Raw genomic sequence first — 57,015 nt, 5'->3', positions numbered from 1 at the left:
CCGGGAGGGCTGACAGACGGCTTCGCGTCAGGCTTGAGCCTGCACAAGGTCCCGGAAGCGGCAGCGAACCGCGATGCCGCAGACGCTGCCTCCGGGCCCTTGCCGGCGCCCGCACTCGAGGACGCAGAGGGGCGATTGAACGTTTCCGCCCCCACATCCCTTACGCGCCGGCAGGTTTGCCTCTAGTCTCACTTTGCCTGCGAGTTACCTGCCAGTTAACAAGTTCTTGAATGGGCGCATTCGGGCCCGGAGGTCAATGTGAGTTCCGCACAGTCCCTTCTTGAAAGACGCCCGGTTTCCGTGGCGCATCTCTTCCTGTCGAGAGTCGAGGCCACACCCCACGGCGAGGCTTACCGTTACCCCGCGCCGGCTGGGGACGGTACCTCCAGCACCGAGGAGTGGCGCTCGCTGACCTGGGCGCAGGCCGCCGGGCGCGTCAGGGCGATCGCGGCGGGGCTGCTTGCCCTCGGGGTGCGGCGCGAGGAGCGGGTGGCGATCTCCTCCTCGACGCGGGTGGAGTGGATCCTGGCCGACCTGGGTGTGATGTGCGCGGGCGCCGCCGCCACCGCCGTCTACCCGAGCACCAATGCCGATGAGACGGTGTACATCCTCTCCGACTCCGGCAGCCGGGCGATATTCGTCGAGGATGCCGCGCAGCTGGCCAAGGTGGTCGCCCACGCGGACCGCCTGCCCGAGCTCGGCCACGCGATCGTCTTCGACCCCGGGACGGACATCCCCAAGGTCGAGGGGCTGGAGATCCTGTCCCTCGCCGAGCTGGAGAAGCGCGGGGTCGTGTACCTGGAAGAGCACCCGGATGCGATCGAGCAGGCGGTCCGGGGCATCGAGCGCGAGCACCTCGCCACCCTCATCTACACCTCCGGCACGACCGGCCGGCCCAAGGGCGTGCGCCTGGTCCACGACTGCTGGTCGTACCAGGGCGTCGCGCAGGAGGTCAGCGGACTGCTGCGCTCCGACGACGTGCAGTTCCTGTGGCTGCCGCTGTCCCACGTGTTCGGGAAGGCCCTGATCTCCGGACAGATACGGACCGGTCACGTGATGGCGGTGGACGGGCGCGTCGACCGGATCGTCTCCAACCTGCCCGCGGTCCGGCCCACCGTGATGGCGTCCGCACCGCGGATCTTCGAGAAGGTCTACAACGGCATCGCCGGCCGGGCGCGAGCCGAGGGGGGCGCCAAATACAAGATCTTCCTGTGGGCGGCGAAGGTGGCCCGCGACTACGCCAGGACCGGGCAGGAGAGCACGACGGCGACCGGCAGGCGCCGGATACCCCTGCCGCTCACCGTTCAACACGCCGTCGCCGACCGGCTCGTGTACGGCAAGATCCGTGCGGCCTTCGGAGGCAATCTGCGCGGCAGCGTCTCCGGCAGCGCCGCCCTCGCTCCGGACATCGGCTACTTCTTCTCCGGCGCCGGTGTGCACGTCTTCGAGGGCTACGGCCTGACGGAGACCAGCGCGGCCTGCACCGTCAACCCCGCCGAGGGCTACCGGGTCGGCACGGTGGGCACACCGCTGCCCGGCACCGAGGTCCGCATCGCCCCGGACGGCGAGGTCCTCCTGAGGGGCCCCGGCATCATGCGCGGCTACCACAACCTTCCGGAGAAGACGGCAGAGGTCCTGGAGAGCGACGGCTGGTTCCACACCGGCGACATCGGCGAGGTGGACGGGGACGGGTTCCTGCGCATCACCGACCGCAAGAAGGACGTGTTCAAGACCTCGGGCGGCAAGTACGTGGCGCCCACCGAGATCGAGGGCCGCTTCAAGGCCGTCTGCCCGTTCGTCAGCAACATCCTGGTCATCGGCGACGGCCGCAATTACTGCACCGCCCTGATCACCCTGGACGAGACCGTCATCATGCCCTGGGCGGCGTCCCACGGGCTCGGCGGCCGGGGCTACGCCGACGTCGTCTCCTCGCCCGAGGTCCACGAGCTGATCGACGGCTTCGTCCAGCGGGTCAACGGCGGCCTGCAGCGGTGGCAGACCATCAAGAAGTTCTCGGTGCTGCCGCGCGACCTCGACGTCGAGCACGGCGAACTCACCCCCAGCCTCAAGGTCAAACGCCCTGTCGTGGAGCGCGAGTACGCCCAGGCCATCGAAGCGATGTACGAGGGGTCCCGCGAAGCCTGATCTCTGCCGGTGCGTACACCGGCCGTACAGGCCACTGGGCTCTGGTGCCGAGCGTCGACGACCGACAGGTGGCTCGCGCTTGCACGGTCAAGCTCCGGGTCACTCCTTGGAGGTCGTCTTCGCGGGCAACGACCCCGTGGACGTGGCGCTGGATCACGCTCGGTCTCCTGGCAGGGGCGACCGTCGGCGCCTGGGCGATCAAGCCGAGGAGCGGCCCCGGCCGAAGCTGCGGACGTCGCCCACGACGAGTGTCTCGACGGTGCTCCGCCACTGACCGGTGATGGGCCGGACTCCGCTTGGGAGGGACCTTCGGCCCTCTGCAAGGACTTCCCGGGAGACGAGACTGGAAACGCACACCGGGAGAGGACTCCTCGTCCGGGCCAGGTCGCTTCGGAGGGCGGGGCCGTCGCACCGTGGGGCCCGCACACGATCGCTGCGGAGGCTGATGATGACAACAGGGAACAGCGGAGCAGGACAGGTACCGCAGAGCACGGATGAGCGCCTGCGCCTCCTGGAATCGCAGGTGGAGACGCTCGCCGGTGCCATCAGGGCACTCGCCGAGGGCCTTGAGGAGATTCCGTCGCAGGACGCGGAGCGGAAGGGGCAACCTGCGCGCGGCGCTCGGCTGGCCCATGAGCTGCTGCTGTCGCAGGGACTGTAGGAGCACATCGTCCATGCGCCGATGACGACCCCGCGTCGTCGAGTGCCCTGGGCGCACGGGCCCGACGCCCATGAAGGGGGCCGGCAAGGTGGGCGGGCCGTCGCGAGCGGCCTGGTACGCGTCGAGCAGCGCGCGGTGCGCGGCGGCCCGACCGTCTAGGGCGTGTTTCGAAAGTAGCGTCGTCCGCCCGCAGGGCGGGGCCCGCGGCGTCTGGTGCGTGCAATCGCAAGGCGGAGGATCATCCTCGTACTGGACGTACTTGGATGACTCCGACAACGCAGCGAGTGCGCGTGCCAGACGTCGTGGGCCAAGCGGGACTTTCGAAACACGCCCTAGGGGTTCGCGGTGGAGACGACGTAGACCCAGGGCTTGTCCGGCTCGGTCAGGTCGACCGTGATGTCCTGGCTCGGCCTCGGGTCCTTCTGCGTGTGCACGGTGCCCGCCCACGCGCGGCCCTCGAGGCCGAAGTTCCAGCCCACCACCCCGGAGTCGCGGTCGCTGATGGTGACCTTGCCGTCCTCGAGCGCGGCCCGGCTCGTCCCCAGGTCCTCGAGGAACGTGTCCAGCCCCTTGTCGGAGGTGCGGAACTGCACGTACAGGCGGCTGGTCTTCCAGTTGCTGGTCTCGTAGTAGGCGACCCGCCAGGCACCCTCAGGGATCGGCACCTCGAAGATGCGGCGCTTCATCAGGGAGGGCCAGAAGCCGCGCAGCCCTTCCGCGGCGGACTCCGCCTGCTTGTCGCGGCCGCTGGCGCGGCTCTGCTCGGCGGAGATCACACCGTAGCCGGCCGGGATGCCGATGAGCAGCACGATGACGATCGCGGTGATCCAGCGGCGCACGATCATGTGCCGCCGGCCCTCGGGGGCCGGGGGCGGGGTCGGCATGGTCTGGCGGGTGGTCAGCGTGGTCATGACGGCGGTTCCTGTGGGAGGCGTACGGAGCTCGGGTTGCGCAGGGCCTGGGCGTAGCGCTCGTAGCGTTCGTGGCGTTCCACCCGCCGGCGGTTGGCGCGGCGGAAGCGGCGCGCCACGAGCCGGGCGAGGTCCGCCGCGCCGACCATACCGGCTTCCGGGCCGAGCTGGGCCTTGGCGATGCGCGCCTCCGGACGGTAGCCGCGGCCGGTCAGGTGGCGCCGGAAGGCGTCCCTGGCGGGGCCGATCAGCAGGTCGTCGGCCGCGCTGACGCCCCCTCCGATCACGAAGCAGGACGGGTCGAGGGCGGCGGCGAGGTTGGCGATGCCGACGCCGAGCCACTGGCCGATGTCCTGGAACAGCTCGATGCACATCGCGTCGCCCTCGCGGGCAAGCTCGGTGATCAGCGGTCCGGTGATGTCGCTTACGTTGCCGCCGACCCGGTCGATGATGTTGTACGCGACCGGGGAGTCGGCGGCGGCCAGCTCGCGGGCCTCGCGGACCAGGGCGTTGCCGGAGCTGTACTGCTCCCAGCAGCCGCGGTTGCCGCAGGGACATCGATGGCCGCCGGGCACGACCTGCATATGGCCGAACTCGCCGGCGACGCCGAACTTGCCCCGCTTGACCTTGCCGTCCTCGAGGATCGCGCCGCCGATACCCGTGCCCAGCGTGATCATCACGAGGTGGTCCTCGCCGCGCCCGGCGCCGAAGCGCCACTCCGCCCATGCGGCGGTGTTGGCGTCGTTGTCGACCAGGACCGGTACGGCGAGACGGGCGGAGAGCGCGTCGCGCAGGGGCTCGTTGCGCCAGGCGAGGTGGGGCGCGAAGAGGACCTTGGAGCGGTCGGCGTCGACCCAGCCGGCCGCACCGATACCCACCGCGTGCACGTCGTGGCGGTCGGAGAGGTCGAGGACCAGCTCGCAGATGGTGTCCTCGACGACCTTCGGGCTCTTGGACTTCTCCGGGGTCTCGGTACGGATCTTCTCCAGGATGATCCCGTCGGCGTCGACGACGCCCGCCATCACCTTGGTGCCGCCGATGTCGATGCCGACGGTGGGTACCCGCGGCGCGCTGAGGTGCGAGCGCCGCTCCCGCGTGCCGACGGTCTTGAGGACGGTCGCGCGTGCGGTGCCTCGGTTCGTGAAGTCGCGGTACGTACTCAAGTCGTCCCTGCGGGTCGTGGTGGCCGGTCCGGATCCCGGGGCGGGTGGGGCCCGCCCCCTCGATGCTAGTAGGCGGCGCGCCACCTCCCCGACGCGTACACCTACCCCGCTGGCCGTTCCTTGTCGACGGGATGGCCGCCGAGGTGGGCCGGCACGGGGGCCCGCTCGAGCTCGTGGCGCAGGTCCTCCAGCTCGCTGCCGCCCGCCATCTGCCTGGTGAGCTCGTCGAGTGTGACGGACTCCTTGGTATGGCTGGCCGACATGACACCGCGCTTCAGCAGGACGAAACGGTCCCCGACCAGATAGGCGTGGTGCGGGTTGTGGGTGATGAGCACCACGCCCAGACCGGCGTCCCGTGCCGCGGCCACATACTTCAGCACCACGCCGGACTGCTTCACTCCGAGGGCGGCGGTCGGCTCGTCGAGCACCAGCACCTTGGCGCCGAAGTACACCGCCCGTGCGATCGCGACGCACTGGCGCTCCCCGCCGGACAGGGTCCCGATGGGCTGGTCGACGTCCCGCAGGTCGATGCCCATCCGCAGCAGCTCCGCGCGGGTCGTCTCCCGCATGGTCTCCACGTCGAGCCGCCTGAACGGGCCGGCGCCCCTGGTGGGCTCGGAGCCGAGGAAGAAGTTCCGCCACACCGGCATCAGCGGGACGACGGCGAGATCCTGGTAGACGGTGGCGATGCCCCGGTCCAGTGCCTCGCGCGGCCCGGAGAGGACGATCTCCTCGCCCTCGATGCGGAGCGTGCCCGCGTCGTGCCGGTGGAGCCCGGCGATGATCTTGATCAGGGTCGACTTGCCGGCACCGTTGTCGCCGAGGACACAGGTGATCTCACCGGCGTGCGCCTCGAGTGAGACACCTTCGAGGGCCCGGATGTTGCCGTAGTACTTACTGACGTCGTCGAGCTCGACAAGGGCACTCATTTAGGTGGTCGCCTCCGCACGCTTGCGTACCCATGCGTTGAGCAGGGTGGCCAGGAGGAGCATCGCTCCGAGGAAGAACTTGAACCAGTCCGGGTTCCACTCCGCGTAGACGATGCCCTTGCTGGTCATGCCGAAGATCAGGGCGCCGACCGCGGAGCCGATCGCGGAGCCGTAGCCGCCGGTGATCAGACAGCCGCCGATGACCGCCGCGATGATGTACGTCAGCTCGTTGCCGACGCCCTCGCCGGACTGCACCACGTCGAACGAGAACAGCAGATGCTGGCCGGACACCCAGGCGGCGAAGCCCACGCCCATGTACAGGAAGATCTTGGTCCTGTTGACCGGGACGCCGACCGCACGGGCCGCGTCCGCGCCGCCGCCCACCGCGAAGATCCAGTTGCCGAAGCGGGTGCGCAGCAGGATCCAGGTGGCGAGCGCGACCAGCACGAACCACCACACGATGGTCGCCTTGATCGTCGTGCCGCCGACAGCGAACTCGGCGAAGACCTTCCTGGCCGAGACGAAGCCCTCCATGTCCCCGATGGACTTGGTGGAGACCGTGCCGCTGATCAGCTTGGTGAGGCCGAGATTGAGGCCCGTGAGCATCAGGAACGTACCGAGCGTGATGATGAAGCTGGGCAGTTTCGTACGGGTCAGCATGAAGCCGTTGAAGGCGCCGAGCCCGAGGGTGACCAGCAGCGACACCAGGACGCCGACCCACACGTTGGCCGTCATCCGGTAGCTGAACATCGAGGAGACCAGCGCCGAGCTGGTCACCATCACACCGGCGGACAGGTCGAACTCGCCGCCGATCATCAGCAGTGCCACCGGCACCGCCATGATGCCGAGGGTGGATGCCGCGTACAGGACGGTCGCGAGGCTGGACGTCTGGAGGAAGGCGTCCGCGAAGACCGAGAAGAAGACGAAGACCGCCAGCGCGCCGACGACGGAGCCGAGCTCGGGCCGGCCCATCAGCTTGCGCAGCGGCGAGGTGCGCAGCAGCCGCTCGTCGGGCCTGTCCAGCGCCTTGCCGGGTGCGGCAGGTGGTGCGGCCTGGCTCATCGGGTCCCCCGCTCCGTGTATTCCTCGAGTTCGGCGGCGTCCTTCTCGGTGATGATCTGGGGTCCGGTCAGTACGGGCCGCCCACCGCCGAGGACGTCGGCGTTGTACTTGTACAGCCACAGCAGATCGACGGCCTGGTAGCCCTGGAGGTAGGGCTGCTGGTCGACGGCGAAGCCGAGCGTGCCCTCCTGCAGTGCCCCGGCGACCTTGGCGTTGATGTCGAAGGTGTCGATCTCGGCCTTCGACTCCGCGGTCCTCTTGGCCTGGACGGCTGCGTCGGCGAACGGCGCACCGAGGGTGACGACGGAGTCGATGGACCGGTCGGCCTGGAGCTTCGCCTCGATGGAGGCCTGGACGTCGGGCATGTTGGTGCCGTCGACGTACAGGTTCTGCATCTCGCCGCCGAAGGTCTTCTTCGCACCGGCGCAGCGCTGCTCGTGACCGACGTTGCCCTGCTCGTGCAGGACGCACAGCGCCTTCTTCTTGCCGCGTGCGTCGAGCTCCTCGCCGACCGCCTCGCCGGCGACCGTCTCGTCCTGGCCGATGTGGGTGAGTGCGCCGAAGGCCTTGGACTGCTCGGAGCCCGAGTTCACCGTGATCACGGGGATGCCGGCGTTGCGGGCCTTGGCGACGGCCGCCTTCATGGCGTCGGGCTTGGCGAGGGTGACGATCAGCGCGTCGACCTTCTTGGAGATGTAGGAGTCGACGAGCTGGGCCTGCTGCTGCCCCTCGTCGCTGTGGGCGTAGAGCAGGTTGACGTTGTCCTTGGCCGCGGCCTGCTTGGCGCCGTTCTGGACGATGTCCCAGAAGGTGTCGCCGTCGCCGGAGTGGGTGACCATGGCGAAGGTCCAGCGGGGCGTGTTCACCGCGGCCTTGCCGGCCGCTGCCTGTGCCTTGCGGGCATCCTCCGCGCGCTTGCCTCCGGTGCTGCTGCATCCCACGAGGGAGGCTCCGAGTACCGCCGCCAGCACCGCGCCCAGCGCGCGTATCCCTGTCCTTGCCCTTGCCACGAGGTGGTGCCCTTCTTGCCGTACTCGCTGTGCTGCCTGCTGCGGCCGGCCCCGGGATCCACCCGGCGCGGCCGCCCAAGTATCGGTCATGGCTGGTGGCGGGGTAGGCAGTGGGGGCGGCCCGGCCGCACAGGGCGCCGGCCGGGCGCCCGTCGCAGGACATGTCATCGCGTGCCGTCGGCCGTGAGCTTCTCCAGCGCCGGGACGTCCTTCTCCGTGACGAGCGCCGGGCCGGTGAGGATCGGCTTGCCACCGCCGATGACGTTGCCGTTGACCTTGTTGAGCCACAGCTCGTCGACGGCGAGATAGCCCTGGAGATAGGGCTGCTGGTCGACGGCGAAGGCGATCTCGTCGGCCTTGAGCCGCGCCACCACCTCGGCGTTGAGGTCGAAGGTGCTGATCTGCGCCCCCGAGCCCGCGCCCTGTTTCGCCTTCACCGACGCGGCGGCGAAGGGAGCGCCCAGGGTCACCACGGCGTCGATGTCCTTGGTGCCCTGGAGCTTCGCCTCGACGGACGAGGTGGTGGCGGGCATGTTCGTGCCCTCGACGTTGAGGTTCTCCACCGTGCCCTCGAAGGTCTTCCTCACGCCGGCGCAGCGAGCCTCGAGGGAGACGTTGCCCTGCTCGTGGATGACGCAGAGCGCCTTCTTCTTCCCCTGCTCGTTGAGTTCCTCGCCGACGGCCTCACCGGCGACCGACTCGTCCTGGCCGATGTGGCTGAGGGCGCCGAGGTCCTTGGAGAACTCGGCTCCGGAGTTGACGGTGACGACGGGTATACCGGCCGTGACGGCCTTCTTGACGACGTCGCCCACCGCTTCCGGCTTGGCGAGGGTGACGATGATCCCGTCGACCTTCTGGTCGATGTACGTCTGGACCAGCTGCGCCTGCTCCTTGCCCTCCGGGCTGGCCGCGTAGAGGAAGTCGACGTTGTCCTTGCGGGCGGCGACCTTGGCGCCGCTCTGGACGATGTCCCAGAAGGTGTCGCCCTGGCCGGAGTGCGTCACCATGGCGATCTTCATCCGGGGCGTCTTCGCGGCCTCGCCGGCCGCGCCGTCCCCGGACGACTTCTCCTCGGCGTCCTTGCCGCCGGAACTGCTGCATCCGGCGACGACGACCAGGGCACATGCGGCGAGCAGGGCTGCTGCCGTGCGGGTGTTTCGCATGGTGGGTCCGCCTTCTCTCCCGGCCGCCCGGTTGCGGCTGGGTGAGTTTCTACGGCGGCCCCGCGACCCCGTCAAGACTTTGTCCGAACATTCTTACGCGGAGCCCCTGTGGGGCCGCGTCAGGGACGGACGAGCAGCTGGAACTCGAAGGCGTAGCGCGAGGCGCGGTACACGTGGGAGCCGAACTCGACGGCGCGGCCCGTGTCGTCGAAGGTGGCGCGCTCCATCGTCAGCAGCGGCGCCCCGTCCGGCTCACCGAGCAGCTCGGCCTCCTCGGCCGTCGCGGCGCGGGCGCCGACGGACTGGCGGGCGCTGTGCAGGGTGATGCCCGCGGCGCGCATCATCCGGTACAGGCCGGTGGCCTCGAGCCGCTCGGTGTCGCAGACCAGCAGGCCCGCGGGCAGATGGTTGCGCAGCCGGGCCATCGGCTCGCCGTGGGCGTACCGCAGCCGTTCGATCAGCCTGACGTCGCTGCCCTCCGGCACACCGAGCGCGGCGGCGACCTCCGCGCTCGCGGGCTCGACCACATTGCCGAGCACGACCGTCGCGGGCCGCTGGCCGGCCGCCTCCAGGTCGTCGAAGAGGCTGCTGAGCTCCAGTGGGCGCCTGACCTGGCTGTGCACGACCTGGGTGCCGACGCCGCGGCGACGCACCAGCAGCCCCTTGTCCACGAGGGACTGGATGGCCTGGCGGACGGTCGGCCGGGACAGACCGAGGCGGCCCGCCAGCTCGATCTCGTTGCCGAGCAGGCTGCCCGGAGTCAGAGCCCCCCGCTCGATGGCCGATTCCAGCTGCTGCGACAGCTGGAAGTAGAGCGGGACCGGGCTGGTCCGGTCCACGCTCAGCTGGAGCGACAGGGACGGTTCCGTCTCGTGTCTGGGCTGCTTGGGCACGTGGGGGAGCGTAGTCGCACGCCATGTTGACGGGAAGCCGTGAGGTTCGATTGTCAGGACAAAGTCTTGACAGCATGGCGGCCCCACCTCCACCTTTGGGCCATGCGCATCGGACTCATCGGGACGGGACGTATCGGCAGCTTTCACGCGGGCGTGCTCAGCCGCCATCGTGAGGTGGGTTCACTGGTCGTGGCGGACACCGACGCGGCCCGTGCCGTGGCAGTGGCGGACCGCTGCGGGGCCACCGCCGCCCCCAGTGCGAACGAGGTCTTCACCTGGGGCGTGGACGCGGTGGTGATCGCCTCCGCGACCGCCGCACACGCCGAACTGATCGCCCGCGCGGCGCGCGCCGGGCTGCCGGCATTCTGCGAGAAGCCGATCGCCCTGGACCTGCCGGGCACGCTCGGGGCACTGCGCGCGGTCGAGGAGGCGGGCACCGAGCTCCAGCTGGGTTTCATGCGGCGCTTCGACGCCGGCTACACGGCGGCCCGCGAACTGGTCCGCTCCGGACGGCTCGGCCGGCTGCACACGGTGCGGGCCATCACCTCCGACCCGGCGCCGCCGCCCGCCGACTATCTGCCGCTGTCCGGCGGGCTGTACCGGGACTGCCTGGTCCACGACTTCGACATCCTGCGGTGGGTCACCGGCCGCGAGATCACCGAGGTGTACGCGACCGGCTCCGACGCGGGCCACGCCATGTTCCGCGAGGCGGGAGACGTCGACACGGCCGCCGCGCTGCTCACCCTCGACGACGGGACGCTGGCCACGGCGACCGCGACCCGCTGCAACGGCGCGGGCTACGACGTGCGGATGGAGCTGGCCGGCGAGCTGGACCAGGTGGCGGTCGGGCTCGACGACCGTACGCCCATCAGCTCCACCGAGCCGCACGGCCTGCGGCCCGTCGACAAGCCGTGGCCGGGCTTCCTCGAACGGTTCGCGCCGGCGTACGAAGCGGAACTGGACGCGTACGTACGCCTGGTCCTCGGTGAGGCGGAGAATCCGTGCGACGGGCGCGAGGCGCTGACCGCGCTGCGGGTCGCGGAGGCGTGCGAGCGCTCGCGCAGGGAGCACAGGCCGGTGCGCCTGGACGAGATCCCGGCGCAGTGACGCCCACGGCCCGCCCGCGCGCCGCCTCGTCGCACGCGCGGCCCGCGCCGCCCGTCGCCTCGGCGCGCCCCGCTACCAGCGCACCGGCAGCCGCTCCGGCCCCCGGATGAGCATGCCGGTCCGCCACGCCAGTGCGGCCGGGTGGGCGTCCAGCGCGAGGTCCGGGCATCGCTCCAGGAGCGTACGGATGGCGATGCGCGCCTCCAGGCGGGCCAGCGGCGCGCCCAGGCAGTAGTGGATGCCGTGCCCGAAGGCCAGATGGCCTCTCGTGTCCCGGCGGATGTCGAAACGGTCCGGCTCCGGGAAGCGCGCCGGATCGCGGTCGGCGTCGGCGATCGCGATCAGCACCAGCTGTCCGCCGCCCGGGACGGTGGTGCCGCCGATCTCGTACGGCGTCGTGGTGAAGCGGTACGTCGGGGTCTCGACGGGGCCGTCGTAGCGGAGCATCTCCTCCACCGCGCCGTCCATCAGTGAGAAGTCGGCGCGCAGAGCGGCGAGTTGGTCGGGGTGGGTGAGGAGGGCGAGCACGCCGTTGGCGATGAGGTTGACGGTGGTCTCGTGTCCGGCGACCAGCAGCAGCCAGGCCATGCCGAGCAGTTCGTCGCCGGTGAGCCGGTCGCCGCGGTCCTCGTCGGTCCCGTGGATCAGCGCGCTCATCAGGTCGTCGCCGGGCTGTTCGCGCTTCTCGGCCAGCAGCTCGGTCAGGTACTGGGTCAGGCGGCCCGCGGCCTGCTCCCGTGCTGCGGGGTCGGTCGCCGCGAGGGCGGCGTTTGACCAGGTACGGAAGGAGTCCTGCGCCAGGAACGGCACGCCGAGCAGCTCGCAGATGACGGAGATCGGCAGCGGGAACGCCAGCGCGTCGACCAGATCCGTCCGGCCGGCGGGCAGCATCCGGTCCAGCAGTTCGTCGGTGATCTGCTGGACGCGCGGGGCGAGTTGCTCGACGCGCCGCATGGTGAACTCGCGGGCGACGAGCTTGCGCAGCCGGGTGTGCAGGGGTGGGTCGGCGCTGAGCATGGTGATGCCCGAGGACAGCTGGGCGATGCCGAGCTCCGGCGAGACGTTGCGCCACTCCTTCGACAGCGAACTGTCGGCCAGCGCGGCTCTTCCCGCCTCGTGGCCGACGACCAGCCAGGCGTTGTGCCCCTCGGGCATCCGCACGTGGTGCACAGGGCCCTGGGCGCGTAACCCGGCGTAGACGGGATACGGGTCGCGGGTGAAATCCTCGCCCAGCGCGGCGAGATCCACCAGGGCGGTTCCAGTCGTCACAGTCGTCTTCCTCTCGCTGGTCACGGTTGCGCGGACAGTACGGTGCCCTGCGCGACGGCGCAGAGGGTTTCCTCCCCCTCCGCGCCCAACGTGAACAGGTCACAGCGGACGACGGCCTGCCGCCGGCCGCTGTGCACGACGGCGGCACGGGCGACGAGGGCCCGCCCGGTGGCAGGCCGTACGTACTGCACGGAGAATCCCCCCGTCAGCACGGCGGGGCCGAGGGTGGTTCCGGCGGCGAAGGTCATGGCGTTGTCGGCGGCGTAGGCGATGACGCCTCCGTGCAGGAATCCGTTCTGCTGGCGCAGCTCGTCACGGGCAGTCACTTCGAGCACCGCCTCCCCTCCCCCGAACGCGGCGATCCGCGCCCCGACCAGCCTGCTGAAGGGCTGGCTGTCGAGGACCTTGCGGGCGGAGTCGAGATCAAGTCCGTGCACAGGGGCGCTCCTCGGAAGTCGGCGCCTCAGCCTACGTGAGCCCGTCCTCGTCGAGCAGCCCGGCGTCGTGGGCCAACAGCGCGATCTGCACACGGTTGTTGAGGTCCAGCTTGGCCAGCACCCGGGAGACGTGCGTCTTGACGGTGGCCACGCTCATGTACAGCGCCGCCGCGATCTCCGCGTTGGACAGGCCGCGGCCGACGGCGAGCGCGACCTCGCGCTCGCGGTCGGCGAGCAGGCCGAGGCGGCGGACGGCGGCAGGCCGGCGGGCGTCGGTTCCGTTGCCCGCGACGTGCGTGATCAGCTGGCGGGTGACCGCAGGCGACAGCACCGGGTCGCCCGCCGCCACCTTCCGTACGGCCGCGACGATCTCCGCCGGCGGGGTGTCCTTCAGGACGAAGCCGGCCGCGCCCGCCCGCATCGCCCGTAGCACCTGCTCGTCGGCGTGGAAGGTGGTCAGAACGACGACCTCGGGCGCGTCGGGGCGGCCGCGCAGCGTCTCGGTGGCGGTCAGACCGTCCACGACCGGCATACGGATGTCCATCAGCACCACGTCGGGCGCGTGCCGGTCGACGAGCTCCGGCACCTCGGAGCCGTCGGCCCCCTCCCCGACGATGTCGATGTCGCCGGCGCCGCCGAGCATGAGGGCGAGGCCCGCCCGTACGAGCGGGTCGTCGTCGACGACGATCAGTCTGATAGTCATGAGGGCCACGGTAGCCAGGCCCGGACCAGGAAACCGCCGTCCCCCCGCACACCGTGCTCCAGCCGACCGCCCGCGAGCGTGGCGCGCTCGGTCAGTCCGATCAGCCCCTGTCCGGAGCCGGGCACCTCCTCCACCGGGTCCACGGGCGCCGGATTGCCGACCCCCACGGTCAGGCCGTCGCCGGGCCCGCCGCGTACGGTGACGGTGACCTCGGCCCCGGGCGCGTGCTTCCGGGCGTTGGTCAGGCCCTCCTGGGCGATGCGGTACACGGTGCGGCCGGTGGCGGCGGGCACCGCGCCGGGGTCGTCGATGCGGTTGTCGAGGGTGACCTTCATACCGGCCTGCCGGGATTCGGCGACCAGTGCCTCGATCGTGGCGAGCGTCGGCTGCGGCCGGTCGGGCCCGTCGGCCTCCCCGGGCGTGCGCAGCACGCCGATGATCTCGCGCAGATCCTGCAGCGCCTCGTGGGCGCTGTCGCGGATCACCCCGGCGGCCCTGCCGACCTCGGCCGGCGGCGCGTCCGGCCGGAACTCGAGCGCGCCGGCGTGCACGGACAGCAGCGTGAGCCGGTGCGCGAGCACGTCGTGCATCTCGCGGGCGATGGCCTCGCGGGCCAGCCGCTGCGCCTGCTCGGCGCGCAGGGCGGCCTCCGACTCGGCCCTGCGGGCACGCTCGCGCAGTGCGAGGACCAGCTGCCGGCGGGCGCGCACGAGCATGCCCCAGCCGACCATCAGCAGCACCATGACCGTCCCCGCGATGGTGGAGGTGAGGAACGACATCGCGGGGTCTGGGCGGAGGACCGCCTGCACGATCCCCGCCCCGATCGCCAGGAGGCTGATGATCGCGACGGGCCTGAAGGTGCGGTGCACGGCGAGACTGAACAGGCCGACCATGAGTGCCCCGCCGGCGGCCGGCGCGATCGCGGCGAGGACGACCAGGCCGGCCGCCAGCCAGACCGGTGCCCGCCGTCTGGCCCACAGCGCGCAGCACGCCGCGGCGCCGAGGAGCTGGTCGGCGACGACGACGAGTTCGGAGTTGCCCGCCTTGGCGCTCGCGTCCGCGGCGAGGAGACCGATGAGCGCCGCGGCGACGAACAGGACCGTGTCGACGAGCCAGTCGCGCACGGTCCGCCGCGGCCTGGCGCTGCCCCGGTCGCCGGGCCGGTCCGGGTCGAGAGGGTCGGACATGGCCGAGGGCAGCAGCCATGGGTACTCCGTGCGCGTCATGTCGACAAAGCTACGCAGGCCGGGGCGGCGATGCGGCCCTCCGGCCGCGGGAAGCTACCAAAGTCGCACAGCCCGATACTTTCGGCGCCCGCCGATCTCCCGAAGCCCGACGCGGACGGGCGGCCCTTCGCACGAGGCTCGCGGCATGAAGAAGTTTCTCGAGGGCGCCGGATTCCTGCTGTTCGTCTGGGGCGTGGCCGGGGTGATCCACGAACTCACCGGCTGGTTCAAATTCTGGGGGGTCGTCCGGCGGCTGGACTTCCTCGACGGCTACGAGCTCTACGCGAGCATCGTGCTGGGCGTGCTGGGCGTGGTCATCATGGTGGCGGCCGACCGGCTGGGGCGGCAGAGCCGGTGACGGCGGCCGGCCGCGGCGGGTGCGGCGGGGCCGCGGTGGGGGCGGCGGGGCCGCGGTGGGGGCGGCGGGTGCGGTGAGATTTTCCGGGTGGGACGGGCGACGGCCGATGACTTTCTGCGTGCTGCAGAGTCAGAGATCATGGCCGGTGCGCCACAGCCGCAAGTGCGGTCGAAGCGTGCACCGACCCGACCTGCCGAGAAGCGGATACGAGAGACCGAGGAACCCGCGATGCGTACTCTGATCAGCACTGCCTTCATCTCGCTCGACGGCGTCGTGGAGGCCCCGGGCGGCGAGCCCGGCTACCGGAACTCCGGATGGACCTTCAAGGACGTCGACTTCCTGCCCGAGGCGTTCGATCTCAAGGGCCGGGAGCAGAAGGAAGCCACCGCGATGCTGCTGGGCCGCGTCAGCTACGAGGCGTTCAGCCCCGTGTGGCCCGGCATGGAGGACTTCGCCGACTACAAGGTGATGCCGAAGTATGTCGTCTCCACCACGCTCACCGAGGACGACCTGGTGTCGGACTGGGGCAGGACCACGATCCTGCGCTCGCTCGACGAGGTCGCCGCGCTGAAGGAGACCGAGGGCGGCCCGATCATCGTCCACGGCAGCGCCTCGCTGAACCAGAGCCTTTCGGACGCCGGCCTGATCGACCGCTACCACCTGCTCGTCTTCCCGCTCCTGCTCGGCGCGGGCAAGCGTCTGTTCAGCGTCACGGACAAGGACACCCAGAAGCTGAAGCTGGTCGAGCACGAGGCCTACGCCAACGGCCTGCAGAAGAACGTGTTCGACGTCGTCCGCTGACAGGGCGCCCGCACTCGCCCGGAGCGGGGCGGGCGACCACACCAGGTCGGCCCACTCACGCGGCCCGAAGCCGACCGCCATGGCCCACGGTGACGCCCCGCCGCCGGCCAGTGTGGCGAACACCGCGACCGTCACGCCCAGTTGGACGGTGGCACGCGGGCGCGATCACCGTACCGGCGGCGGACAGGTGCGCGGGGGCAGGTGCGTCGGAGCAGGTGCGTCGGAGCAGGTGCGTGGGGCGCGCCGTTGCTGTCGGCCGGTGCGCCCCACGCGGGAGGGAGGGTGTCGTGCCTCCCCGTTCAGTGACGACCCGTCAGCCGCCGAGCTCCTGGTGGCGGGCAGTGAGCCGGCCCGCACCCTGCTCGGTCAGGGAGCCGAAGAGCCGCAGGCGGGAGATGCCGCCGTCGGGATAGATGTCGATCCGCACATGGGTGCCCACGGCCGGCGCGTCCAGTACGAACCGGTGGTTGGTGTCGGGCTGGAGGCGCGTGCGCGGCAGGATCTCGCGCCACTCGCCCTCCGCGCCGTCCCGTACGGACAGCGCCGCCCAGCCCGCGCTGTTGCCCTTGAGGTACGCAGTGTCGATCTCGACGGCCCGGATCTCGGACTGCTCGACCAGTTGGTAGCGGATCCAGTCGTTGCCCTTGTCGCGGCGCCGGCGGGTCTCCCAGCCGTCGTCCATCTTGCGGGAGCGGCCCGGCTGGACGGTGTTGGTGGCCGGGGAGTAGAAGCGGTCGGAGGCGTCCTCGACCTGGCCGCCGTTCTCCAGCGCCACGAGGTCGAAGGTGCCGAGGACTCCGAGCCATTCGGGGTCCGGGGCGACCTCGCCGTAGACACGGAGGCGGGCGATGCCGCCGTCGGGGTGCTGGTTGACGCGCAGGTGCGTGAAACGCTGCTCGACGTCGACGGCGAAGCCGTTGGCCGCGTGGCCGCCGACCGCCGTGCGCGGGACGAGCGTCGTCCACTTCACGTCACCGGCGAGCAGCTCCCGCGGCGACGGCGATCCGGCGACCGACGTGCCCTCGATGGAGACGGCCTGCGGGTAGTTGCCGCGGAAGTGCGCGGTGTCGACGACCACGCCGCGTACGACGCCGGGCGCTCCGAGCCGTACGAGCGCCCAGTCGTGGTCCTCGTCGGTGGGGTGGGGCTGCTCCGCGGAGACACCGCGGCGGCGGCGGGTCTCCCAGCCGTCCATGATCTTGCCCTTGTGGCCGAAGTGTTCCGGGTCGAACTCGGCCGGCTCGGGCTTCAGCAGATTCTCGCGCTCCGCGAAGAACTCGTCGTTGGCGGCGACGACGCCGGCGCCGAGGCGGCGGTCGGCGAGGTCGGCGAGGTGGGTGAAGGGGAAGTCGGCGGTGCGGTAGTCGGCGTACGGCTCGCCGCCGCCGTACGGGCTTGCGTCACCGGTGAAGGAGGGGATGGAGGATGCAGACACGGTTCAGTTGTTCCTTTCGAGCAGCCGGCCCGTCGGCGCGGCCAGGTTGCCGTTCTCCACGATCCGCTCGCCGCGCAGCCACGTCGATCTGACGACTCCGTGGAGCGTCCTGCCCGCGTAGGCGGTCACCTGGTTGCGATGGTGCAGTTCCGCGGGGTCGACGGTGAAGGTCTCGTCGGGGGCGAGGACCGCGAAGTCGGCGTCGCGGCCCACCTCGATGGCGCCCTTCCGGCTCAGCCCCGCGAGCTCGGCGGGGGCTGCGGCCATCCACCGGACGACGTCGTCGAGGGTGTGGCCGCGCTTGCGGGCCTCGGTCCAGATCGCGGGCAGGCCAAGCTGGAGCGAGGAGATGCCGCCCCAGGCGGATGCGAAGTCCGGGGTCTTGAGGTCGGTGGTGCAGGGAGAATGGTCGGAGACGATGCAGTCGATCGTGCCGTCGGCGAGGCCCTGCCAGAGCGCGTCCTGGTTGGCGGCCTCACGGATCGGCGGGCAGCACTTGAACTCGGTGGCGCCGTCCGGGACTTCCTCCGCGGTGAGAGTGAGGAAGTGCGGGCAGGACTCGGCGCTGATCGTGACGCCCTCCCGCCTGGCGGCGGCGATCAGGGGCAGCGCGTCGCTGGAGGAGAGGTGCAGGACGTGGACGCGCGCGCCGAGCCGCTTGGCGTGCGAGATCAGGCCCTCGATCGCGGTGTTCTCGGCGTCGCGGGGCCGCGAGGCGAGGAAGTCGGCGTACTTGGGCCCGCTCTGCTGTGGGGCAGACGCCAGGTGGTGCGGGTCCTCGGCATGCACGATCAGCAGTCCCCCGAATCCGGCGATCTCCGCCATGGAGCGGGCGAGTTGCTCCTGGTCGAGCTCGGGGAACTCCTCGACGCCCGACGGCGACAGGAAGCACTTGAAGCCGAAGACCCCGGCGTCGTACAGCGGCCGCAGATCCTTGACGTTGGAGGGGATCGCGCCGCCCCAGAAGCCGACGTCGATGTGCGCCTTGCTGCGGGCGACGTCCCGCTTGGTGGCGAGGTGGTCGACCGTGGTGGTCGGCGGGAGGGAGTTGAGCGGCATGTCGAGCAGGGTGGTGATGCCGCCTGCCGCGGCCGCGCGGGTGGCCGTCCAGAAGCCCTCCCACTCGGTGCGGCCGGGGTCGTTCACATGGACGTGCGTGTCGACGAGTCCGGGGAGGAGCATGTCGTCCCCGAAGTCCTCGAGCCGGGCACCCGCCGGCACGTCCGCGTCGTACGGACCCACCGCGGTGATCCGCCCGCCGGCGACGGCGACCGTCGCGGCGCGCGTCCCCTCGGGGGTGACCGCGCGCGTCGAGCGCAGCACCAGGTCCACTTCCACGTCGTCCACGTCGGACACCCGCTCCCCTCACTTCCACCACTCAACGAAAATTCAACGAACTGTTGAAGGAGTCTTCCCCTCCGGCCGTTACCCGTCAAGACCCACCCGTGCCGATGGGTCCGTCTTGTACGTTTCCACAAAGTGGAAGTAGAATTCCACTGCTGCGGGGGTCGCTTCACCCAGGAGGCGGCCCGCGCACTACCGCAGACACAGGGACAAACACGCCCTGACCGGCCAGGACGCCACGTGACGGACGATGTGCCCCGGATACTCGCCCGGTAGGCTGCTGCCTTGCCCTGCCTGCCCGAAAGGACCGCCGACGTGCCGACGTCCAGCGCCAGCGCCACCGACGCAGCCAAGCCCGCCGCCGGCGGCGGCGTGCAGTCCCTTGAGCGCGCCTTCGACCTGCTCGAACGAATGGCCGACGCCGGCGGCGAGGTCGGCCTCAGCGAGCTCTCCGCCAGCAGCGGTCTCCCCCTGCCCACCATCCACCGGCTGATGCGCACGCTGGTCGCCTGCGGCTACGTACGCCAGCAGCCCAACCGCCGCTATGCGCTCGGGCCCCGGCTGATCCGCCTCGGCGAGTCGTCCTCCCGCCTTCTCGGCACTTGGGCCCGCCCCTACCTCGCCCGCCTCGTCGAGGAGACCGGTGAGACCGCCAACATGGCGCTCCTCGACGGCGACGAGATCGTCTACGTGGCGCAGGTGCCCTCGAAGCACTCCATGCGCATGTTCACCGAGGTGGGCCGGCGGGTGCTGCCGCACTCCACCGGCGTCGGCAAGGCGCTGCTCGCTCACACTCCGGCGGAGGAGGTACGGGCTCTGCTGGCCAGGACCGGCATGCCGGCCGCGACCGAGAAGACGATCACCACGCCCGAGGGCTTCCTCGACGCACTCGAGCAGGTCCGCCGCACCGGCTACGCGGTCGACGACAACGAGCAGGAAATAGGGGTCCGCTGCCTGGCGGTCCCCGTGCCCGACTCCCCCACGGCGGCGGCGGTCTCGATCTCCGGCCCGGCGGGCCGTGTCACGGAGGCGGCGACGGGGAAGATCGTCCCGATCCTCCAGGAGGTCGCCCGCGACCTGTCGGCGGCGCTTGCGAGCACAGGAACGCAGGGCTGACGCGGGGGCCCGTCACGCGTGGGGGCGGTGGGCCTCCCCGCCCCTTCCCGAACCGGGGCGCGCGGGTGGCGATGACCCTCCCCGCCCCTTCCCGAAGGGGCAAGCCCCGGACCCGTACCGCGCTCCGCACGGGGTTTCGGGGGCTCGTCCCGTCCCCAGGCGTATGAGGGCGAGACGAACCCCGCGACCCTCACACGTGGCGCCGAGGCGGGGTCTCGCCGAAGAGGTCCACCGCGGCGCGGACCTGCATGAGGGCGGGCGAGAGTGCGCTCACCGAGCCGATCGCGCCCGCTATCAGCAGCAGGGAGCGGCGCATCCGTGGAATCTCCGGATGGCCCGCGGCCACCATCGCCGCCAGCACGGCCAGTTCGTCCTCGGCGATTCCCCGGTCGCTGAACTCGGCCGGATGGCCTGCCAGTTCGCGGCGGAGCCGGGCGACGGCAGCACGCAACTCCGCCGCTCTCGGATCCTCGCCGCTCCCTGTCACCCGCGTCTGCCCCACGCTCCGCAACAAAGCCCAGCCCCTCGCACGTCCCTGTGCCCGCCCGACGCACCGCGGCGGGGGACCCACCGCGGGGTGCGGGCCAGTAAACGCCATGCGGCCCGCGAGGCGCCAGCGTGGGGACAAGAATTCAGTCGGTGGGCTGAACGGAGTCGATCGCTCCGCGCCAGACCGTCACATCGAGCGAGATGTAGTGGCTGGGGTCGCTCGCGGGGGACTTCCCCTGGTACGTCACCAGGCCCACGTTTCCGGACTCGCTCAGAACACAGAACTTCGCGCCCTTGGAGAGGTTGTCGACCTCGAACTGCGTGGCGAAGCGGGTCTCGCTGCGGCAGGTCGCCAGGTCGGCGGTCTGACCGGTGCGCAGCAGCACAAGCTTGGCGTTCCTCGCCTCGATCGTGCTGAGGAAGTGCTCGTACTCGAAGTCCATGGTGCTGCCGCCGTCTTCGGAGGAGACCGGCTTGACCGGATCGTGGCCGAGGTTGATGCCGTAGTCGTCCGTCACGTCGAGACCGGTGAACGTCAGGGGCGTCGGGTCCGGCACCGGCTCGTTCGGCGGCGCGTCCACGCTGTCGCCGCTTGCGTCGTCGCCCGACGGTGTGGTGTCCGGCGTGGTGCCCTGCTTGTCGTTGCCGCTCTCGCCCTGCCCCTGGCTCTGCTTGTCCTTGTCCTTGTCCTTGTCGCCACCGGACAGCGCGAGATAGGCCCCGCCGCCCACGGCGCCGCCCAGCACCAGCGTGGCCACGACGGCGATCGCGAGGTTGCGCGCCGTCTTCTTCTTGGGAGCGGCGGCAGGCGCGACAGGTCCGGTGACGTACGGGACGGGACCGCTGTGCTGCGGGTGGCCGGCTGTCTGCGGATAGCCGTATCCCGTCGGCATCTGCGGTGCGGCCGCCTGGGGGTAGCCGTACGTCGGCTGCGCGTGCGCCGGGGTCTGACCCTGCGGGTGAGCGGGCTGCGTGGGCGGGTGCGTCCCGGGGCCGAAACCGGGCGGCGGGGCCGACGGCGCCGCGTGCGCGGTGGGCATGTGGGTGGGTGCCGCGGACGGGGGCGTGGCGGCCTGCGCGGCCACCGGCGGCTGCCCCGCGGGCGGCGTCGCGGGCGGGGCGGGCGCGGCCTTGCGGGTGGTGATCTCGGCGGCCACCACGCTCGGCAGCCACTCCTCCGGGCGGCGCAGCACCGTCTCGCCGTTGGCGGTCTGGCAGATGTTCAGGATGTCGGCGACCGAGGGCCGTCCGTCCGGTTCCTTGACCATGCAGCGTGTGACCAGCTCGCGCAGCTGCTCGGGGAGTTCGCTGAGGTCGGGGTCCTCGTGCACGATCCGGTAGAGCACACCGTGCGACGTACCCTCGCCGAACGCCGCCCGGCCGGTGGCCGCGTACGCGGCGATCTGGCCGAGCGCGAAGATGTCGGTGGCGGCGGTGACATGGCTGCCGGCCGCCTGCTCGGGGGCCATGAAGGAGGGCGTTCCTATGGTGACGCCGCTGCTGGTGAGCGACGTGGCGTCGGCGGCGCGGGCGATGCCGAAGTCGATGACGCGCGGCCCGTCGGCGGCGAGCAGGACGTTGGCCGGCTTGAGGTCGCGGTGGACGATGCCCGCGCCGTGGATGACATGCAGCGCCTCCGCGATACCGGCGACGAGCAGCAGCACGGTCTCCACGGGCAGCTTGCCGTGCGTGGCCACGGCGTCCGCGAGGGAGGGGCCGGGGACGTAGGCGGTGGCGAGCCAGGGCTGTTCGGCCTCGGCGTCGGCGTCGATGACCGGCGCGGTGAACAGTCCCTGCACCCGCTGGGCGGCCTGTACCTCCTGCGCGAACCGGCGGCGGAACTCCGCGTCCTGGGCGAAGTCGGGCCGGATCACCTTGATCGCGACGGCCCGGCCGCCGGGCGTGTAGGACAGATAGACCTTGCCCATGCCGCCGGCGCCGAGGCGGGCGGCGAGCTTGTATCCGGCGACGTTCTTCGGATCGTCCTCGCCCAGTGGCTGAAAGACCGTTCCCTGCTGCGCGCGGCCACTCATCGACTTCTGTCCCCCATGGCGAACCTCATTATGGAAGGTGCACCTTATCCAAGGTCGCACCCAGCTCTCCACGTCGGACGACGTGCGCTGTGCGGGTGGTTGCAGGCTGCCGTGGACGACCCTCGTCCGGCGCAGCGCAATGACCGCCGTTCGGCCGTGAATTCGCCCGCTTATGGGATAGGGAGTCCCCATGCCATCACCTCGGAACCCTGCGGTCCGTCAAGAACCTGTTGTCGCCGGATTGTTGCTCGCGGCGGGTGGCGGGCGGCGGCTCGGCGGCCGGCCCAAGGCGCTGCTGGAGCACCACGGCAGGCCGCTCGTCGAGCATGCCGTGCGGACGCTGAGGGAGGGCGGCTGCGATCCGGTGCATGTGGTGCTGGGCGCGGCGGCGGGCCGCGTACGCGAGGAGGCGGAGCTGTCGGGGTGCGTGGTGCGGGACAACCCGGCCTGGGAGGAGGGCATGGGCTCCTCGCTCCGGGTGGGGCTCGCGTCGCTCGGCGCCGCGGACGCCGCCCTGGTCCTCCTGGTGGATCAGCCGGGCATCGGCGCCGAGGCGGTGGCACGGGTCCGCGCGGCGTACCGGTCGCGCTCGTCGCTGGCGGCGGCAGCCTACGGGGGGCGGCGCGGGCATCCGGTGCTCTTCGGCGCGGACCGCTGGGCGGACATTTCGGCGACCGCGATGGGCGACCGGGGCGCACGTGCGTATCTGAAAGGGCATGCGGAGGCGATCACGCTGGTCGAGTGCGGCGACGTGGCGGAGGAGTACGACATCGACACGCCCGAGGATCTGCGACACCTTCGGTGAGCGGTGTGGCACGGTGCGCCATGTTCTGTCGACTCGGAGAATCTCGACATCAACAAAACATTGAACTTCCACCATGCGGTAACTACTATCCACTGATCAGAAGCGCCTAATCGTTCAAACGGCGCCCACGGCCGCACCCCGGAGCCTTGGCACTGAGTGCCGCTCACCGGTGTCCCGGCGGCCGCACGGCGCCCCGAGGCATCACCCGTGAAGCTCGCTGAAGGAAGTGACAGCTCATGTCCGCACCAGCGCCGTCCGCGCCGGCCATCGTCGAAGCCGAGCCCCTGCCCCGGCAGGAAGAGGTCCTGACCGACGCGGCCCTCGCGTTCGTGGCAGAGCTGCACAGGCGGTTCACCCCGCGCCGTGACGAGCTGCTCGCCCGCCGGGCCGAGCGCCGCGCCGAGATCGCCCGCACCTCCACGCTGGACTTCCTCCCGGGGACCGCCGCGATCCGCGCTGACGCGTCATGGAAGGTCGCCCCCGCCCCGGCGGCCCTCGACGACCGCCGCGTGGAGATCACCGGACCCACCGACCGCAAGATGACCATCAACGCCCTGAACTCGGGCGCAAGGGTCTGGCTCGCCGACTTCGAGGACGCCTCGGCTCCCACCTGGGAGAACGTCGTCCTCGGCCAGCTCAATCTCATCGACGCCTACGAGCGCCGGATCGACTTCACCGACCCGAAGTCCGGCAAGTCGTACGCCCTGCGGCCCGCCGGGGAACTCGCGACCGTCGTGATGCGCCCCCGCGGCTGGCACCTCGCGGAGCGCCACCTCACCGTGGACGGCGCCCCCGTCCCCGGCGCCCTGGTGGACTTCGGCCTGTACTTCTTCCACAACGCCAAGCGCCTGCTCGACCTCGGCAAGGGTCCGTACTTCTACCTGCCGAAGACGGAGTCGCACCTCGAGGCCCGTCTCTGGAACGACATCTTCGTCTTCGCCCAGGACTACGTCGGCATCCCCCAGGGCTCGGTCCGTGCGACCGTCCTGATCGAGACGATCACGGCCGCCTACGAGATGGAGGAGATCCTCTACGAGCTCCGTGACCACGCCTCCGGCCTCAACGCCGGCCGCTGGGACTACCTCTTCTCGATCGTCAAGAACTTCCGTGACGGCGGCGAGAAGTTCGTGCTCCCGGACCGCAACGCGGTGACGATGACGGCCCCGTTCATGCGCGCTTACACCGAACTCCTCGTCCGCACCTGCCACAAGCGCGGCGCGCATGCGATCGGCGGCATGGCGGCCTTCATCCCGTCCCGTCGCGACGCCGAGGTCAACCGCGTGGCGTTCGAGAAGGTCAAGGCCGACAAGGACCGTGAGGCCGGAGACGGCTTCGACGGCTCCTGGGTCGCGCACCCGGACCTGGTCCCGATCGCAATGGCCTCCTTCGACGCGGTCCTCGGCGACAGGCCGAACCAGAAGGACCGGCTGCGTGAGGACGTCTCGGTCGCGGCGGGCGACCTGATCGCCATCGACTCCCTCGACGCGAAGCCCACGTACGAGGGCCTGCGCAACGCCGTCCAGGTCGGTACCCGCTACATCGAGGCCTGGCTGCGCGGCCTCGGCGCGGTCGCCATCTTCAACCTCATGGAGGACGCCGCGACGGCGGAGATCTCCCGCTCCCAGATCTGGCAGTGGATCAACGCGGGCGTCGTCTTCGAGAACGGCGAACGCGCCACCCCCGACCTCGTGAGGAAGGTCGCGGCGGAGGAACTGGCCGCGATCCGCGAGGAGACCGGCGAGGAGGCGTTCGCGTCCGGCAACTGGCAGCAGGCCCACGACCTGCTGCTGAAGGTGGCGCTGGACGAGAACTACGAGGATTTCCTCACGCTGCCCGCGTACGAGCAACTGGCCGGCTGACCCCGTCGGCCTGCCGTCCTTGCACCGCCCCCGGTACCGCACAGCACCGGGGGCGGTGCGCTGTCCGTTGAGCCACGGGCGGGGTCCCACCGGGAGGGGGACTCACGGCGTCCGGCATCCCTAGGAAGATCAATGGGTGCCGGTAGGGGACGGCGGCGGCCGGGCGGCCGCCCGGTCAGGGGGAGAGCGCCGTGACCATGTCGGCGGCGGCCAGCAGCCGTACGCGGGAGGCGTCCAGGCCCAGCGGGTGCAGGGCGAACACCTCGCCGTCGTCCGCCGGTTGGATGTCCCCACGGAGCAGGAACGCCAACTCCGGTCGTGCATGGGGTTCATACGCGCCCGTGACCGTGGCTGCGTCCGTCACCGCGTCCGTGTCCGGCGAGCCGATCCGTGCGGCGAAGGCGGCCACGTCCTCGCCGTCCCGCCGCCGGTAGGTGCTCCGCGAACCGTCCGTGTGCCGCACGACGACCGTGGAAGCCCGCGCCGCCGCCTGCCACACCGCAAGCTCGCCGAGGCCCACCCGGGCGCCGGACGCGAACAGCTCCGTGAGCCGGTGAGCGAGCGTGGCCAGCGCGTCGGCGTGCCGCCACACGGCGTGCTGCGTGCCCGTGACGCCCCTGACCACGTCCAGCCAGCGCATGGTCCTGGCCTGCACGTCGAGGACGAGCGGTACACAGGCACGGCTGCTGCCGGTCAGGTCGAAGCGCTGCTCGACGGAGCGGGGCTCGAACACCGGGCCGGCGTTGCCGGGGCCGTCCCGCAGCATGAGCCCGGCGAAGGCCTCCGCCAGGTCACCGAAGGGCACGTTGTTGTACGAGTACACGACGGCGACCACGTGACGCACCCCTGCGGCGTCGAGCCGGTCCAGGTCGAGGTCGACGAACTCGCTCGCGCCGAGCGGAGGCGGCGCGTCCTGAAGGTCTCCGGAGTGCACGGCGGCCGCGGTGGCGAACCGCAGCCGGGTGTAGTCGCAGACCCCGATGTGCCGCCAGTCCGCGTCGAACATCGCGGCGGAAAGGTCCAGATCGGTGCGCCCCGAGTCGGCGCTCTCCATCCAGTGCAGGAACAGGCGCAGCGTCCTGCCGTCCGGCACGGCCAGTTCGCTGCCGCGGGGCAGTGTCACCAGGGCGCGGGAGGCGGTCCGTTCGGTGAACGGGGCGCTCACCCCGTCCAGCGTCGCGTCGACCACCGCGGTCGCCACAGGTGCGGCGCGGCCGGCCCGGCGCAGGAGCTCCGCCGTCAGGACGTCGACCACCGGCCGTACCAGGGCGTGCGGCAGCGCGTCCCGGTGATCGTCGGTCACATGGGCCTTGGCGGACGCGCCCTTCGGGAAGAAGACCCGCACCGTATGGTCCCGCGTGCGGGTACGGATGGCGCCGAGCGCGGACAGCAGGACCGCCGGGGCGACGCGTGCGACGGTTCGCTCCAGTGCGGCCACCACCACCGCCGCCCGGGGGGCCTCCTTGTCGTCTGCGGCAGCGACCACGCGCAGTAGATGGTCGAGGCGCCGGACGAGTTCGCCGGGACGCCGTTCGAGCAGAGTGAGCGCGGTGGCGAGGTCGCGGTCCGCGAGGGCGGCTTCGACCAGGCCGCCCCAGCCGCGTGCCGTGACCGCCGGCCCGTCGGAGTCGATGCCGTCGACCGCCGCGGCGGCCGTGCGCAGGGCGGCGGACAGACGGTCGTCGCCGAGCCGTGTGCCGCGCAGTACGGCAAAGGCGAGCGCGGCGCGCGGGAAGCGGTCCGTGTGCTCGAAGGGGTGGAGGAGCTCCGCGGCAGTGATCCAGGCACGCCGGTGCCGCCGCATGTCCTGGGCGGCCTGCACGGGGTCGAGCGCGTCGAGGACGGACAGCAGGGCTCGGCGCAGGGGCCGGGCGACGGGGGCGAACCGCGGAATCTCCACGAGCCCGGCGTCCCCGCCGGAGCGGAGCACCAGCACACGCAGCACGTCGGTGGCGGTGTTGACGAGCCCGGCCACGACCGGAAGCGTGACCGGCAGAGCCGCCGGGTCGGCGAGCAGCCAGGTGACGAGGCGCGCCTTCGTCTCACGGCCCGGCACGGTGACCGGGAGCCGGCCGAGGCCGTCGCGGGAGCGCGCGTCGAGCAGCACGTCCAGGTCGTCCGCGTCCTGCGGGGACAGCGCACCGGTGCGGGCGAGCAGCACGTCCAGTTCACGTGCGGCGTCGGCCTGGCTGTCGGCGAAGTCTCCGCCGTGCGTCAGCAGACGCAGCCGCTGAGGCGGCCCACCACGGCCGGACAGCGTTCGGCGCGGACGCCGGGGACGCAGGAAGGGATCCGCGGGGTCGATGCGCCGTTCACACACGGGGCAGGCCGAGAAGTCCGCGCCGTCGAAGCAGGCGCCGCACACGAGATGGGCGCAGGGCGCGACGGGAACGACGGAGTCCACCGTGCCGCACAGGACGCACGGCTGCTCCGGGCGCTGGAAGAGCACGCTGAGCACCCGCTCGACGTAATGCCCGTAGGTGTCGTGCGGCGTGCTGTCGGGGAAGTCGCGCAGCAGCGGCTCGTGCGGCCGGTCCGCGCCGAGGGCGCGGTCGATGTCGTGGAGCAGCGCCCGGCCGACGCCGCCGAGGGCACGCGCGTCGAGCGCGGCGAACGCGGCGCGCAGCGCCGGGGCCACCAGATAGCCACGATCCGCGAGGTCGGCTTCGATCAGCGCCGCGCCCCGCTCACCGGCCGGATCGGCCACGGCCCCGGCAGCGGGCAGGTAGACCGCGCCCCGGCGTGCGAGGAGCACGGCGGCGAGACTGCGCGGACGGGCGGCGGCGTTGCGGACGGTGACGATGCTGCTGGACATGTGTGGTTCTCCCCCTCCCCGGACGGACGACCGGGTGATGCGCGGGGCGGGAAGTGAGCACGCTGTTTCATCAGAAGAAGGTGAGAAGGAAGCACACTCGGGAGCCGCCCCGCGCACGACGAACCTAACAGGATGCGGGCGGGCTGATCATCTGGTTTACCGGCCCCGCACCTTGCTGCCGGTTCCATCGGTCCGCAGCGTCCGTCGCTGGTCGCCCCGGCGGCCGGCGAAGGCCGGGACCGCCTGCGGCGCTGAAGTGCCGGACGCCGTTTTGACCCGTATCGCCCGCGGTGCCGCACGGCCCCGGGCAGTGGTGTGGCCCGCGGCGTCGGCCGTTCGGCCGGGAACCCTGCTTGCGTGTGCTCGAACGACGCTGACAGGGTCGGGGCCATGCACACCTTTTCCGCACCCGACGGTACCGTTCTCGCCTTCCATGTCTCCGGGGACGGTGAGCCCCTGATCTGTCTCCCCGGCGGGCCCATGCGGGCGTCCGCCTACTTCGGCGACCTCGGGGGTCTGGCGTCCGCGGGACACCGGGTGGTCCGGCTCGACCTGCGCGGCACGGGTGCGTCCCAGCTCCCCGCCGATCCCGGTTCGTACCGCCTGGACCGCCTGGTCGGCGACGTCGAGGCGCTCCGCGAGCACTTGGGCCTCGACCGGATGCGGCTCCTCGGCCACTCCGCCGGCGCCGCGCTCGCGACGTTGTACACGGCCCGGTACCCGGACCGTGTGTCCGCGCTCGCGCTCGTCACACCGGGGGTCGAGACCGTCGGTGTGCAGGTCATGGCGGAGGACCGCCTGGAAGTGGCCCGGCTGCGGCGCGACGAGCCGTGGTTCCCGGCGGCGTACGCGGCACTGGAGGCGATCACCGAGGGCCGGGCGACCGCGGCCGACTGGGAGGCCGCCGCACCCTTCACCCACGGCCGCTGGGACGACGCCGCCCGGGCCCACCGGGCGGCCGGCTCCGAGCAGAGGAACGGTCAGGCCGCCGAGGTGTACGACGCGGACGGTGCGTTCGACCCGGCTGCAACCCGCAAAGCGCTGGCGGCCTTCGCCGGACGGACCCTGCTCGTCGCGGCCCAGTACGACGTGGCCACACCGCCGCGCCCGGTGACGGAGGCGGCCGACGCCTTCCCCGGCGCCGAGACCGTGGTCCTGCCCGGCGCGGGCCACTTCCCGTGGCACGACGCCCCCGACGACTTCGTCCGCGCCGTCACCGCGTTCCTGGACACCTGACCTGCCCCACGGGCCCTCCCCCGGTGGAGGGCCCGGCAGGACGGCCACGTGATCAGCCCGACGTACCACCCCTCGCATCGCGGACGGAACCGCGTCCCCGGGCGACACCGCTGTCGCGCCCCCCGGGGGGACGCCGGGCCCCGGCACGGGCGGCACGAGTACGTCGTCCGGCCGAGACGCCCGACCACCGCGCCAGGAGGCCGGTCATCTCTGAAAGCACTCATTGGTAAGACGCTGGGACATGTGGCCGAGACGGAAGGCCATTCTGCGGCTCGTTCGATCTCCCTAAGGTCGAGACATGTGCCGGTACACGACCGGCCGATGCCCAGGGAGAATTACCGTGCGCGCAGTGATCCAGAAGTCCTTCGGCGGTCCCGAGGTCCTCGAGCTCGTGGAGAGCGAGCGGCCGAAGCCGGAGCCGGGGGAAGTCCTCGTCGAGGTCCGTGCCAGTGCGGTCAACCCGGTGGACGTGGCCGTCAGGTCCGGCGCCATCCCGCTGCTGGGTGAGCCGCCGTTCGGTGTGGGCTGGGACATCTCCGGTGTCGTGGTGGAGGCGGCGGCCGGCGCCGGGTTCGAGGTGGGCGACGAGGTCTATGGGATGCCGTTCTTCCCGCGTGCGGCCACCGGGTACGCCGAGTACGTCGCTGCCCCGTCCGGCCAGCTGGCCCGCAAGCCCGCCTCGCTCGACCACGTCCACGCGGCCGCCGTCCCGCTCGCGGCGCTCACCGCCTGGCAGGGCCTGGTCCGGGCGGCAGGCGTCAAGGACGGCGACCGGGTGCTGATCCAGCGGGCGGCCGGTGGCGTCGGCCACTTCGCGGTGCAGATCGCCAAGGCGCGTGGCGCCCATGTGATCGCCGTCGCCAGTGCGCCCCGGCACGATTTCGTGCGGGAGCTCGGCGCCGACGAGGTCATCGACTACCGGACGACCGACTTCACCGAGGTCGTCGAGGACGCCGACGTGGTCCTCGACTCCCTGGCGCAGGGCGACCTGTCGCTCGGCGTACTGCGCCCCGGCGGCGTCCTCATCAGCATCCTCGAGCATCGCGACGCGGAGCTTGCCGCCCGGGTCGCCGCGGCCGGCCGGCGGTTCGCCGGCGTCATGGTCGAACCGGACCGTGCCGCGCTCGAGGCGATCGCCGAGCTGATCGACGCGGGCCGGATACGGCCGTACGTCGGGGAGACGTTCCCGCTGGAGGAGGCCGGCAAGGCACACGAGCTGGTCGCCTCGGGACATGCACAGGGCAAGATTGTCCTGACGGTCTGACCGCGACGGGCGGGAAGGGACCGCACCAGGGGAGGGCGTGACCGATGGACATCCTGACCGAGGCGCTGGCGTCGATGCGCACCGGGCAGCCGGCGTCCGTACGGACCAACGGCCGCGCCCCCTGGGGCCTGCGGCTGCCGCCGGTCGCGGGCGCCGGATTCCACGTGGTCCTCTACGGCACCTGCTGGCTGGTCCCCCTGGAGGATTCAGCGCCACGCCTGAAGCCGATCCCGCTGAGTCCCGGCGATGTGATCTTCCTGCGCGACGGGCGGGGCCACATCCTGGCCGACCATCCCGCGACCCGGCCGGAGGAGCCCGAGGCGGAGCAGTTCCAGAAGGGCTCGCCGATCGGTTCCGTCACGCTCGGCGGCGACGGCCCCGAGACCAGCCTGCTGTGCGGCAACTACCACCTGGACCAGGGCCGCCCGCACCCCCTGGTGCGTCAGCTGCCCGAGGTGATCCATCTTCCGACGCGGCACGGCCGCCATCCGGAGCTGAGCGCGGCCGTCCAACTCCTCGGCTGCGAGCTGGAGAACCCGCGTATCGGTTCGGACGGCATCGTGCCCACGCTGATCGACTCGTTGCTGCTGTACATCCTGCGGGCCTGGCTGGAGGATCAGCCCCCGGCCGCCGCCCGGGGCTGGGCGGCCGCCCTGAGCGACCCGGCGGTGGCGCCCGCCCTGTCGGCCATTCACGGCGATCCGTCGGCCCTGTGGACGGTCGAGTCCTTGGCCGAGCGGGCGGGCCTGTCGCGCGCGGCCTTCGCCCGGCGGTTCGCCACGCTCATCGGCGAACCGCCGATGGCCTACCTGACCCGCTGGCGCATGACGACCGCGGCCCGGCTGCTGCGCGAGTCCGACGCCCCTCTGACGACGGTCGCCGCACGGACGGGGTACGGCTCGGAGTTCGCCTTCGCCAAGGCCTTCAAGCGGGAGTTCGGCCTGGCCCCGGGCGGCTACCGGCGCCGGGCGAGGGCGGCGTAACACGGTGGGTCAGGGCAGCGCAACGCCGGCGGGTCAGGGCAGCGCAACGCCGGCGGGCGAGGGCGGTGACCGGTGCGACTCGGCCGTGAGGTGCTGGAGCGGACACGCCGCACCGGGTCCCCGGTGCGGCGCTCACCCGCAGGGTCGTGCCGCCGGGCCGGCCTGCTGCACCGGCGACCTGGCGGGCGAAGCGCGTGAAACCCGGTGGCGCCTACCGGTGGCCGCCACCCCCTCAGCAGGCGGCGGCCAGCGCCCGCTCGATACGCCGCAGGACCGGCTTGTGGGTCACCTGCCCGCGCAGGCCGTCGAGTTCGAGCAGCGCGTCGGGGGTCCCGATACGTGCGAGAGCCACCACCCCGGCTTCCGCGACCCTCACCGGATGCGGCCCGGACCCGGGAAGACCCGCGAGGGCCGTGCTGACAAGACGGGCCAGCATGTCGCATGTGTCGTCCCGTGGCGGCAGGAGCGACAGCAGCCAGGCGAGCGCTCGCAGCGCATGGACGTTGTAGGGGTCGTACGCGCCGGAGCCATGCCACCCCCTCAGGGGAACGGCGCGCTCACGGCCCACCAGGTCGAACCACCGCAGCACCTGGCGGCGGACCGTCTCCGGCCCCGCGGCCTCGAGAAGGTCCCCGCCCACGCGCAGCCATTTCGCCGAAGGCGCGCCCGCGGTGGCAGGAGCTCTGTGGGCAAGCAGCCGAGTCCACGGCTCACCGCCCGCCGCGGCGTCCCGCAGCGCCTGATCGGCCCACGCCTCCCCCGGGTTGAGCACAGGGCCGGAGAGCCGGGTCAGCACGTCGCGCAGGCCGGGCTCATTGTGGTAGTCGACGACCGTGCGTCGGAAGACCGCCAGCACCGCGGCATCGGGCATCCGCCCGGCCGCGATCTCCGCGTCGGCCAGCTCCCACTCGCGGTGCCCGAAGGCGACGTACTCGCCGGCCGTCCTGGCCAACTCGGCCTGCCGTTCGGCGGCCAGCAGCCCCGGATCGAGGTCCCGGGCCACCCCGGTGGCCACCACCAGCAGCTCCGCCCGCAGATACTCCGTACCCCTGAGGGCCATGTCGCCCGTCAGCAACTCGTCCGGGCACGCGTGCCACCACCGCGCCCAGGTCCCCGCCAGCTCCAGCCGGTCGCGGTCCGGAAGCTGCCGCAGCCACACCATGGCTTCCGCGCCCGGCCCGGTCATGCATCCGTTGTGACAGGCGGCCTCCATGACGGCACGGGCAAGCCCGGGCAGGTCGCCGCGCTCGGCGAACGCACGTCGGCGCGCCGCTTGTTCGCGCAGCACATCCGGGTCCGGCTGCCATCCACTCATGATCCGCAGCATAGAAGACGGCACTGACATCCAGCTTTGACGTGGGCTCTCCGGGATCTCCGGGGGCTGCGCAGGGTCGTCGGGTCCGGTTCTCCCGGCGCGGCTCGATGGCGCCGACGCCCGGCCAGGACATCCACCTCCTCGGTCACCACGTCCAGGTGAGCGGCCTGGTACGAGGAGCACTTCGACTCATCGATAGCCTGCGTCATCATGATGCGCCCCTGGGTCTTGCCGATGCTGTTCCTGCTCTGCGGTGCGGTCGTAGCGACGGGGCTGATCCTCAAGGGGAGCCCCGGCGGAGCCGCAGCGCTCCTGCTGATGTTCGTCCTGCTCGCAGGCGTGAACTCGCCTCTCGCCTTCCCGAGGTCGATCGGTGCGCTGGAGGCACGGCGCCGCAGCGCGGTCGACGGCCGGCCGGTCGTCTACTGGCGGCCGGGCTGCACGTACTGTCTGCGACTGCGCATCCGGTTGGGCCGTAGCGCCCGCGACTTGTACTGGGTCGACATCTGGCGTGACCCAGAAGGAGCGGCGGCGGTGCGGGCGGCCAACGACGGCAACGAGACCGTGCCGACCGTCGTCGTGGCGGGCCGGCCGCACGTCAACCCCGATCCCGCCTGGGTACGCGAACAGCTCCGCCCTTCTGCCTGACCGGGAGCCGCGCCACGCCGGAGAGGCGCCCCGCGGGACCCGGTCCGGCCCGCGGGCACGGTGGGGCAGCGGGGAGCGGGCCGTACGGGCCCGGCACCGCAGCCCCAGCCTTTCGCCGGCTGTGCGCTGACCGCGTCGGCCCTGGTCCTGATGGCGCGGCCCCGCGGCCCGGATGCTGCTGCCGGACGTGCGCAGCAAGCGGGCCCGGAGCCTGCCGGGACCGGGCAGGGCGATCGGTGTGCCCGTCCGGCAGAATCATGACGTGCCGGGGCACGGCGCAGCGGCGCCGTCGGCGCGGACGAGGACGGTCCGCGCACGGCCGGCGTCACGCGGCCTCCCGGAGCAGGGCGGACCCACCACTGGATCACGGGTTCCGTACTGCGGTTGTGTACGACGACGGGGAAAAGGGGTGGCCGGGCCATGGCACGGCGGAAGTTGAGATCGGGCACTGTGGTGATCGGCGGCATGGGGCTGCTCGCGGCGGCGCTCGCGGCATGCGGATCCGACCCGGACAAACGCTGCGTGGACCCCGTGTCGTACGACGTGCTGCCCGACTACAAGTGCCGGAAGGACAGCCGAAGCAGCGGCTCAGGCGGCAGCGGGGGCGGGGGCGGGGGCGGGGGCAAGTACTACTACGGCGGCACGGTCAGCGACGGCAAGGTCTCCGGTGGGAGCTTCGACAAGTCCGCCGTCAGCAGAGGCGGCTTCGGCAAGTCCGGCTCGGGAGGAGGGTGATCCGCGTGCGTCGTCGCACCATCGAGCCCCGTCCCGGCTGGCAGCGCATCGTCGAGGAGCAGGGCTGCGTCTATCCGCTGACCCGCCATCCGGACGGCTCGCTGCGCCCCTACTGGGACGAGAGCGCGTACTACGAGTTCACCCTGCCCGAGGTGGAGGCACTTGAGGAGGTCGTCGAGGAGCTGCATGCGATGTCGCTGGCCGCGGCGGCGCACATCGTCGAGAAGAACCGTTTCGCCGACCTGGGGATCAACGATCCGCGCCTTGTCGCTCACGTCACCGAGTCCTGGCGGCGGCGCGACGAACTGCCCTCCGTCTACGGGCGCTTCGACCTGCACTACGACGGCACCGGCCCCGCGAAGATGCTGGAGTACAACGCCGACACCCCGACCTCCCTGGTCGAGGCCGCGAGCCCGCAGTGGTTCTGGATGGAGGAGCGCTTCCCCGGCGCCGACCAGTGGAACTCGCTCCACGAACGCCTCGTCGCCGCATGGCGACGCCAGGCACCGCTCCTGCCGCCCGGTCCGGTCCACTTCGTTCACACCGACGGCGACGAGTGCGGCGAGGACCTGATGACCGCCGCGTATCTGCGGGAGACCGCCGAGCAGGCGGGCATACCGACCGAGGCGCTGTCGGTCGAACGCATCGGCTGGGACCGGATCTCCGGCCGCTTCGTCGACGAACGGCTGCGCTTCATCCGCAGCTGCTTCAAGCTCTACCCCTGGGAGTGGCTGGTCACCGACCGCTTCGGTCCCCGGGTCCTCGACACGCTGGACAACGGCGGCGGCACCGGGACCACCTGCTGGATCGAGCCGGCCTGGAAGATGCTGCTGTCGAACAAGGCGCTGCTGGCGATCCTCTGGGAGCTCTACCCGGGCCACCCCAACCTGCTTCCCGCCCACCTCGACGGCCCTCGCGAACTGGCCGACGGACCGGGCTGGGTGGCCAAACCACTCCTCGGCAGAGAGGGAGCCGGGATCACCCTGCACGCACCGGGCGACGCCCCCGTGCCGCGCGAGGAGCCCTGCTGCTACCAGGAGTTGGCGCCGCTGCCCGACTTCGACGGCAACCGTGTGGTGCTGGGCGCCTGGGTCGTCGAGAACGAGGCCGCCGGTCTCGGCATCCGGGAGTCCGCGGGGCCGGTCACCGACGGTTACGCCCGGTTCCTTCCCCACGTAATCCTTTAGCCGCTCCGGTTCTCGGTGCCTGACCGCCTGACGGCGACGGCCCGTTCCCGCGCCACGGGGACGGGCCCGGGCATGACGCCTCCAACTCCCGTACCGGCATCCAAGATCGCGGGCTCGCCAGGAAAGTTCGTCCTGCCTGTCATGCAAACCGGCCCTCGGCGCCCCCTTTTTTGATGAACGGGCCCAGCGGAATCGCCGCACGGGACACAGTGGGGGGGCCACACCGTGGACGTTGTCGTTGTACTGCTGGCGATGCTGGTGCTGAAGCTGGGCTCAAGCATCAAGGAGTTGGTCAAGAGCGCAGCTCACCGGAGGAAGACCGGTGGTGAGGCAGCTCTGATCCAGGCGAGGGGAGAAGCCGACTACGCGCGTGCCCGAGGCAAGGCGGAGATCATCCGTGCGCGTGGAGAACTGAGGGGCAGCACGGGAGCAACCAGGATCGGGGGCAAGAGCAAGCGTGGCTGACGAGACGTTCGAGGAGAAGGTCACGGCGGTATACACGGAGCAGGGCCGTGGCCTCCTCGCCTGCGCCAGAAGAGAGCTCCTCAGGACAGGGATCCCGGTTGCTCGGATGAGTCCTGAGGACCTCGTCCAGGACTCCGTGGTCGTCGCTCTCGTCAACCATCAGCAGGAGCCGATCGAGAACCTGGGCGGATACCTCCGAGCGGTCATCAGAAACCGGGTGCGGGACGAGGCGCGACGCCGAGGAGTTGCTGATCCCATCGATGTAGCGGCAGCCGACCCCAAAGGCGTGCTCTGGGTGTCAGCCGTCGAGGACGTCGATGGTCGCCTCGATGTGGAGAAGGCCCTTCACAACATGTCGCAGCAGCAGCGGCGACTGATCCTGTTGGCGAAGGGCGTCGGCTACACGCATCAGGAGCTGGCCGAGCTGACGAACCTCAGCCGCGGCACCATCGCCCGTCACATCGCACGAGCGACCCAGGCGCTTGCCGCCATCATGGCGGCGGCATCCGTAGCCGTGATCATGTTGTTCGGACTCGGCATGTTCGTCGTCTTTCCCGTGGCTTCGCGGCCGGAGCCCTCCGACTCCGGCGGTTCCCTGTTCATGACCTGGGTCCTTGTCGGCGCCACCGGTATCGGCACCTATGGACTGCACCGCCTCCTCAAGTGGATGAGGAGGACAGCGCTGCGCCGCACTCATGTCCTTCAGGGGATGCTCGCTGTGAGGCACGTGGTCACCGCGGACTACCAGTCGTCCGAGGGCTTCCCGCCCGCGAGACGTTATGCCGACGAGCTCGGCGTCCCCCCTCGCTGGATCAACGAGAAGACCTTACGGAAGGGCAAGCTGCCGACTCCGAGGAGCAAGGAAGAGGCGAACATGGGCTTCCACCTTCCCATCCACCTGCCCGATGCGCGGTCTGTCGAGAGGGTCCGGCAGGGGCGACGGCAGAACGAAGTGCTTTACCGGCCCCCCCTTGCCGCCCCTTCCGTTCCTCTGAACGAGCCGGGTCTCGGCTACATAGGAGGAGGGGCAGAGGGCGGACCTGACTTCTAGGGCCACCGCCGTTCAGTTGGGCGTGTGGACTGTTCGTCAAGGGCGGTGAACCCGGCAGCGGAGCTGCAGTAGTAGAGGTCTGTCACTCCAAGGCGACCTCACCACAGGACTCCGCTGTTGGAACGGGCTGCCACAACAAGGACGGTCGGGGCAGCGGACGGCGTGTTCGCGCCGGGACGCGTGGATGAACTGCCCCGGATCGTTCCGTTCGAGATGGTCGATGTGGCACCGACGGCGACCGGTGCGGTGCGGTGCGGAGCAGAGTCCGGTCGGTGCCTGCGCGGGTCAGGGTGTACCTGCTGCCGGCCGGGGCGCCCTTCACCGGGCTGGGCCACCGGCAGGTCTCCGACCGGCTGTGCGCCGGATTGGCGGGCATGGCGCTGTCCAAGCCGGCATTCCCGTTCCTTCCCGTCCCTTCCCGGCTCTGCGAACCACCGGAGCGCTCTGTGACGACCATCACTCCACTTGTTCGAGTTGGATGTAGACCGAACATCCTGCGTCGGGCGTATGCCCCCTGAAGCAAGAGATCCGGGAGAGCGCGTTGACCGTCGAGGAGTTCGAAGATTTCTACGCCCAGAAGGTCGCCTGCCTGACGGGGCAGTTGTACGTCATGCTCGGCGACCTGCACGAGGCGCAGGACGTCGTGCAGGAGGCATTCGTCAAAGGGTGGACCCGCCGACGGCAGCTCGACCGTGACGGCCACCCCGAAGCATGGATCCGTACGGTGGCCTGGCGGCTGGCGGTGAGCCGTTGGCGGGGTCGACGGCGTACGGCCGACGCCTGGAAGCGCGGTGGCGCTCCACCGCCCCATGTCGAGGCTCCGGGGCCGGAGCAGGTCGTCCTGGTCGGAGCTCTCCGTGAGCTGCCGGCGCAGCAGCGCCGCACGCTGACCCTGCACTACCTGTGCGACCTGACCGTGGAACAGATCGCCGCCGAAACAGGCCTGTCCACAAGCACCGTCAAGACTCACCTGGTCCGCGGGCGGGCCGCACTCGCGCACCGCCTGCGGGACCCCCGCATCGAGGAGGGCCCCGATGTCTGAACCCCAGGATCCGCTGCGGTCCCTGTTCCGGCAGGCCGGGAACTTCGGGCAGAGCCGCGCCGAAGCGGCCCCTGTCGCCCACATCACCGAACGCGGGAAGCAGTCGTACCGGCGCCGCCTCGCCGCGCTGGCGGCGGGGGCATGCCTGGTTGTCGCGGGAGGCAGCGCGGGCGCAGTCGCGCTGCTGCAGAGCGATCCCCCACCCGCTCCACCGGCGATCAGCCCTTCACCCGCTCATCGCTCGCCCGCGCAGTCCAGCCAGGCACCCTCCAGCCAGGCACCTTCCACCCACGCGCCCCTCCCCGACCGCACCATTCCGGGCTCGACCGCAACGGGTTCGACGGCGCCCGGTTCGACCGCGCCGGGTTCCATGCCGCCGGGCGGCCCGTCAGGCACGCCCACGTACCCACCCACCCACCTGGGCACCACTCAGCCGCCGCCGTCCGGGGCGTCGTCCTCGCCGGCCCGGCCCTGACCTCTTCCGTTCACCAGGCGAACGGCCGGCACCCGCCACCACCGTCCGCCACCGGGTGGTCCGGCACCCCCGCTCACGCCGCCCCGCGCCCACCCATGCCCGAAAGATACATATATGACCTTGACGCCGCCCCGGTCGCACCGCCCCCACCCCGTGCGGCCCCCGGCACCACGCGTACAGCCTGCGCCGACGCCACGGGCCCTGTTCCGGCACCGAGCGCGTGCCTGGCTGAGCCCCGCCGACCGCGAGGTGCTGTGGCTTTACCTGCTGACTCGGCTGTCCCTGTGGGTCACCGCCTACTGCACCCGCTGGTTGTTCCCCGGCCGGTCCGGCACGCGCGAACCCGGCTCGGTTCTCGCATCCTTCGAGCAATGGGACTGGCACCACTACCTGCACATAGCCCGCGACGGCTACTTCCCCGACCAGGGCGGCCCCGAACAGGACGACGACCGGGACAACCGGGAGGCGTTCTTTCCCGGATTCCCGCTGGTGCTGCGTGCCGTGCACATCATCGTCCCGCACTGGACGGCGGCCGGGCTGCTGATCTCCTTCGCCGCCGGAGCAGTTGCCGTCCTGGCTCTGGCCCGGCTCGCGCGCCGGTACCTGCCCCAACCGCAGGGCGGACAACGCACCGTCCTGTTCTTCCTGCTCTCACCGTGTGCGGTGTTCCTCGCCGCCGGCTACACCGAGGCGCTCTTCCTCTCGCTGGCCCTGCCCGCCTGGCTTGCCGCCCTTCGGCACAACTGGCCCCTCGCGGCCACCCTTACCGCGCTGGCCACGACCGTACGAGTCAGCGGCCTCTTCCTCGCCGCGGCCGTCGCTCTCCACTTCCTCCTCACCGCGAGGACGCGAGCCCACTGGCGCGCACTGCCGTGGGCGGCTCTGCCTGCCGTCCCGGCAGCCCTGTACGCCTGGTACCTGCACGCTCACACCGGCGACTGGCTGGCCTGGAACCACGCCCAGGAACGCGGCTGGTACCGGACGTTCCACGTCCCCTGGGACACCTGGTCCGTCACGTGGAACTCGGCCTTCGACCGGCTCCACAGCACCGGCTACGCCTTCATGTTCCAGGCCGAACTCGCCGCGATGGTCGTGGGACTGGTCCTGTGCGCCGTCCTCGTGCGGCAACGCCGCTGGCCGGAGGCGGCGTACATCGGCCTCACCCTGGCGGCGCTCGGCACGTCGTACTGGTACATGTCCGTCCCCCGCTCCACGCTGCTGTGGTGGCCGCTGTGGATCGGCCTGGCCTCCTGGAGCCTGCGCAGGCCGCGGGTCACGACCGTCTGCCTCTGCCTCGCCGGCCCGCTGAGCACGGTCTTCGCCGTGACCTTCCTGTCGGGGCGCTGGGCCGGATAGCAGGCCGGCCCGGGCAGACCGACCGTTGGCGGCTGAGGTTCCCGCCTCGATCCTCGCTGCCCTCACCCGTACCGGTCGTGACCGTGGTGACCTCGGGTTCGTGCCAGCTGCCGGGCTTGGCGAAGGTGAGGACGCCGCCGTGCCGACGTGGCCGTCCGCCCTTCGGCCCGCAGCGGGGGCCGGGGTCGCGGAGCATGACCCGGTCCGAGCGCAGGCGTCCGACCAGGACGACGGGCAGGTCCGCCAGGGCGTGGGAGAGGTAGGCGACGTCGTAGCCGGAGTCCATGACGATCCAGATCTCCGGATCACCGGCCTGCCACTGCCGGGCCTGGATCAACCGCTCGACGACGCCTCGTAGTTGGGCAGCGGTGATGGCGGTCGCGTCGTCCGCCGGCCCCAGGCGCACGGCGTCCAGCAAGGCGACCCAGGAGGTCCGGCCAGAGTTCTTAGAGTTGCTCCATGAACACCACCTGGTTTGTGGTCGAGGATCCCGCCGAGGACGGCGAAGAGCCCTGGGACTTTGACGCGGACGAGCTCGCCTTCATCACGGCTCTGCAGGCGCGTGCCGCTTCCTGGCGTGTGCCAGCGGCCAACAGCTGCGTCGGTCGCTCGGAGGACGAGACCTCGCTACTGGTCCACGTCTCTCTCAGTGACCTCGAGCGACACATGTCGCTCGGTGAATGGGCCGTGCACTTCTACGGCACACACGTACTTGCCGGCAAGGTCAGCGACCAGCTCTTCAACCTCCATCAGCGGCCCGGTCGTTGGTTCTTCCGCGCGACCGGGACGCCTGAAGAGCTGGCCGAAAGGTGCGCAGCCTGGTTCGAGGCCATTCTCAGCAAGCCGGTCAGCCGCACGGAGTGGCACAGCCAGGGGCAGGCGTACGCGACCACCTGGAGCTTCGCGGACACGCTGGAGCGTCTGGTGGGTGGTGGCGGCGGGGGCAACGCGCAAGTCCGCCACGACCGCTGTGTCCTGGTCCGCGGTGCCACGCAGCCGCAGAAGGGACCCCACTCGCCGTTGTGCCCATACGAACCGGATCCCCCTCCTTTTCCCCTCAGCCGACAGGTGCCATCGGAGGCAGCACCTCGAGGGTCGCACACCAGGCTGGGCCGCTGGCGCTTCCGCCTGCACCTCAGAAGCCGAGCCAGGACCTGACAACGGCCACACTTCGCACTCGCTTTGGAGGCATGAGGTTACCGAGGTCGAAACGGAATGTTCTCGCGTTTCGACAACACCCGTGGGCCCCAAATACATGGTGTCGTCGCTCCTCCGCATCGTTCGCCGCAGCGAGCGTCTCGCCGATCACCTCGGGTCGGCATGGTCCGAAGGAGACGGCCTAAAGTGGGGAAATGCCCCTGCCTGCCGACCGGCCCCCCCTGGACCTGCTGGATGCGCATCTGGAGGCGCTTTGGGACGGAACGGACCTCCCGCTCCCACAGGGTCCGGTCCGTCTTGCAGCTGAAGGAGGAAGCGAGCTCGTCCGCTGGGCCCTCGACCAGCTCCTGCGCATCCATCGCGAGCCGAAGGAAGCTTTTGCCCGTCAAATCGGCGATGTGCTCGTGGAGTTCCGCTGCCGTCGCAGTCCCTGGAACGCGGCGGCGCTGCGGCTGCTCGCCGACACGTACACCTTCGTGGCCACCGGCCCTCGACGACACGAGGACTGGGCTCACGACGTCCGCGCCGTGCTGCACCGGTCGGTCCCCGACCCCCGGGGCTGGGTCCGACTGGACGGGGACCGCACCAACACCGCGCGCCACACGGTGCCTGCGTACCCCTTCGATCCCCCGGCCTCATCAGAATTGCACGGTCGCCTGTACCCCCTGGAGGCGGAGGCGGCCATCACCGCACTCGCCATCATGGCCGAGGAATGGCAGTCGGAACCCGCCCCCGTCTGCTCCCGCCCGAACCGGGACGCCGTGCTGGCAGATGCCAGGGCCCTACTCGACCGGTACGGGCCCACCGCGCGCTACTGGACCAACGCGACGACCGCCGCCTCTGACCCTGCTCCGGACTTCCTCGCAGCAGGCCTCCAGGGCACTGAATCCCACGGCTTCCTCACCTCTGAGTACCTCAACGGCCTCGACCTCCTGGAGGATCTGGGCCTGATCGCGGTATCCGACGACGAGGTGGGCGTCTTCTGGTCGATCGGGGCGTACTGACGACGTCGCTGGCGAAAGTCGTGCACACAACCAAAGGGACATAGGAGGCCGTTGTCTTTCCGGATGTGATCGCCGAGTTTCCGCTGTTCAGGCATGGTTTCGGTGTCGTCGTGGGAGGGGTTGGACGTTCTGTTCGGCCTCGACGATGCGGAGGCGGCCGGTGGCGTCGGAGATCGGGATTGCTGGAGGTGCGGGAAACCGCTGCCCGGGTGAGGGTGGAGGAGCTCCAGGCGGAAGCGGACCGGATCCCGGCCGAACCCGGTGCGGCCGAGGCGGTGTTGGCACGGCGGGTGATCGCGCGAGTGGAGCTGGCCGATGCCCTGGCCACTGGCGGCGATGCGGCAGATCCGCACCCCCTGGAGGTGCAGGATCCGGCAGCTGCCCAAGTGGCCAAGGCGCCGGTCACCGGAGCGACGGTGGTGCGGCGCCGGGAAGGGATGACCGTTCGGCGGAGTAGTTGAATGAAGATGTGGAACTGTTCGCTGCGATCAGCCCGACGTTCCTCGTTCTTGTGCCTGTTGGATCTCCCCTTCCCAAGGAGGGTTGACACTTGGGCCAGCGCACGCTCCGGAACGACTGGTAGTGCGACGGGTGAGCAGCCCGTCCGAATATTTCAGTCTTTGACCTCTGGACCACCCCAGGTCCGCTACGCTCGTGCGATTCACAAACGTCTGCGATGCGATGGTCCATTGCGGGCAAAACGCACTCACCAGCCGGGGGGACCGTGCCTGAACCAGACGGTGCTAGATCAAGTGGCAATACATCAGGGGGAGTGACGCCAGACGGCACGGGACCCGGAGGCGCGCCCGATCCCACGGACGGAGAGCGCGGTGGTCATCCGCGCCGCCGCTCCGAACAGGTTCGGGCCGCTGCATTGACCGCGACGGCCACGGTTGTCGCGGCGGCGATCACCGCAGGCGTCGCCGTCCTGACCAACACCGTTCGCGTAGACGTGGGTTCACCCGAACCCACGCCCACGGTGACGGTCACCGAAACCAAGCAGGCGAGCTCGTCGTCCGAACCCACGACGGAGCCAACGACAGATGATCCCGTCGATGACACCGAGCCCGCCCAGGACTCTGTCCTGCGCTCCGGTGAGGAAATACAAATGGTCTCGGACACCAGTCTCGACCTCGATTCAGACGCCCCCAACTGGGACGCCAGGACCTTCGCCCATAAGGGAGCGGATCTCTACCTGGACCCGAACAGGTTCATCGGGGGGTTGGACGCTCCCCGGCTGATCGTGACGACGGGCAAGGAGCGCTCCCCGGCGACGTGCAACGCACAGACGGCGCTGGAGGGGACGATCAAATGGGACGACCTGAGGTCGGGTACCACAGCCTGTGTGGTGACGTCGGAGCGGCGCTGGGCCTGGGTTGAGGTACGGAAGTATTCCCCCGATCCTCTGAGGCTCAGCGTGGACGTGGTCGTCTGGAATGCAGTGGCCTCCACGCCTGATGGGACGTGACCCGAGAGCGCGGGCGCGGTGGGCAGCCGCAGCGAGAACCACAGCCTTGGGTCTGACCGTCGCGAGCGCCCTGCTGACCAGCTGTTCGTGAAAGCGCAGTGGCTGCGGGAGTTGGCGGCGTTGCTGAGGCCGACCTCCTCGCGCGGTAGCGATGGGACGTCGCGTGGTAGGGCTGCGTCACACGTACTGGATTCGGCGGAAGGGCTGATCTGCCTCGAGCTCGAAAGCGAGCTCCAGCAGCATCCGTTCGCCACCGGGGCGGCCGGAGAACATGACGCCGATGGGCAGCCCGTCCGTCGTCGCTCTCGTGGCAGGCACCGAGATCGAGGGGGTCCCGACGATGTTGTTGACCGGTGTGAACGCGACGTACGCGAGGATCCGTTCGATCAGCGTCGGGTAGGGGACGGCCGGGCTGAGGTGACCGATCGGTGGCGTGGTGTGGGCGAGCACAGGAGAGAGGACGAGGTCGAGCCCGCGGAACGCCGCCGCGTACGCCTCGCGCGTACGCTTCAGCCGCCGCAGCACGCCCGGAGTGCGCTGCCAGCTCTTCAGGTACGCCTCGCGCAGTCCCCGGCTGAGGCCGTCCATGCGGCGCCGGTCGAAGTCCGAGCCGAGCGTCCGGCCCGTGACGCCGATCAGGAACGACAACAGGCCCCAGTAGGCGAGGAAGTCCTCGGTGAAGCGGGGATCGAGAGTCAACTCCACCGGTTCCACGGTGTGGCCGAGCCGCTCGAGCGTCGCCACCGTCTCCGTGACGGCTGCCCGGGTGGCGGCGTCGGACTGGACGCCGTTCGGCGAGTCCAGCAGAAATCCGATGCGCAACCGCCGGTCCGAGGGTCCCTCGACCAGGCCGAGGGGCGGCAGCTTCGGGTTGCGCCAGTGTGTCTCCGCTGCGGCGAGGAACGCGGCGGTGTCCCGCACGGAACGGCTCACGATGCCGTCGCTGACGATGTCGAGCGGCAGTTGACGGCCCTGGGCGTTCGCCACGACCCGGCCACGGGTCGGCTTCAGCCCGACGAGGCCGCAGCAGGCGGCGGGGATCCGGATCGAGCCGCCGCCGTCGTTGGCGTGCGCGATCGGTACCGCTCCGGCGGCGACGAGCGCCGCGCTGCCGCCCGACGAACCGCCCGCCGAGTGAGCCGTGTGCCACGGGTTGCGGACGGGCTCGGCGTCCTCGTACTCCGTGGTCGGGCTGAACCCGAACTCCGGGAGCCGGGTCTTGCCGAGGACCGTGACGCCGGTACTGAGGAACTGCCCCGTGAACGGCGCGTGCCTGCGCGCTGCCCTCGGCTGGAACGCGGCGCTGCCGTGCCCGGTGGGCAACCCCAGGTAGTCGGTGTTGTCCTTGACGAAGGTCGGCACCCCGGCGAAGACCCCGCCCGCCCCTGAGTGCTGTTCCGGGGCCTTGGTGTGTGCCTGGACGGCGTTGAGCCGCGCCTCCACCGCCCTGACCCGGGCCGCCGCGTCCCGGGCGACCTCGGCCGCGCCGACGTCCCGCCGCCGGATCGCCTCGGCGAGCCCGACGGCGTCGTGCTCGCCGAGGGCGTCGTCGCGAAAGGCGTGCACCGTGCCCTGTTCCCCGGAAGTCGTCACCGCTGGCTCCGCCCTTGAAGGCATGGATGGTTGCCGGCCATCATTCCTTACCGGCAAGTAACACGCGAGGGTCCGGACCGGCGTCCGCCTCGCGTACATCTGCCGGATGTCCGCGAGCATCGCCGTGGGCGAAGCGGGGCGCATAGTTGCAAGCGCTCCCGGTTGGAGGGCTGGTCGGCGTGGCAGCCGTATTCCGCCCCGGCCGGCGCCGCGCTCGTCGACATCGCCGCGACGGGGGCACCGTGGACCCTTCACCGGCTGTACGCCGTCGACGAGGACGGCACGCCTGGCACCGTGACTGGGAGGGCGACGACGGGAAATGGGCGCCGTGGTCGCAGGTCCCCGGCGCTCCCGCAAGCCGCTGGTGGGACCTGCGGGACACGCCGCCGCCCCACTGACGTGCGTGCCCGGAGTTGAGGCACTCGACGCCGATGAAGGACTCGTCCTGCTCGGTGTCGAGGTACTCGGACCCGCAGGCGCCGGGCCCGACGCCGACGGACCGCAGGCGCTGCGCGGGGCGAGTACCTCGCTCACGTTCCCGGGCAGCCCCCTGTCCGCCGACCGCTGGGAGCCTCGGGGACGGCAGCTGAAATCACCTCCGTGCACAGCCGGGCTGCCGCTTCCCGTGGCCATGCCGGTGCGGCTTTCTGTCCGGGTGGACCCGGCGTCACCCTCTTGCCGGGACGCCGACCCTGCCGGGATCTCCCTCGAGCCGACCTTGCCGGTACAGCTCGGCGATGTCGGCGGCCAGGCAGTCGCGGATGTCCTTGCCGGTGCGGCGCCAGCCGAAGAAGTCGCACGTCTGTTTGATCAGTTCGTCCTCCGACATGCCCGGACATTCGAAGGCGAGCTCGCACAGGGCCAAGTGCCGTTCGGCAGGGGCGATGTACGCGATCCTCCGCGCCGTGTCACCCGGCGTGGGCCTGCGCGCCTTGAGGACCTTCCCTTCGGCCGTGCCGAGTGCGTAGGAACCGGGCAGCTCCGGATGGCGCAGACCGAGGTCGATGCGGTAGCCGGCGACGCCGACCTGGGGCTGGACGGTGTAGCCCCAGCCGCGCAGGACATCGAGCACCGACTCCTCGAAGGGGCTGTCGGGTTCGGCGTCGAACCGGACGGCGTCGGCCGCGAGGACGGCGGGCCCGGTCTCGGCGTACTCGAGATAGCGCTTGAGGTGCTGCACGCTCTCGTTGGGGCTGTCGGCCAGGTTCGTACCGCGGAAGGAAGCGACGACCTCCATGCGGTAACGGGCACGGGTGACGGCCACGTTGAGGCGCCGCCAGCCTCCGCCCTTGTTGATGGGGCCGAAGTTCAGCCCCAGCTTCCCGTACTCGTCGCGGCCGTAACCGACGGACGTGATCATCACGTCGCGTTCGTCGCCCTGCACGGATTCGAGGTTCTTGACGAAGAAGCCGTCGAGGCGGTCCTTGGTGAAGCAGTGCTCGAGATCGGGCCGGGCGAGGCGTGCCTGCTGGACGGCGTGGTCGATGGCGGACGCCTGAGCCTGTGAGAGGGCGACCACTCCGAGTGTTCTGCCGGGACGGGTGTCGAAGTGGTGGATGACCCGCCGGGCGACGAACTCGGCTTCCCGTCTGTTGTCACGCCGACCACCTCTGTCGTAGACGCCGTCGGCTCCAGGAAGGCCACGCCGACGTCGTTGCCCTCGTCGATCGCACCCGGGAAGGTGATCAACGAGTTGTCGTAGAACCGGCGGTTGCTGTAAGTGATGAGGTTCTCGTGCCGGCTGCGGTAGTGCCAGCGCAGCGGCAGGTCTCGCATGGCGCCGGCCTTGCAGGCGTGCAGCAGTGACTCGAAGGAGTCGGGGACGTCCTCGGCGTACTCGTCCGAGTCGTCCTCGACGGCGGAGTCGAAGAACGAGGTGGGCGGCAGCTGCTTCTCGTCACCGGCGACGACGAGACTGCGCCCGCGGTAGATGCAGTTGACGGCGTCGCTCGGCCTCACCTGCGACGCCTCGTCGAAGATGACCACGTCGAAGTGGTAGTCGGCGGGCAGGAACTGGCTGACGCTGAGCGGGCTCATCATGAAGCACGGCTTGATGCGCTGCACCACTTCGCGTGTCCTGCCGAGGAGTTCCCGCACCGGCATGTGGCAGGTCTTCTTCTCCGCCTCGCGGACGATGACGGCTCCGCCGCCGCTGCCGAAGCTGCGCGGCCATCGCCGGTTGCACGCCTCGATGACGGCTCCGCCGGCGGCGGCGACCAGCCGTCGATCGGCCTCACGGAAGTCGGCGACGCGTGCGTCGAGGTCGTCGGAGCGGGTGGTGCTCAGCCGTTCGTCCGCGGCGAGGACCCCTTCGGCCCAGGAGCGCGGGAGCGCCTGCTCGACCACGTCGGGCAGGGTCGCGGGGTCGATGCCGCGTTCCGCGGCGGTGGTGACCACGTCCTCGGCGCCGTGCCGGGCGAGGACGTCGAGCCCGCCGCGGTAGGTGTGCCATTCCTCGGGCCCGCACGGATCGGTCCGCAGGGTGCGTCGGACGACAGGCCGCCGCGCGGCTGGTTCGACGCCGCAACGCTGCGTCAGTGATGCTCCAGTCGCCGGGCCTCCTGCATGAGCACATGTCGCCGCAGTACAAGCTGACCGTCTGGCTCCAGGCCGGGGCTGGGCTGCGGGTCAGCGAGGCGCTGGCCCCCACCGCCTGGGCGGCGTGCGTCCGGGAGCTCAGCTGGGACGGGGGCCCCGCGGGCGGGTCAGGCCTGTGTCGTAGGCGAGGATCGTCGCCTGGACCCGGTCGCGCAGGTTCAGCTTGCCGAGCACCGCGTTGACGTGTGACTTCACCGTGCCCGTCGTCACCCCCAGCGCTTCCGCGATCTCCGCGTTCGTGAGGCCCGCCGCGACCAGTGTGAGCACCTCGCGTTCGCGGGGGGTGAGCGCTTCCAGGGGTGTGGGATCCGGCGCCGTCGGGGCCGTTTGCGCGAAGGCGTCGATCAGGCGGCGGGTGACCGTCGGGGCGAGCATGGCGTCGCCAGAGGCCACGATCCGGATGCCCGCGAGGAGCTCCTCCGGCTGTGCGTCCTTGAGCAGGAAGCCGGAGGCGCCCGCGCGGAGCGCTTCGTGGAGGTAGGCGTCCTGGTCGAAGGTCGTCAGCACGAGGACGCGGGGCGCGTCGGCCCGCACGGTGAGGAGGCGGGTGGCGGTCAGGCCGTCGATGCCGGGCATGCGGATGTCCATCAGCACGACGTCCGGCATGACCTGCCCGGCCAGCTCGACGGCGCGGGCGCCGTCGTCGGCCTCGGCGACGACGTCCAGGTCGGGTTCGGCGTCGATGATGGCCACGAATCCCGCGCGCATCATGGCTTGGTCGTCGACGACCATCACTCGGACAGTGATGGGGACACCTCCTTGCGCAGTGTGGCCAGCAGTTCGCGCATCGCGGCCAGGCCGGCCCTGGCTTGTTCGGCGACGCCTTCGAGGTCGCCGTTGTCGGCGCGGGCCACCAACTGGTCCGCGTGGCCCAGCACCGCTTCGCGCAGTTCCGCGGCGATGCGTTGCCTCTCCTCGTACGCCTCCATGACCGCCGCCTGGATCGCCGCAGCGAGCGCGCTGTCGTCTCGGCCCATGGCGCCCTCGCGGCGTGCGCGTAGGAAAACGCCCAGACCCCAGACCGCGACCGCCGGAAGCATGAGCACCGCCCCGAGCAGATAGACCATGAACACCGAGAGCGCCCCGTCGACGCCCTCGGTCTCGACCTGCCCGTCGAGGACCGCCAGGACGACCGTCGTGATGCTCCATCCGGCCGCGACGGCCGGAATCGCGGGGAAGGTGAAGTGTGCGGGCCCGGCGAACACGGCCACCGCGTGCAGAGCGGTGCACTCCGCCACGCCGCCTCCGATCACCAGGACCCAGGCCACGGTCGGAGGCAGCACGCCCATCGCCAGGGCGGCAGGAGCGATCCAGGCGGTGGCGAGGACCGCAGCCATGACCGACCAGGGCGCGTGCCGTCGCCACAGCAGCGGCAGGGCATGGGCAACGGCGGGCAGGCAGGCCTGGGCGGTCATCGCGGGCCGTTCGGCGAGGACGCCGAAGACCGGGAGGGCCGCGACGGCGAAGACGAGGGCCACGTCGGGCAGTCCCGGCAGCACCGCCCGTGCATGGGCCTGACGGCGGGTCGCCGCGGTGGCACGAGGGAGGCGGGCGCGTACGGACCAGCCCGCACCATCCGTGCGAGGTCCCGCCTCCAGGGTCCCGCCGAGACCGGTGGCACGTTCGCACATGCCGGCGGTGCCGCGGCCGGAGCCGAGCCGCTGCGGCTGCAGCTGCGGCCCGGCTGCGGCGGCGCCGTCGTCCTGGACGGCGACGTCCAGAGTTCCGTCGTTGTCGGCCACGGTGACGTGGACGGCGGCGCCCGGTGCGTAGCGCAGGGCGTTGGTGAGCGCCTCGCGCACGATGCCGAAGGCGGCTTCCGCCACGGGGCCGGTCAGGTCCGCCGCGTCAGGGGCGATATCCACGCTCACGTGTTGGCCCAGGCGTACGAATCCTGCGGCGAGTTCGGCAACGCGCTGCTTCAGACCGCCGTCCCCGTCCGCCGCCGGGGCCTGCATCACCGCCACCAGGCGGTGGAGCGCCGTCACGGTCTCGCGACCGCTGCGGGCCGCCAACCGGAGGGCCTCGGAGGCAAGTTCCGGCCTGCGTTGGCTGAGTCGGCGGGCGGCGTCCGCGGCGACCACGACGGAGGTGAGGTGGTGGGCGCTGACGTCGTGCAGTTCGCGGGCGAGCCGGTGTCGTTCGGTGAGGGCCGCCGTGGTCCGACGGGCCTCGGCCCGCGCCACCTCCTGGGCGGCGGTGCGGCGGGCGGTGAGCCAGCGGCGCCGGGTGCGGCCGAGACCGACGACGGCGGCGTGGATGGCGCAGGTCACGAGCATCTCGCCGATGATGTCGGCCGGGGTGTCGAACACGGCGACCGAGCGGAGCGCCACCGAGCCGGTCACGGCGGACGCGACCAGGGCGGTGGTCCTGCCCGAACAGCGCACGGCGACCGAGTAGAGGGCGATCGCGTCGCCCAGAGCGTACAGAACCCAGATCTGGTCCGGGGCGAGCAGCCCGGCGATCAGTGCGGCCTCGGTGGTGAGCGCGGCGGCGACCGGGAAGCGCCGGCGTATGCCGAGGGCCGCGTAGACCGCGACGGTGACCGCGAGGACCACGGCCAGCTGCCGCGGCTCGACTGGGTCGCCGCGCAGCAGCGGGTATCCCGGCCAGACGGCCAGCTGCTGGACCGCCAACAGCACGGGCAGCAGCCAGTTCCGTATGAGCTCCATGATGGCGCTCATGATACGGCGAGGTGTTCTCTCTATCCCGGGTTGGAGGCGCCGATCATGCCGGGGGCCGATGCCGGTGCGCCGGGGCGCCGGGATGCTGATGGACATGACGACCTACTTCGCCGGCCAACCCGGCGTTACTCCGCACGCCTTGGCGCATCTCGATTCCCTGCCCTACCACCGGCTCGCGCTCGCGACCGGGCGGCACCGTTGGTGGCGGCCTCTGTTGGGGACGGGTCTGGTGCTGGTCGGCGCCGTCGTGGTGATGCTCGGGCTTCTCGTCGGCTCCGAGGTGGCGGGGTACATCCTCAACCGTCCGGTCGGCTCCGACGACCTGCGTACGTGGGGCGACATAGGCGACGCGGCGCTGGGACTGCTGTCCATAGCCCTGGTGACTCCGGTCGTACTGCTGGCCGTGTACTGGGTGCAGCGGCGCCCGGCGGGGACCTTGTCATCGGTGGCCGGGCGGCTGCGGTGGAGCTGGCTGGGGATGTGCCTGGTGGTGGCGCTTCCGCTGGTCGCGGGGTCGATGGCGGTGTCCCTGCTGCTGCCCGAACCTGCGGGCGGTGGCACGGGGGACATGGAGTGGGCGGGGCTGTCCTCCTTCCTGCTGGGGCTGGCGATGGTGTGCGCCCTGGTGCCGTTCCAGGCGGCGGCGGAGGAGTACGCGTTCCGCGGCTGGCTGGTGCAGGCGGTGGGCGCGTGGTGCCGCTCTCCATGGGTGGCGGTCGTGCCGCAGGCGCTGCTCTTCGCGGCGGCCCACGGGTGGGGGACGCCGTGGGGCTTCGCCGACCTGCTGGTGTTCGGGCTGGTGGCGGGGTGGCTGACGATACGTACGGGCGGACTCGAGGCCGCGATCGCGTTGCACGTCCTGAACAACCTGCTGGCGTTCGGGGCCGCGTCGGCGGTCGCGGGTGCCCTGGCCTCCGAGGAGACGGCCGCCGACTTGGGCTGGGCGTCGGTGGCCGTCGACGTCCCGATGGTCCTGCTTTACTCGGCCGCCGTCCTGTGGCTCGCCCGCCGGCGCCGGCTGGGTGCGCACAGCGCACAACACCAGCACGGCCAACGGGACGACCGCAACGATCAGTAGCGCGGCGACGCCAGGAGTGATCAGGATGACGGCTCCACCGCCCGCGGCGGCCACGTCGGCCCACGCCTTGACCTTGCGCATCCCGACGAGGCGGATGGCCCCTGCGCCCCCCACCAGCCCAGAGAGCCGCGCGCTGCGCCATGGGGGCCGGGTTGTCGCAACCCTGTTCCTAAGCTGCTGTCGACGTGCGCATTGGCACGGCGGAACCTCCGGGTGTCAGCGCGGACGGGCGGGGAGAGAGCAGGGCGACGGGATCCGTTTCGGGAGAGCCAATGAAACAACAGCCTCGCGAATGCTGGTGACGCCTGGACGGGGTGAGGGCACCGGTCATTCGGCGGTGACTTCGGCGACGGCGGCTCTGGCACTGGCACTGGCTTCGTCGACGATGGACTTGTTGTCGGCGTAGGCGGACAGCAATGACTGGCCGGCGAGGTTGTTGACCGCGTGGGGACAGCCGCAGGAGGTGTCATAGATGAGGGTGATCGCGTCGTCGGAGAAGAGGGTGTCGCTGCGTCCCTCGGGCGCGCGGCCGTCGCCGTTCCAGGTGCCCCGTCAGACCCGGCCGACCTCGCGCACGCGGGTCTGCATGGCGAGCTGCCCGACGTTCTTGGTGAACACCAGCGCACTGGCGGGTAGCCATCGCGCCCGGTGGCCGGCCACACGGTCCGCCAAATTGCGACTTCCTGCCGGTGCCGGTGGGACCATCCCCGCGGGCGCGGGGAGCAGGGAGTACTGCCACGCCTCGCGAGGGTCGGGGACGCAGTGCAGTCGTCGCAGAGATCACAAGCCGTGCGGCGTCTCCGCCCGCAACCGCGTGGTTAGGCTGGCTGCATGAGCACGGGGACGGGAAGCGACGCCGGGACGGCGTGGACAAGGCTTCCGGGGGGACTGGTACGACTGCGGCGGCTGGTTCTGGTGAGCATGCTGGTGCCGATCGCAATCACGGCGGCGGCCGTGCTGTGGCCGCTGGCCGGTCCGGGCTGGGCAGCGCTGGCGGCGCTGCCGCCGCTAGCGCTCACCTACTGGGGCTGGTGGCTGATCGAGCGCAACTGGCGCTCCTGGCGGTACGCGGAGCGGGCCGACGACCTGCTGCTCAGCCGCGGGGTGCTGTGGCAGGAGCTGACGGTGGTGCCGTACGGGCGGATGCAGCTCATCGAGGTCACCTCCGGGCCGCTGGAGCGGCGCTTCGGGCTCGCAAGCGTGCAGCTGCACACCGCGGCGGCCGCGAGTGACGCCCGTATACCCGGGCTGCTGCCCGAGGAGGCGACACGGCTGCGTGAACGCCTCACCGAGCTGGGCCGGGCGCAATCGGCGGGCCTGTGAGCAGGGCCGTGAGCGAGAAGGCCACAGCTGAGCTGGAGCCGGTCGAGCGCCGCCTGCACCCCGTGACGCCGCTGCGCCGCGCCTGGGCGCCGGTGGCCGTCGCCGTCGGCGTGATCGTCCGCGACCTGGGCGATGCGCAGAAGTGGATGGCCGGACTGACTGTCGGGCTGGTGCTGCAGGGCCTCGCCATACTGCTGCTGGCGGGCGGTGCATACGGCTTCCTATCCTGGCGGTTCACCCACTACGCGGTCACCGACACCGAACTACGCACCCGCACCGGACTGCTGTTCCGCCGTACCGCGCACATCCAGCTCGACCGCCTCCAGACTGTCGACGTCACCCGGCCGCTGCTCGCCCGCCTCGTCGGCGTGGCCAAGCTCAAGCTGGATGTCATCGGCACGGACGAGAAGGACGAACTGGCCTTCCTGAGCGAGCGGGAGGCTCGTGCGCTGCGCGCGGAGCTGCTGGCGCGTGCCTCGGGCAGGGTGCCGGAGGCCGTACCGGAAGCGGGTGAGGCAGCCGTGCGGCAGTTGGTCCGAGTCGAGCCGAGGATGCTGGCGGTGTCGCTGCTGTTGAAGGTGAGCACCTGGGTCGCGCTGGCCGTGGCGGTGGCCGGGCCGCCGGTGGTGTGGGCGCTGAGCGACAGCCTGTGGGCGGCGACCGCGACGGCGCTGCCCTTCCTGGGAGGGGCGTGGGCGATGAGCGGGGGTCGCTTCGTCGGGGAGTACGGCTGGACGGTCAGCGAGTCCCCTGAAGGGCTGCGGTTCGACCACGGGCTGCTCGACCGGCAACATGAGACTGTGCCGCCGGGACGGGTGCAGACCGTGCGGATCGTCGAGCCACTGCTGTGGCGGCGGTGCGGCTGGGTGCGGGTGGAGCTGGACGTGGCGGGCTCGGACAACGACGTCCTGCTGCCGGTGGCCGAACGCGCCGCCGCGGAACGGGTCGTGGCCCGCGTCCTGCCCGGGGTGGATCTGGGGTCGGTGACGGCGGCGCTGGAGCGCCCGCCACAGCGGGCGCGGTGGACGGTGCCGGTGTGGTGGCGTGGATACGGCTTCACGGCCGACGGCCCGGTCTTCGCCTCGCGGCACGGGCTGCTGGGCCGTTCGCTGGCTCTGGTCCCGCACGCGAAGGTGCAGAGCGTGCGCCGCGTGCAGGGGCCGTGGCAGCGGAGGTTGGGACTTGCGGACGTGCACGTCGACACGGGCGCGGACCAGACGGTCACGGCCCACCATCGCGACGCGGCGGAGGCCACGGCCCTGGTGGCCGCCCAGGCCCAACGCTCCCGCACGGGCCGCCGCGAGGCTCTCCGAACCGTCGGCTGACAGCGGACGCTCATGTAGCCGTCAGACGTGAGGCGCGCAGGCGGAAGCCAGGCAGGCCCATGGACGGCAGCGGTCAGGCGAAGGCGTTCAGGCCCGATGGGCCGGTGAGTTCGGCCGCCTCGCCGTCGTGCTCCGGGCGCGCACGTACTCCGTCGGATGCTCGACGCGAGACGAGGGGCGGGCGGCCGTCCGCGACTCCCAGGGCGCGCAGCGGCGTTGTCAGGTTCGTGGCCGGGGGCTGCGGGATGATCGTCTGGTTGATCGTTCCGGGGAGGGGATCTGGTCCATCACCAGGCGGGCATGGAGTTCGACGTCGTAGCGGACGCCGTCGTACTCGAGCTTCTGCCGTTGCCGTCCCTCCACCGCGAAGCCCGCAGCACGAGCCACTTCGCATGAGGCAGGGTTGTTCACCCGGTGCCCAAGCTCCAACCGGAAGAGCTCCGCATCGTCGAAAGCCCAGCGGGCCACCGCACGGCAGGCACGGGAAGCCACGCCTCGGCCACGAGCCGACGCGGTCGTCCAGTAGGACACCCATCCGGTTGCATGACGTCGATCCACCGGGCCGACACACACCTGGCCCACAACGAGGCCGCCGTCGTCGACCACGGCGAAGGAATGCGCAAGGCCCGCATCCCACTGGTCACCACGAGCCGCTATCCACCGCTCGGCCGCCTGGACAGAATCAACCGGCTCGCTGGACTGCCCACGCATGAGTGGATCCGCGAACGCGGTCATCACCGCTGAGGCGTCCCCGGCCTTCCACCTCCGCAACACCAGGCCACCGGAAGCATCCACACGATCTCGCATGACGCGAGTCTTTCTCAGCAGACATCTTCTGTCACACGGTTTCCAGCAGCCGGCGCCCCCAAGACGGAGCGGCGTGGCCCGCATCGAGGGGGTGTGCCTGGCACCGGCTGCCTCCGGTCTGCGGCCCGTCGCGCTGACCGCACACGCCGGTTCACCCCGGTCCGGGAGGGCTGTTCCCCAGAGGTGTGGCAACAGGACGGGGCCACCGTGTCCCAGAGCCTCAACCTCGGGCGGTGAGGGCGGTGATGGCGGCTTCGATGGCGGCGCGCGCGGCGTGCTGCGGTTCCGGCGGGGTTCCGGGAGGCTGGCGGACGGCCATCCACAGCAGGCCGTCGAAGAGGGCGAGGAGCAGTTCGGCTGCGGCGTGGGGGTCCTGATCAGGGGCGAGTTCGCCGGTTGAGCGGGCGTAGGCCAGGAGGTGGCGCAGGTTGTCCCGGGCTTCGGTGTCCAGTTCGTGCAGCACCTGGGCGAATGCCGGGTGGACGGTGGCTTCGGCGTAGAAGGCGACCCAGATGCGAGCCTCGGCGAGTCGCTGCTCGTCCTCCGGAAGGAACGTGAGGAGCGCCTGGCGCAGTCCCTCGGCGAAGGACAGCCGATCCGGGCCGATGGCGATCTGGCTCATCCTCTCCCGAGCCGTGGCGACGGCCTGGTCGAGGGCGAACCGGACCATCTCCTCCTTGCTGCGGAAGTAGCGCTGTACGGCGCCGAGCGACAGGCCCGCCTCGTGCGCGACGGTGCGCATGCTCACGGCGCTCAGTCCCTCCCGCGCGACGATGCGGAACAGTGCGTTCGCTACGGCGCGGCGTCGCGCGTCCTTGTCCACCGACCTGGGCATGTGCGCATTCTGCCGCAACTCCGTTACGATACGATCGTATCGATACAGTCGTATTATCGGAGGGGCTCATGACATCACCGACCCCAGAGTCACCGACATCGCCGGAGTCCCGCCCTGCTGCGGCCCGTGACGGGGCACCGGCCGCCGACAGCAGCCGGCCCGGCCGTCCCTCGCGATGGCGCGCGGTCCTGCAGGGCATGGCTCTCGCCACCGCCGTGATCCTCGCGCTCCTGGCCGTTCTGGGCGCAGCAGTGGTCCTGCTGCCGCCTCCGTCCTGGCTCGCATGGGAACTGGGGCTCCTCGTACTGGAGTTCAGCCTGGTGTTCGCGCTGCTCGCTGTGCTGGGGCTGGGGCTCGCCCTGACCGCACGCGCACGTCGTCCACGCTCCAGGGCGCGTGGCCTGGCCACCTCGGTCGCGTGGATCAACGCGCTGGCACTGTGCGGCGCGCTCCTGCCGCCCGCTGCCCTGTGGTCCACGGCCCGGGTCCATGGAGCCGACCTCTCGCTCGGCGGTTACTTCGCCGGGCTGTCTCTCAGCGCCGACCGCAAGCCGGTGACCCGCACCTACGCCCGCATCGGCGGCGAGGACCTTCAACTGGACGTCTGGGAGCCGGCTGAGCGCGCTGACCGGACGCGCCTGCCCATCGTGGTCAACGTGCACGGCGGCTCCCAGGACTTCGGCCAGAGCATGTTCCCGCGCTGGGACACCTGGCTCGCCGACCAGGACTACGTGGTCTTCGACGTCGACTACCGGTTCGACTTCCCTGCCGGCCAGTGGCAGGGCCCGGCCGCGGACGTCAAGTGTGCGATCGGCTGGATCGCCGAGCACGCCCCGGAGTTCGGCGCCGACCCCAGCCGGATCGCCGTCATGGGGCAGTCCGCAGGCGGGCTGACCACCCTGCTCGCCGGCACCACGACATCGCAGGAGGTCACACCCTCATGCCCCGGGCCGCAGCCTTCACCGGACGCCCTGATCGCCTGGTACACACTGACCGACGTGACGAACGAGGCGGCTCAGCTGCCGTGGCGACAGCGGCACTCCCCCATCGGCACCGAGTTGCAGGAGCTCTTCGAGGAGACGATGGGCGGCTCCCCCGACGAGAAGCCCGAGCTGCACCGCGCCGCCTCCCCCATCACCTACGTCCGCGAGGGGATGGCACCCACCCTGCTGATCCAGGGCGGCTGGGACCTCCTCGTCACGGGGGAGGACCACCGGCGCTACGCCGAGCGCCTGCGCACTGCGTCCGTGCCGCACCGCCTGGTCGAGCTTCCTTTCACTGAGCACATGTTCGATCTGAACTGGGGTGGCTTCGCCGGCCAGATCGCCCGCCAGGAGATTCTCAGGTTCCTGGACGAGCACCTTCCGACCACCTGAACCTCCGGCACCTCTGCACCGCCCGCCCGGCGGCTCGCCCGGCAGAGCACCCATGCGCTCAGGTCAGATGCAGGCCGTGCTTACCTACCACAGCAGAGCCAACGCTTCAACGTCTGGCCCAGGCCCCTGAGACGGCGGCCGAAGCGTTGGCCGAGCCGCCTTTCGTGGCCGGTCGTGGGATGGTGTCCCGTGGAGTGGTGTAACGGATCTTGGCGGGGAAGTGCGCCGTTTCCGTGCCCTCGCGTGCATCGACTGCCGGTGAATGCTCCCTGAGA

General features: G+C 71.1%; 51 protein-coding genes and 2 pseudogenes (1 of these 53 only partly in view). 28 read left to right on the top strand and 25 right to left on the bottom strand.

From position 1 onward, the window contains the following. The 3 genes from ACZ4SA_RS21865 to ACZ4SA_RS21855 all read left to right on the top strand — a co-directional run. Positions 1-13: the end of a glycine betaine ABC transporter substrate-binding protein gene (locus tag ACZ4SA_RS21865; RefSeq protein WP_468276988.1), read on the top strand. 977 nt of this gene lie to the left of the window's left edge; only the last 13 of its 990 coding nucleotides appear in the window; the start codon falls outside the window, past its left edge; its stop codon occupies positions 11-13. A 245-nt stretch (positions 14-258) separates the two neighbouring features. Beyond that, positions 259-2,145, top strand: coding sequence for an AMP-dependent synthetase/ligase (locus ACZ4SA_RS21860; RefSeq protein ID WP_468276986.1), 1,887 nt, complete (start codon positions 259-261; stop codon positions 2,143-2,145). 445 nt (positions 2,146-2,590) lie between these two features. Next, complete coding sequence (locus ACZ4SA_RS21855) at positions 2,591-2,806, top strand: hypothetical protein (protein WP_468276984.1); 216 nt, start codon at positions 2,591-2,593, stop codon at positions 2,804-2,806. A gap of 332 nt (positions 2,807-3,138) precedes the next feature. Here ACZ4SA_RS21855 and ACZ4SA_RS21850 read toward each other — a convergent pair whose 3' ends face one another. The 7 genes from ACZ4SA_RS21850 to ACZ4SA_RS21820 form a co-directional block, all read right to left on the bottom strand. Next, on the bottom strand, positions 3,139-3,717 hold the full coding sequence (locus tag ACZ4SA_RS21850) for a hypothetical protein (protein ID WP_468276981.1): 579 nt from the start codon (positions 3,715-3,717) through the stop codon (positions 3,139-3,141). Next, the gene (locus tag ACZ4SA_RS21845; protein ID WP_468276978.1) at positions 3,714-4,880 is read right to left on the bottom strand and encodes an ROK family glucokinase; all 1,167 of its coding nucleotides are present in this window, start codon (positions 4,878-4,880) and stop codon (positions 3,714-3,716) included. Before ACZ4SA_RS21845 ends, ACZ4SA_RS21850 begins: the two co-directional genes overlap by 4 nt. Positions 4,881-4,981: 101 nt before the next feature. Further along, on the bottom strand, positions 4,982-5,809 hold the full coding sequence (locus ACZ4SA_RS21840; RefSeq protein ID WP_468276976.1) for an ATP-binding cassette domain-containing protein: 828 nt from the start codon (positions 5,807-5,809) through the stop codon (positions 4,982-4,984). Then, positions 5,810-6,871, bottom strand: a complete 1,062-nt coding sequence (locus ACZ4SA_RS21835) for an ABC transporter permease (RefSeq protein WP_468276973.1) — start codon at positions 6,869-6,871, stop codon at positions 5,810-5,812. It lies immediately after the preceding gene. Continuing rightward, the gene (locus ACZ4SA_RS21830; protein WP_468276971.1) at positions 6,868-7,881 is read right to left on the bottom strand and encodes a sugar ABC transporter substrate-binding protein; all 1,014 of its coding nucleotides are present in this window, start codon (positions 7,879-7,881) and stop codon (positions 6,868-6,870) included. The genes ACZ4SA_RS21835 and ACZ4SA_RS21830 overlap by 4 nt, the downstream gene beginning before the upstream one ends. Before the next feature lie 164 nt (positions 7,882-8,045). Next, a complete protein-coding gene (locus ACZ4SA_RS21825) occupies positions 8,046-9,044 on the bottom strand; it encodes a sugar ABC transporter substrate-binding protein (protein ID WP_468276968.1) in 999 nt (332 codons plus the stop codon). Positions 9,045-9,163: 119 nt separating this feature from the next. After that, positions 9,164-9,883, bottom strand: coding sequence for a GntR family transcriptional regulator (locus ACZ4SA_RS21820; protein ID WP_468277110.1), 720 nt, complete (start codon positions 9,881-9,883; stop codon positions 9,164-9,166). Between the two features lie 156 nt (positions 9,884-10,039). On the opposite strand from ACZ4SA_RS21820, the gene ACZ4SA_RS21815 reads away from it, so the two are divergent. Then, the gene (locus ACZ4SA_RS21815; RefSeq protein WP_468276966.1) at positions 10,040-11,044 is read left to right on the top strand and encodes a Gfo/Idh/MocA family protein; all 1,005 of its coding nucleotides are present in this window, start codon (positions 10,040-10,042) and stop codon (positions 11,042-11,044) included. A gap of 72 nt (positions 11,045-11,116) precedes the next feature. Here the strand turns inward: ACZ4SA_RS21815 and ACZ4SA_RS21810 are convergent, their stop codons facing one another. The 4 genes from ACZ4SA_RS21810 to ACZ4SA_RS21795 are packed head-to-tail and all read right to left on the bottom strand — an operon-like array spanning position 11,117 to position 14,679. Continuing rightward, entirely contained in the window at positions 11,117-12,313 is a 1,197-nt protein-coding gene (locus ACZ4SA_RS21810; RefSeq protein WP_468276964.1) for a cytochrome P450 family protein, read from the bottom strand. Positions 12,314-12,333: 20 nt separating this feature from the next. Further along, positions 12,334-12,750 (bottom strand): PaaI family thioesterase, encoded by a 417-nt coding sequence (locus tag ACZ4SA_RS21805; protein WP_468276961.1) that lies wholly within the window; start codon positions 12,748-12,750, stop codon positions 12,334-12,336. Between the two features lie 31 nt (positions 12,751-12,781). Beyond that, positions 12,782-13,453, bottom strand: coding sequence for a response regulator transcription factor (locus ACZ4SA_RS21800; protein ID WP_468276959.1), 672 nt, complete (start codon positions 13,451-13,453; stop codon positions 12,782-12,784). Further along, positions 13,450-14,679, bottom strand: coding sequence for a sensor histidine kinase (locus ACZ4SA_RS21795; protein ID WP_468276956.1), 1,230 nt, complete (start codon positions 14,677-14,679; stop codon positions 13,450-13,452). The genes ACZ4SA_RS21800 and ACZ4SA_RS21795 overlap by 4 nt, the downstream gene beginning before the upstream one ends. A gap of 145 nt (positions 14,680-14,824) precedes the next feature. Here ACZ4SA_RS21795 and ACZ4SA_RS21790 point away from each other — a divergent pair, with 145 nt between their 5' ends. Continuing rightward, positions 14,825-15,037, top strand: a complete 213-nt coding sequence (locus ACZ4SA_RS21790; RefSeq protein WP_468276953.1) for a hypothetical protein — start codon at positions 14,825-14,827, stop codon at positions 15,035-15,037. Positions 15,038-15,265: 228 nt separating this feature from the next. Then, positions 15,266-15,838, top strand: a complete 573-nt coding sequence (locus ACZ4SA_RS21785; protein WP_468276950.1) for a dihydrofolate reductase family protein — start codon at positions 15,266-15,268, stop codon at positions 15,836-15,838. 313 nt (positions 15,839-16,151) lie between these two features. Here the strand turns inward: ACZ4SA_RS21785 and alc are convergent, their stop codons facing one another. Both alc and allB read right to left on the bottom strand, forming a co-directional pair. Beyond that, entirely contained in the window at positions 16,152-17,273 is a 1,122-nt protein-coding gene (gene alc, locus ACZ4SA_RS21780) for an allantoicase (protein WP_468276948.1), read from the bottom strand. Between the two features lie 3 nt (positions 17,274-17,276). Further along, positions 17,277-18,620, bottom strand: a complete 1,344-nt coding sequence (gene allB, locus ACZ4SA_RS21775; protein WP_468277108.1) for an allantoinase AllB — start codon at positions 18,618-18,620, stop codon at positions 17,277-17,279. A 312-nt stretch (positions 18,621-18,932) separates the two neighbouring features. On the opposite strand from allB, the gene ACZ4SA_RS21770 reads away from it, so the two are divergent. Further along, complete coding sequence (locus ACZ4SA_RS21770) at positions 18,933-19,733, top strand: IclR family transcriptional regulator (RefSeq protein ID WP_468276945.1); 801 nt, start codon at positions 18,933-18,935, stop codon at positions 19,731-19,733. Positions 19,734-19,923: 190 nt separating this feature from the next. Here the strand turns inward: ACZ4SA_RS21770 and ACZ4SA_RS21765 are convergent, their stop codons facing one another. Both ACZ4SA_RS21765 and ACZ4SA_RS21760 read right to left on the bottom strand, forming a co-directional pair. Next, positions 19,924-20,247, bottom strand: coding sequence for a DUF5955 family protein (locus ACZ4SA_RS21765; protein ID WP_468276942.1), 324 nt, complete (start codon positions 20,245-20,247; stop codon positions 19,924-19,926). A gap of 118 nt (positions 20,248-20,365) precedes the next feature. Further along, positions 20,366-22,255, bottom strand: a complete 1,890-nt coding sequence (locus ACZ4SA_RS21760) for a serine/threonine-protein kinase (RefSeq protein WP_468276939.1) — start codon at positions 22,253-22,255, stop codon at positions 20,366-20,368. A gap of 190 nt (positions 22,256-22,445) precedes the next feature. On the opposite strand from ACZ4SA_RS21760, the gene ACZ4SA_RS21755 reads away from it, so the two are divergent. Further along, positions 22,446-23,060 carry a nucleotidyltransferase family protein gene (locus tag ACZ4SA_RS21755; RefSeq protein ID WP_468276937.1) on the top strand — a complete coding sequence of 205 codons (615 nt, stop codon included), beginning with the start codon at positions 22,446-22,448 and terminating at the stop codon, positions 23,058-23,060. Positions 23,061-23,296: 236 nt separating this feature from the next. Then, complete coding sequence (gene aceB / locus ACZ4SA_RS21750) at positions 23,297-24,919, top strand: malate synthase A (protein WP_468276935.1); 1,623 nt, start codon at positions 23,297-23,299, stop codon at positions 24,917-24,919. 175 nt (positions 24,920-25,094) lie between these two features. Here the strand turns inward: aceB and ACZ4SA_RS21745 are convergent, their stop codons facing one another. After that, the gene (locus tag ACZ4SA_RS21745; RefSeq protein WP_468276933.1) at positions 25,095-27,734 is read right to left on the bottom strand and encodes an MXAN_6230/SCO0854 family RING domain-containing protein; all 2,640 of its coding nucleotides are present in this window, start codon (positions 27,732-27,734) and stop codon (positions 25,095-25,097) included. Between the two features lie 390 nt (positions 27,735-28,124). Between ACZ4SA_RS21745 and ACZ4SA_RS21740 the strand changes: the two genes are divergently transcribed. From ACZ4SA_RS21740 to ACZ4SA_RS21730, 3 genes are all read left to right on the top strand, one after another. After that, positions 28,125-28,970 carry an alpha/beta fold hydrolase gene (locus ACZ4SA_RS21740; RefSeq protein ID WP_468276930.1) on the top strand — a complete coding sequence of 282 codons (846 nt, stop codon included), beginning with the start codon at positions 28,125-28,127 and terminating at the stop codon, positions 28,968-28,970. Positions 28,971-29,310: 340 nt separating this feature from the next. Continuing rightward, the gene (locus tag ACZ4SA_RS21735; RefSeq protein WP_468276928.1) at positions 29,311-30,234 is read left to right on the top strand and encodes an NADP-dependent oxidoreductase; all 924 of its coding nucleotides are present in this window, start codon (positions 29,311-29,313) and stop codon (positions 30,232-30,234) included. 44 nt (positions 30,235-30,278) lie between these two features. Then, positions 30,279-31,217 (top strand): AraC family transcriptional regulator, encoded by a 939-nt coding sequence (locus ACZ4SA_RS21730; RefSeq protein ID WP_468276926.1) that lies wholly within the window; start codon positions 30,279-30,281, stop codon positions 31,215-31,217. A gap of 232 nt (positions 31,218-31,449) precedes the next feature. Here the strand turns inward: ACZ4SA_RS21730 and ACZ4SA_RS21725 are convergent, their stop codons facing one another. Then, positions 31,450-32,532, bottom strand: a complete 1,083-nt coding sequence (locus tag ACZ4SA_RS21725) for a hypothetical protein (RefSeq protein WP_468276924.1) — start codon at positions 32,530-32,532, stop codon at positions 31,450-31,452. 210 nt (positions 32,533-32,742) lie between these two features. Between ACZ4SA_RS21725 and ACZ4SA_RS21720 the strand changes: the two genes are divergently transcribed. The 8 genes from ACZ4SA_RS21720 (at position 32,743) to ACZ4SA_RS21685 (ending at position 39,491) form a co-directional block, all read left to right on the top strand. Further along, complete coding sequence (locus ACZ4SA_RS21720) at positions 32,743-33,180, top strand: glutaredoxin domain-containing protein (protein ID WP_468276922.1); 438 nt, start codon at positions 32,743-32,745, stop codon at positions 33,178-33,180. A gap of 420 nt (positions 33,181-33,600) precedes the next feature. Further along, positions 33,601-33,915, top strand: a complete 315-nt coding sequence (locus ACZ4SA_RS21715; RefSeq protein WP_468276919.1) for a hypothetical protein — start codon at positions 33,601-33,603, stop codon at positions 33,913-33,915. 5 nt (positions 33,916-33,920) lie between these two features. After that, positions 33,921-35,102 carry a glutathionylspermidine synthase family protein gene (locus tag ACZ4SA_RS21710; RefSeq protein WP_468276917.1) on the top strand — a complete coding sequence of 394 codons (1,182 nt, stop codon included), beginning with the start codon at positions 33,921-33,923 and terminating at the stop codon, positions 35,100-35,102. A gap of 225 nt (positions 35,103-35,327) precedes the next feature. After that, positions 35,328-35,567, top strand: a complete 240-nt coding sequence (locus tag ACZ4SA_RS21705) for a hypothetical protein (protein ID WP_468276915.1) — start codon at positions 35,328-35,330, stop codon at positions 35,565-35,567. Continuing rightward, a complete protein-coding gene (locus ACZ4SA_RS21700) occupies positions 35,560-36,618 on the top strand; it encodes a sigma-70 family RNA polymerase sigma factor (protein WP_468276913.1) in 1,059 nt (352 codons plus the stop codon). Before ACZ4SA_RS21705 ends, ACZ4SA_RS21700 begins: the two co-directional genes overlap by 8 nt. Before the next feature lie 541 nt (positions 36,619-37,159). Beyond that, on the top strand, positions 37,160-37,660 hold the full coding sequence (locus ACZ4SA_RS21695) for a SigE family RNA polymerase sigma factor (RefSeq protein WP_468276910.1): 501 nt from the start codon (positions 37,160-37,162) through the stop codon (positions 37,658-37,660). Next, positions 37,653-38,135 (top strand): hypothetical protein, encoded by a 483-nt coding sequence (locus ACZ4SA_RS21690; RefSeq protein WP_468276908.1) that lies wholly within the window; start codon positions 37,653-37,655, stop codon positions 38,133-38,135. Before ACZ4SA_RS21695 ends, ACZ4SA_RS21690 begins: the two co-directional genes overlap by 8 nt. Before the next feature lie 114 nt (positions 38,136-38,249). After that, positions 38,250-39,491 (top strand): mannosyltransferase family protein, encoded by a 1,242-nt coding sequence (locus ACZ4SA_RS21685; protein WP_468276906.1) that lies wholly within the window; start codon positions 38,250-38,252, stop codon positions 39,489-39,491. On the opposite strand, the pseudogene ACZ4SA_RS21680 reads toward ACZ4SA_RS21685, so the two are convergent. After that, positions 39,409-39,912 (bottom strand): annotated as a pseudogene (locus ACZ4SA_RS21680) (transposase); the annotation flags it as partial. The gene ACZ4SA_RS21685 and the pseudogene ACZ4SA_RS21680 sit on opposite strands and share 83 nt — an antisense overlap. Before the next feature lie 38 nt (positions 39,913-39,950). Between ACZ4SA_RS21680 and ACZ4SA_RS21675 the strand changes: the two are divergent. From ACZ4SA_RS21675 to ACZ4SA_RS21660, 4 genes are all read left to right on the top strand, one after another. Continuing rightward, a complete protein-coding gene (locus ACZ4SA_RS21675) occupies positions 39,951-40,649 on the top strand; it encodes a hypothetical protein (RefSeq protein WP_468276904.1) in 699 nt (232 codons plus the stop codon). A gap of 194 nt (positions 40,650-40,843) precedes the next feature. After that, a complete protein-coding gene (locus ACZ4SA_RS21670) occupies positions 40,844-41,653 on the top strand; it encodes a hypothetical protein (RefSeq protein ID WP_468276902.1) in 810 nt (269 codons plus the stop codon). Between the two features lie 179 nt (positions 41,654-41,832). After that, positions 41,833-42,114, top strand: a complete 282-nt coding sequence (locus ACZ4SA_RS21665; protein ID WP_468276900.1) for a hypothetical protein — start codon at positions 41,833-41,835, stop codon at positions 42,112-42,114. Positions 42,115-42,527: 413 nt separating this feature from the next. Next, entirely contained in the window at positions 42,528-43,121 is a 594-nt protein-coding gene (locus ACZ4SA_RS21660; protein WP_468276897.1) for a hypothetical protein, read from the top strand. Positions 43,122-43,298: 177 nt separating this feature from the next. On the opposite strand, the gene ACZ4SA_RS21655 is transcribed toward ACZ4SA_RS21660, so the two are convergent. The 5 genes and pseudogenes from ACZ4SA_RS21655 to ACZ4SA_RS21635 all read right to left on the bottom strand — a co-directional run bounded on the left by ACZ4SA_RS21655 (position 43,299) and on the right by ACZ4SA_RS21635 (position 49,984). Next, positions 43,299-44,714, bottom strand: coding sequence for an amidase (locus ACZ4SA_RS21655; protein ID WP_468276896.1), 1,416 nt, complete (start codon positions 44,712-44,714; stop codon positions 43,299-43,301). A gap of 667 nt (positions 44,715-45,381) precedes the next feature. Beyond that, entirely contained in the window at positions 45,382-46,272 is an 891-nt protein-coding gene (locus tag ACZ4SA_RS21650) for an AAA domain-containing protein (protein WP_468277106.1), read from the bottom strand. Between the two features lie 374 nt (positions 46,273-46,646). Then, a pseudogene (locus ACZ4SA_RS21645) lies at positions 46,647-46,751 on the bottom strand (hypothetical protein); the annotation flags it as partial. Positions 46,752-47,390: 639 nt separating this feature from the next. Further along, complete coding sequence (locus ACZ4SA_RS21640; protein WP_468277103.1) at positions 47,391-48,059, bottom strand: response regulator; 669 nt, start codon at positions 48,057-48,059, stop codon at positions 47,391-47,393. Then, positions 48,044-49,984: a sensor histidine kinase gene (locus tag ACZ4SA_RS21635; protein ID WP_468276893.1), complete on the bottom strand. Its 1,941-nt coding sequence runs from the start codon at positions 49,982-49,984 to the stop codon at positions 48,044-48,046. The genes ACZ4SA_RS21640 and ACZ4SA_RS21635 overlap by 16 nt, the downstream gene beginning before the upstream one ends. Before the next feature lie 106 nt (positions 49,985-50,090). Between ACZ4SA_RS21635 and ACZ4SA_RS21630 the strand changes: the two genes are divergently transcribed. From ACZ4SA_RS21630 to ACZ4SA_RS21620, 3 genes are all read left to right on the top strand, one after another. Further along, positions 50,091-51,074 (top strand): lysostaphin resistance A-like protein, encoded by a 984-nt coding sequence (locus ACZ4SA_RS21630; RefSeq protein ID WP_468276891.1) that lies wholly within the window; start codon positions 50,091-50,093, stop codon positions 51,072-51,074. 831 nt (positions 51,075-51,905) lie between these two features. Then, positions 51,906-52,397 (top strand): PH domain-containing protein, encoded by a 492-nt coding sequence (locus tag ACZ4SA_RS21625; protein ID WP_468276889.1) that lies wholly within the window; start codon positions 51,906-51,908, stop codon positions 52,395-52,397. After that, a complete protein-coding gene (locus tag ACZ4SA_RS21620) occupies positions 52,382-53,722 on the top strand; it encodes a PH domain-containing protein (RefSeq protein WP_468277100.1) in 1,341 nt (446 codons plus the stop codon). The genes ACZ4SA_RS21625 and ACZ4SA_RS21620 overlap by 16 nt, the downstream gene beginning before the upstream one ends. 219 nt (positions 53,723-53,941) lie before the next feature. Here ACZ4SA_RS21620 and ACZ4SA_RS21615 read toward each other — a convergent pair whose 3' ends face one another. Further along, positions 53,942-54,457 carry a GNAT family N-acetyltransferase gene (locus tag ACZ4SA_RS21615; protein WP_468277096.1) on the bottom strand — a complete coding sequence of 172 codons (516 nt, stop codon included), beginning with the start codon at positions 54,455-54,457 and terminating at the stop codon, positions 53,942-53,944. Positions 54,458-54,749: 292 nt separating this feature from the next. Beyond that, on the bottom strand, positions 54,750-55,364 hold the full coding sequence (locus tag ACZ4SA_RS21610; RefSeq protein ID WP_468276886.1) for a TetR/AcrR family transcriptional regulator: 615 nt from the start codon (positions 55,362-55,364) through the stop codon (positions 54,750-54,752). A gap of 197 nt (positions 55,365-55,561) precedes the next feature. Here ACZ4SA_RS21610 and ACZ4SA_RS21605 point away from each other — a divergent pair, with 197 nt between their 5' ends. After that, complete coding sequence (locus ACZ4SA_RS21605; protein WP_468276885.1) at positions 55,562-56,740, top strand: alpha/beta hydrolase; 1,179 nt, start codon at positions 55,562-55,564, stop codon at positions 56,738-56,740. The last annotated feature ends 275 nt before the right edge of the window (positions 56,741-57,015 follow it).

This window comes from Streptomyces sp. NPDC027962 (assembly GCF_055566095.1).
The sequence above is the reverse complement of the archived record's forward strand: the minus strand, read 5'-3'. Positions and strand labels throughout refer to the sequence as shown.

Coding starts and splice junctions, on each gene's coding strand:
- ACZ4SA_RS21855 (WP_468276984.1), top strand. CDS start 2,591: ATGATGACAACAGGGAACAGCGGAGCAGGACAGGTACCGCAGAGCACG.
- ACZ4SA_RS21850 (WP_468276981.1), bottom strand. CDS start 3,717: ATGACCACGCTGACCACCCGCCAGACCATGCCGACCCCGCCCCCGGCC.
- ACZ4SA_RS21840 (WP_468276976.1), bottom strand. CDS start 5,809: ATGAGTGCCCTTGTCGAGCTCGACGACGTCAGTAAGTACTACGGCAAC.
- ACZ4SA_RS21835 (WP_468276973.1), bottom strand. CDS start 6,871: ATGAGCCAGGCCGCACCACCTGCCGCACCCGGCAAGGCGCTGGACAGG.
- ACZ4SA_RS21825 (WP_468276968.1), bottom strand. CDS start 9,044: ATGCGAAACACCCGCACGGCAGCAGCCCTGCTCGCCGCATGTGCCCTG.
- ACZ4SA_RS21815 (WP_468276966.1), top strand. CDS start 10,040: ATGCGCATCGGACTCATCGGGACGGGACGTATCGGCAGCTTTCACGCG.
- ACZ4SA_RS21800 (WP_468276959.1), bottom strand. CDS start 13,453: ATGACTATCAGACTGATCGTCGTCGACGACGACCCGCTCGTACGGGCG.
- ACZ4SA_RS21795 (WP_468276956.1), bottom strand. CDS start 14,679: ATGACGCGCACGGAGTACCCATGGCTGCTGCCCTCGGCCATGTCCGAC.
- ACZ4SA_RS21790 (WP_468276953.1), top strand. CDS start 14,825: ATGAAGAAGTTTCTCGAGGGCGCCGGATTCCTGCTGTTCGTCTGGGGC.
- ACZ4SA_RS21785 (WP_468276950.1), top strand. CDS start 15,266: ATGCGTACTCTGATCAGCACTGCCTTCATCTCGCTCGACGGCGTCGTG.
- ACZ4SA_RS21760 (WP_468276939.1), bottom strand. CDS start 22,255: ATGAGTGGCCGCGCGCAGCAGGGAACGGTCTTTCAGCCACTGGGCGAG.
- ACZ4SA_RS21755 (WP_468276937.1), top strand. CDS start 22,446: ATGCCATCACCTCGGAACCCTGCGGTCCGTCAAGAACCTGTTGTCGCC.
- aceB (WP_468276935.1), top strand. CDS start 23,297: ATGTCCGCACCAGCGCCGTCCGCGCCGGCCATCGTCGAAGCCGAGCCC.
- ACZ4SA_RS21745 (WP_468276933.1), bottom strand. CDS start 27,734: ATGTCCAGCAGCATCGTCACCGTCCGCAACGCCGCCGCCCGTCCGCGC.
- ACZ4SA_RS21740 (WP_468276930.1), top strand. CDS start 28,125: ATGCACACCTTTTCCGCACCCGACGGTACCGTTCTCGCCTTCCATGTC.
- ACZ4SA_RS21730 (WP_468276926.1), top strand. CDS start 30,279: ATGGACATCCTGACCGAGGCGCTGGCGTCGATGCGCACCGGGCAGCCG.
- ACZ4SA_RS21725 (WP_468276924.1), bottom strand. CDS start 32,532: ATGAGTGGATGGCAGCCGGACCCGGATGTGCTGCGCGAACAAGCGGCG.
- ACZ4SA_RS21720 (WP_468276922.1), top strand. CDS start 32,743: ATGATGCGCCCCTGGGTCTTGCCGATGCTGTTCCTGCTCTGCGGTGCG.
- ACZ4SA_RS21715 (WP_468276919.1), top strand. CDS start 33,601: ATGGCACGGCGGAAGTTGAGATCGGGCACTGTGGTGATCGGCGGCATG.
- ACZ4SA_RS21690 (WP_468276908.1), top strand. CDS start 37,653: ATGTCTGAACCCCAGGATCCGCTGCGGTCCCTGTTCCGGCAGGCCGGG.
- ACZ4SA_RS21685 (WP_468276906.1), top strand. CDS start 38,250: ATGACCTTGACGCCGCCCCGGTCGCACCGCCCCCACCCCGTGCGGCCC.
- ACZ4SA_RS21675 (WP_468276904.1), top strand. CDS start 39,951: ATGAACACCACCTGGTTTGTGGTCGAGGATCCCGCCGAGGACGGCGAA.
- ACZ4SA_RS21670 (WP_468276902.1), top strand. CDS start 40,844: ATGCCCCTGCCTGCCGACCGGCCCCCCCTGGACCTGCTGGATGCGCAT.
- ACZ4SA_RS21635 (WP_468276893.1), bottom strand. CDS start 49,984: ATGGAGCTCATACGGAACTGGCTGCTGCCCGTGCTGTTGGCGGTCCAG.
- ACZ4SA_RS21630 (WP_468276891.1), top strand. CDS start 50,091: ATGACGACCTACTTCGCCGGCCAACCCGGCGTTACTCCGCACGCCTTG.
- ACZ4SA_RS21625 (WP_468276889.1), top strand. CDS start 51,906: ATGAGCACGGGGACGGGAAGCGACGCCGGGACGGCGTGGACAAGGCTT.
- ACZ4SA_RS21615 (WP_468277096.1), bottom strand. CDS start 54,457: ATGACCGCGTTCGCGGATCCACTCATGCGTGGGCAGTCCAGCGAGCCG.
- ACZ4SA_RS21610 (WP_468276886.1), bottom strand. CDS start 55,364: ATGCCCAGGTCGGTGGACAAGGACGCGCGACGCCGCGCCGTAGCGAAC.
- ACZ4SA_RS21605 (WP_468276885.1), top strand. CDS start 55,562: ATGGCTCTCGCCACCGCCGTGATCCTCGCGCTCCTGGCCGTTCTGGGC.